Raw genomic sequence first — 48,787 nt, 5'->3', positions numbered from 1 at the left:
TCCGGCGCGGCCGCCGCGCGCGCGCCGGGTGCTGGTGGTGATCGGCAGCGCCAACCCGGCCAGCCGGGCGCAAGGCGAGACCCTGCGGGCCGCTGGCGCGCAGGTGGCGCATCGTGCCGACGAGATCGCCGCGGACACCGGGCTGGTCTGCCTGATGGCGCCCGGCTCGCCCCAGGCCGATCCGGCCGCGGTGCTGGCGGCGCTGGCGCGGCAGGCGACGCTGGCGCTGGCGCGGCACCGCTTCGACGGCCTGATCGCGACCGGCGGCGACACCCTGGCGGCGCTGCTCGACGCGCTGGCCATCGACACATTTACCTTGACCTGCGAACTGGCGCCCGGCTTTCCCGCCGGGACGGCCGCGTGCGCGGGTCGGCAACTGGCGATCGCCATGAAGGCGGGCGGCTTCGGCGGCCCCGAGGCCTTGCGCGACGCCGCCTGGAGACTGCTGTGCCGATGAATCCTTCGCGCGCGGTCGCCGACCTGCCCGCGCCCGCCTTGCCCCTGGCCATCACCCTGGGCGACCCCGCCGGCATCGGGCCGGAGATCGTCGCCAAGACGCTGCTGTTGCCGGGTTACGCCGAGCGCTGCGTGGCGGTGGGCGATCCCGCCGTCATGGCGCGCGCGCTGGCGCCGCTGGGCGCGGCCGAACGGCTGCGGGTGGTGGCCGACGTGGCCGACGCCGAGCTGCGGCCGGACCGCGTCTGCCTGCTGCCGTCGTCCGCGCTGCCGCTGCCGCCGCCGTTCGGCCGGGTCGACGCGGCCTGTGGCCGTGCGGCGTACCAGGCGATCTGCCTGGCCATCGACCTGGCGCGCCAGGGGCGGGTGGCCGGGATGGTCACCGCGCCGATCCACAAGGAAGCGCTGGCCGCGGCCGGCGTGCCGTATCCCGGCCATACCGAGATCCTGGCCGAGCGCGGCGGCGCGCGGCGCGTGGCGATGATGCTGGCCAACGACGCCATCGCCACGGTGCTGGTCACCATTCATTGTTCGCTGCGCCAGGCCATCGAGCGCGCCGACTTCGAGGCGCAGTTGTCGGCGATCCGGCTGGCCCACCAGGGCGGTCGCGCGCGGGGCGCGCCGGCGCCGCGCGTGGCGGTGGCCGGCCTGAATCCGCATGCCGGCGAGGGCGGCCTGTTCGGCGACGAGGAACAGCGCATCATCCGGCCGGCGATCGAGGCCGCGCGCCGCGAGGGCATCGACGCCAGCGGCCCGTGGCCCGGCGACACGGTCTTCATGCAGGCGCGGCAGGGACGCTTCGACGTGGTGGTGGCGCAGTACCACGACCAGGGCCTGATCCCGGTGAAGTACCTGGGCCTGGAGCAGGGCGTGAACATCACCCTGGGGCTGCCGTTCGTGCGCACCAGCCCCGATCACGGCACCGCGTTCGACATCGCCGGGCAGGGCATCGCCGATCCCGCCAGCCTGCGGACCGCCATCGACCACGCCTTCCGGCTCGCCGCCCATGCGGCATCCCTTTGAACCTCCTATCATCCTGGACATCATGCCCGCCGACTTCATCTTCATGCTGACCCGCAACGACCGCACCGTGGCGGACGCCGACGCCCACCTGGACACGGCGCTCGCGTGCGGGGTGCGCCATATCGGTTTCAAGGACATCGGCCAGCCGCCAGCGGTCCTGCGGCGGCTCAACGCCACCATCCGCGCGGCGGGCGCGCGCAGCTACCTGGAAGTGGTGTCGCAGGACCGGGACAGCGAGCTGGCGTCGGTGCGCGCCGCGCGCGAACTGGAGGTCGACTGTCTGCTGGGCGGCACGCACGCGGCCGACGCGCTGCCGCTGCTGGCCGGCTCGCCCATCCGCTACTACCCGTTTCCGGGCCGGGTCCATGGGCATCCCAGCATCCTCGGCGGCACGCGCGAGGAGATCGCGCGCAGCGCCGCGCAACTGGCCGGCCTGCCCGGCGTGCATGGGCTGGACCTGCTGGCCTACCGCGCCGACGTCGATGTGCCGGCGCTGATGGCGCAGGTATGCGCGGCGGGCGCGCCGGTGATCGTGGCCGGCTCGCTCGACACGCCCGAGCGCATCCGGGCGGCGTGCCGCGCCGGGGCGGCGGGGTTCACGGTGGGCACGGCGGCGCTGGATGGCCGCTTTTCCGCCGCGCGCGCCGGACTGGCGGGCCAGTTGGCGGCGATCCAGGCGGCCGCGGCCGGCGCCTGAACCGGGGGCCGATCCGGCGCCTGCGCCCGGACCCGCGTCGCCGCGGGCGTCACGAGGCGCGCTGTTCCAGCAACGGCTGCCCCTGGCGCGGCGCGGGTATCAACGCCGCCGGCGCCGGCGCCGCGGCGCGCTTGGGCAGCACGGTCTGGGCGCCGGCGATGCGGAACACCTCGATGGCGTGGCGCAGTTGCGCGCCGCGGGTGCGCAGGTTGTCCACCGCGCGGCTGGCCTGCTCTACGCGCGCGGCGTTGCTCTGCGCGGCGCTGTCGGTTTCCGAGATGGTGCGGCTGACGTTGTCGATGCCGGTGTGCTGCTCGTTGGACGTGGCGGCGATCTCGTTGACGATCTCGGTCACCTGCCGCACCGACCCGACGATGTCGAGCATGGCCTCGCCGGCGCGCTCGACATGACGCACGCCGTCCTCGACCTTGTGGTTCGACGCCTCGATCAGTTCCTTGATCTCGCGCGCCGCCGTGGCGCTTTTCTGCGCCAGGGCGCGCACTTCGGCGGCCACCACCGCGAAACCCTTGCCGGCCTCGCCGGCGCGGGCCGCTTCCACCGCGGCGTTGAGCGCCAGGATATTGGTCTGGAACGCGATGCCGTCGATGATGCCGACGATCTCGCTGATGCGCGCGGTGCTCTGCACGATGCCCTGCATCGCCCGCACCGCGTCATCGACCACCTGGCCGCCGCGCCGCGCCACGTCCGAGGCCTGGTTGGCCATCTGGTCGGCGCCGTGCGCGTTGGTGGCGGTCTGTTTCACGGTGGAGGCCAGCTGTTCCATGCTGGCCGCGGCTTCCTCCAGCGAGGCCGCCTGGCGCTGCGTGTGGGCCGACAGGTCGGCGTTGCCGTCGGCGATCTCGGCGGCTGATGTCAGCGCGCTCTCGATGCCGTTGTGCACGTCGCGGGTGATGCTGACCAGGCTCTTGCGCATCACTTCCAGCGAGAACTTCAGCGCGCCGATCTCGTCGCGGATGCTGGCCGGCGGCAGGGGCGTGCTGAGGTTGCCGGCGGCGATCTGGCGGGTGAAGTCGGTGGCGGTGACGAGCAGGCCGGTGATCGAGCGGGCAAAGCCCCAGCCCGAGGCGAAGATCAGGATCACGCCCGCGGCCAGCATGGCGGCCGCCAGCGCGATTTCCTCGGTGCTCATGCGGTCGAGCATGCCGTACAGCGCCACGCCGGCCGCGCCCAGGAACAGGCTGGACGCCAGCATGGCCCAGGCCAGCATGCGCGAGCGCACGCCGGTCAGGCGCCACAGTTTCAGGCGCGCCAGCACGCCGCGCAGCCCGGTGGGCTGGACCTGGCCGCGGCTGAGCCTGAAGCCGCGCGCGCGGCCTTCGCGCAGGCGGCGGTAGGCGGCGTCGGCGGCCTCGATCTGGGCGCGGGTCGGCTTGACCCGCACCGAGGCATAACAGACGGTCTCGCCGCGCTCGATGATGGGCGTGACGTTGGCCAGCACCCAATAGTAGCCGCCGTCCTTGCGGCGGTTCTTGACCACGCCGGTCCAGGACTCGCCGCGTTGAATGGTGTGCCACAGGTCCTCGAACGCCTCTTGCGGCATATCGGGGTGGCGCACGATGTTGTGGGCCGCGCCCACCAGTTCCTCGCGGGTGAAGCCGCTGACCTCCACGAACGCCGGGTTGGCGTAGATGATGCGACCGCGGGCGTCGGTGCGGGAGATCAGGTACTGCTCGTCGTGCAGCGTGTATTCCTTGTCGTAGACCGGCTGGTTGTTGCGCATGCGTCTTTCGTCCTGTGATGGGCGGCGGGGGCGTGTTGCTGCCGGATCATCGGGGACGCGCGGTATCGCCGGGTTGATCTACGTCAAAACATTCTGAAACCATACGAAACGTAAACGGCCGCGATCAGGCGCGGCCGTGATGTGATGGACGATTTTGGTCGGCGTTCAGGCCTTGGGCAGGTTGCCGAAGGCCTCCAGCGCGCGCAGCCGGCTTTGCGGCAGGTCGACGATGGGCGCGGGGTAACCGGCCGCCGCCCGTTCCATCGGGCTGGGATCGTGGATGGCGCTGTCGTCCAGATGCGCCAGCTCGGGCAGCCATTCACGCAGGAACACGCCGCGCGGATCGAACTTGCGCGATTGCGACAGCGGATTGAAGACGCGGAAGTAGGGCACCGAGTCGGCGCCGGTGGAGGCGCTCCATTGCCAGCCGCCGTTGTTGGCGGCCAGGTCGCCGTCCACCAGGTGCGCCATGAACCAGGCTTCGCCCAGGCGCCAGTCGATCAGCAGGTTCTTGCTCAGGAACATGGCGGTGACCATGCGCAGCCGGTTGTGCATCCAGCCCAGCGCCAGGAGCTGGCGCATGGCGGCGTCGACGATGGGGATGCCGGTGCGGCCTTCCTGCCAGGCGCGCAGGTCATCAGGCGCATCGCGCCAGGGCACCGCGGCGGTCTCGGGTTTCATCGGCTGGTGCATCGACAGTGCCGGGCAGGCGGCCAGCAGGTGCTGGTAGAACTCGCGCCACAGCAGTTCATTGATCCACGTGGCCGCGCCGGCGTTGCCGCTTTCCAGCTCGCCGTGGTTGGCCGCCTGCGCCGCGCGCAGGGCCTGGCCGGGCGAGAGCACGCCGGCCGCCAGGTAGGGCGACAGGCAACTGGTGGCCGGCAGGCTGGGGAAGTCGCGTTCGTCGCGGTAGGCGTCGATGACCCCGTCGGCAAAGGCGTCGAGCCGGTCGCCGGCCGCGGCCTCGCCGGCCGGCCACAGGGCGCGGATGGCATCGCTGGCGGGCGCGTAGCCGTCGAAGGCGGGCGGCAGCGGATCGGCCTGCCAGGCGGGCGCGGCCTGCGGCTTGGGCGCGGCGATCGCGCGCGGCGGCGCGCTGCGCAGGCGCTCGCGGCAGGCGCGCGCATACGGCGTGTAGACGCGGTAGCAGTCGCCCTTGCCGGTCACCACCGTGCCCGGGCGCAGCAGCGAGGCGCCGTGGTGCAGGGTCCAGTCGATGCCGGCCTCGGCCAGGCGGCAGGCCACCGCATCGTCGCGGCGCCGTTCGTTGACGGCCCATTCAGTGTTGGCGTGGACCGCCGCGATGTCGTGTTTGCGGCAAAAGCGCAGCAGGGCGTCGGGGACCTGCTTCCAGGTTTCGACGGTCAATAGTTTCAGCGGAATGCCGAGCTGGCCCAGGTCGCGCGACAGTGTGTGCAGGTTGCGCAACCAGAAGTCCACCTTGGCGGGCGCATCGCCATGCCGCCGCCATTGTCCGGGCGCGGCGATGAACAGCGCGGTGACGGTGCCGTCCGCGGCCGCGGCCGCCAGGGCGGGGTTGTCGTGCAGGCGCAGGTCGGTGCGCAGCCAGATCAGGGTGTGCATTGGAGTAAATCCGGTGGAATAGCGTGGGACGCGCGGCAAGGCTGGCATTCTAGCGTGCGGCCCCGGGCGCGCGGCCGCGCCGCGCACACCTTGTAAAAACTACGAGTAGATGTGACGGATCGTGGCGCGGCCGGCGGGCCGGCGGGCGGGGCGCGCCACAGCCAAAGCCCCCCTGGCTGGCCGCGCCACGCCGTCAAACCATGAAACACGCTGGCGCTTTCCCTGTATTGACGCGGCCCTCGCCGCCGCCATGTAATTCATTCAACAGATAAAGAAGACGACGATATGGGACACCTGATGGATCTGCGCCCGTCCTTTCTCAAAGGACGCACACCCGCCGCCAAGACGTCGCGCGACGTCCTGCAACAACTGTGGCGCTCGCTCGATCTGCCCGACGAGGCGCTCGAGCATTTGGTGTTGACCGGCGCGGATCCGGTGTTGCCGTCCTCGTTCGCGGTGGGCACCGCGGCCCAGGCCAGCATGGCGGCCGCGGCGCTGGCGGCGGCGGAAATCTGGCACCTGCGCGGCGGCGAACGCCAGCAGGTCGGTGTCGACCTGCGGCACGCCGCGCAGGAATGCCGCAGCCATTTCACCATCAACGGTGTCGCGCCCGATCCGCGCGATCCGATCACCGGCGCCTATCGCTGCGGCGATGGCGGCTGGGTCCGCATCCACGCCAATTTCCCGCACCATCGCGACGGCGCCCTGGCGCTGTTGGGCTGTCCCACCGGGGACGGCGCCACTCGCGAGGCGGTGGAGCAGGCGCTGGGGCGTTGGCGCGCGCTGGATTTCGAACAGGTGGCGGCCGATGCCGGCATGGTGGTGGCCGCCATGCGCAGTTTCGACGAATGGGACCGCCACCCGCAGGGCCAGGCAATCGCGGCGCAGCCGCTGCTGACGATCGAGCGCATCGGCGAGGCCGATCCGCGGCCGCTGCCCAAGTACGGCCACGATGCGCGTCCCCTCAAGGACATCCGTGTGCTCGACCTGACCCGCATCATTGCCGGCCCGGTCTGCGGCCGCGCGCTGGCGGCCTATGGCGCCGACGTGATGCTGGTCAATTCGCCACATCTGCCGAACATCGCCAACCTCATCGACACCAGCCGCGGCAAGCTGTCGGTTCATGCCGACCTGGATACCGCCGACGGCCGCATCGCGCTGGCCAATCTGTTGCGCAGCGCGCATGTGTTCGTGCAGGGCTACCGGCCGGGCGGCATGGCGGCGCTGGGCTTCGGGCCGCAGGACGCGGCCCGGCTGCGGCCCGGCATCGTGTATGTGTCGTTGTCGGCCTACGGCGCCACCGGCCCCTGGGCCAACCGCCGCGGCTTCGATTCGCTGGTGCAGACCGCCGCCGGTTTCAACCATGCCGAAGCGGCCGCCGCCGGGCAGGACGCGCCCAAGCCGTTGCCGATGCAGATCCTGGACCACGCCTCGGGCTACCTGATGGCGTTCGGCGCGCAGGTGGCGCTGGCGCGGCAGGCCACCGAGGGCGGCAGCTGGCACGTGCGCGTATCGCTGGCGCAGACCGCGCATTGGCTGCGCACGCTGGGCCGCGTCGACGGCGGCCTGGCCTGTGCGACGCCGGGCTTCGCGGGGCTGCTGGAAACGGAGCCCTCGGGCTTCGGCGAACTGACGGCGGTGCGCCACGCGGCGCAGTTCTCGCTGACGCCGGCGCGCTGGACGCGGCCGTCGAGCCCGCCGGGCACGCATCCGACGGTGTGGCCGTTCAACTAGCGGATCGCGCCACGTCCTGACGCCAAGGGGGGCTCGTCACGCGGATGGATCCCGACGGCTCAGCGCGCCCGCCGATCAAGCCGCTTTTCCACGTCCGGCCGCCACGGCCTATTTCTGGCTGGCCTTCCAGTCGCGCAGCGCGCGCATGGTGTTGCTGACGTGGGCCTCGGGATTCATGTTGGTGTATTCGTACAGGATCTTGCCATCGGGCGTGATCACGTAGGACACGCGTTGCGCGCGCTCGGGGCGCGCGTCCAGCACCGCGTCGTAGGCCTTCATGATCTTGCCGTCGCCATCGGCGGCCACCGCGAACTTGCTGCGGCATGCACTGACCGAGAATTTGTTCAGGGTGTCGATGTCGTCGGCCGAGACGCCGATGACGGTGGCGCCCAGCGACTTGTATTCGTCGGTGGCCTCGGCGAAATCATGGGCCTCGATGGTGCAGCCCGCCGTGAACGCGGCGGGGTAGAAATACAGGACCACCGGACCCTTCTTGAGCGCCTCGGCCAGCTTGAAGGTGAACACGTTGCCGCCGAGCGAGGCCTGGGCGCTGAAGTCGGGCGCGGGCGCGCCGACGTTGAGGGCGGCCTGGGCGGCGGGGCCGGCCAGCAGGCCGCAGGCGAGGAACAGGGGGGCAAGGCGCTTCATAGGGGTCTCCGCGAATCGGGGGGCCGTGGGCCGCGTGGACATCGACGGGGCCGGGCCTGACCACTGTAGCCGCGTCGTCCGCAGGAATCCAGCCCGGCGGACGACGTGGCCGTGCTCGCGAGGTCAGTCGCGGCCACCCCGTTCATGCGGCGCGCCGCGCTCGCCGCCACCGCCGCGTTGCGGTTCCTGGCCGCCGGATGGCCGCCCGCCGCCGTGCTGCGGATTGCCCTGCGGCCGGGCCTCGGGACGGTTGGCGGGGGCCGCGTGCGACTCACGCGGCGCGCGGGGCGCCAGGTTGTCCGGGGCCGGGCCGGGGCGCGGCCCTTGCTGCGGCCGAGCCTGGGGCTGGGCTTGCGGCGGTCGAGCTTGGGGCTGATTCTGCGGCTGGGCTTGCTGCGGTCGCGATTGCATCTGACTGGGCGGCTGGGCCTGTGGCGGCCTCGATTGCGCTTGACTCGGCGGTTGGGCCTGCGGCGCGTTTTGCGGTTGCCGCGCTTGCGGTTGGCCGGGCGTCTGTGCCTGCGGCGGGCGGGTCTGCTGCCCCGGCGCCTGCGCAGCAGGCGGGCCGCCGGCACCGCCACGATTGAAATCCGCCCGCGGGCCGCCGGGCGTCGCGGCGCCCGGTCCACGGTCCGGGCCATTGCCCGGTCGATTCTGCGCGCCGCTTCCCGGACCGTTTCCTGGGCCATATCCTGGCCCATTTCCAGGCCCATTGCCCTGGCCCGCGCCGGGGCGCGGTCCCGCAGCCGGCCCGCCGCGGCCCGGCGCATGGTCCACGAACGCCTGCGGCGGCCGCCCCTGGTTGTGGTCGAAGAACTGGGCGCGGTTGCCGCCGGCCTCGCGCACGAAGCCGCGTTGCACGTCGGTGGGCGGATGGTGTGGTTCGTTGCGCGCGGCGACCTCGCGCGGGTCGGGCCGGCGCTGGATGCCGGCCGGGCCGCCGTTGTAGCTGATGCGGCGGTTGTCGATATTGTTGTTGACCACTACCGTGTGGTTGTAGACGTTGGTGACGCGGGTGACATTCACGTTGGTCACGGCGCGGTTGTAGAAGAAGCGGTCGTGATCCCAGTAACCGCCGACGTAGCCGATGCCGATGTAGCCGAAGCCATAGTTGATGCCGCCATAGAAGCCGATGTGCGGCCCCCAGTAGCCGGCGTGCCACAGATAGACGCCGTCGACGAAGCCCCAGTAGCCGGGGGTCCACAACGCGCCGGTATAAGGCGCCAGCACCCAGGCGCCCGGGACCCAGAAGAAGCCGTAGCGGTTCAGGCTCCAGTATCCAGGCACCCACATGTAGCCGTCGCCGGGCGCGGGCGGCTGGGTGTAGACGGGCAGGGGCGGCGGCGGTTGCGGGCTGCGGTCGACCGGCGCCAGGTTGGCGTTGGCCGGATCGCCATTGTCATAGGCGGGCGCGGCCGGGGCGGGCGGCGGCGCGTACGTCTGCGCCAGGGCGCTGGCGCAGACCGTCATCAATACAGCGGCGGCCAGGGGGCGCAGGCGGGGAACCGAAGCGAGGGCGTTCATGGCGTTTCCTTTGCGCGGCGGGGGCGCGCGGATCAATAGCCGTGGTAGTAGCCACCGTGATAGTAATAGTGCGGCGCGGGGTAGTAGTAATAAGCGGGCGCCGGCCGGTAATAAGCCGGGCGCGCCGGCACCACCACACAGCCGGTCAGGGCGCTGGCCATCGCCAGCATCAACAGAATCGTCTTCTTCATTTGGGATCTCCTGCCGAGCGCCTGGCGTGCGTCACGCCTTCCTTGGGCTCGTAGGGATTAGGCCATGACCGCGGGGGCGAGTTCTGGGTCTGTAATGGATCCGAAACAGCTTTCAGGTGACGGATGTTTGCGCCGGCGTGACCGTTGATGTCGTTCGTAGCAATTGTTCCGGCGGGCGGCCCAGCGGCCGGCCGTCCATGAAAAAGGCCGCCTCGCGGCGGCCTTGATGGGCGGCGCGAGGCGCCGGGGCGGTCAGTTCCAGCGGCCGCCGTTGCCGGCCAGGCTGAAGCGGCCGGCGCCCATGAAGGCGATGGCCAGGGCCGTGAACAGGAACATGCCTTGCAGTTCCAGCGCCCAGCCGCCGTTGTTGGTCAGGCTGCCGATCTGGCCGGTATGGGCCAGCAGGATCGCGACCACCATGTTGATGGCGATGATCAGGCCGCCCAGGCGGGTGTAGACGCCGATGATCAGCAGCACCGGCGCGATGATTTCGCCGATGTACACGCCATACGCCAGGAAGCCGGGCAGGCCATGCGAGGACAGCATGCCGGCGATGCCGCCGACGCCGCCGCCGGTGATCTTGAACAGGCCATGGAGCAGAATCAGAATGCCGAGGGTCAGGCGCAGGATCAGCTTGCCGGTGTCGTCGGATTTGATCATGGTGGATTTCTCTTTATGGTGGTTAAGGGGGATGCGATGCGCCGGTTTGAGCGCACGCCGAGCCTTTGGTTCCCGCTCCCGCGCCGGCCGGCGCGGGGTGGGCCATTATGACAAATCCGGAATGTGACCAGCAAGCGTCTTGCCGCGCGCCGACGGGCCGACGCTGACGAATGCTTACAGTTCCTCGAGGTAGCGCATGCGGAAGCGCCGGCCCTTGATGTTGCTGTTGGACAGGCGCGAGAAGGCCTGCTTGGCGATCTTGCGGTCCAGCGCCACGTAGGCGTTGAACTCGGTGATGTTGATCTTGCCGACCTGCTCGAAGGCCAGGCCGCCGTCGCCGGTCAGGGCGCCCAGCAGGTCGCCGGGGCGCAGCTTGTCCTTCTTGCCGCCCTGGATGCACAGGGTCACCATGGGCGCGCGCAGCGGCCGGTCGGCCTTGGGGCGCAGCGACTTGATGTCGCCCCAGGTCAGGGGCGCGCCCTGGTATTGCTCGATCAGGTTGGCCCAGCGCATTTCGTCGGGCGAGCACAGGCTCAGGGCCAGGCCTTTCTGGTCGCCGCGGCCGCTGCGGCCGATGCGGTGCACGTGGACCTCGGTGTCCTTGGTGACGTCGACGTTGATGACCGCGCCCAGGTTCTGGATGTCCAGGCCGCGCGCGGCCACGTCGGTCGCCACCAGCACGGCGCAGCTCTGGTTGGCGAACTGGATCAGGATTTCGTCGCGCTCGCGCTGTTCCAGGTCGCCGTTCAGCGCCAGGGCGCTGATGCCTTCGGCCTGCAAGCGTTCGACCAGGTCATGGCTGCGGATCTTGGTGTTGCAGAAGGCCAGCGTCGAGACCGGGCGGAAATGCGCCAGCAGCCTGGCCACCGCGTCCAGGCGCTCGGCCGGGTCGATCTCGTAGAAGATCTGTTCGATGCGGCTGGCGTCATGCTGCGCCTCGACCTTGACCTCGGCCGGGTTGCGCAGGAAGCGCGCGCTCAGCTTGCGGATGTTGTCGGGGTAGGTGGCCGAGAACAGCAGGGTCTGGCGCTTGGCGGGGCAATGCGAGGCGATGGCCACGATATCGTCGTAGAAGCCCATGTCGACCATGCGGTCGGCCTCGTCCAGCACCAGCGTGGTCAGGCCGGACAGGTCCAGGCTGCCGCGTTCCAGGTGGTCCTGGATGCGGCCGGGCGTGCCGACCACGATGTGGGTGCCTCGCGCCAGCGATTCGGCTTGCGGGCGGGCCGCGGCGCCGCCGCACAGCGTCAGGATTTTGACGTTGGCGATCTGGCGCGCCAGCCGGCGCAGTTCCTGCGCCACCTGGTCGGCCAGTTCGCGGGTCGGACAGAGCAGCAGCGCCTGCGGCGTCAGGCGGGTGGGATCGAGCTTTTGCAGCACGCCCAGGCCAAAGGCCGCGGTCTTGCCGCTGCCGGTCTTGGCCTGCGCGATGAGGTCGCGGCCTTCCAGGATCAGCGGCAGGCTTTGCGTCTGGATCGGCGTCATCTGCTCGAACCCCAGGCTTTGCAGATTGTCGAGCAGGGCGGGCAAAAGGGGCAGGGAAGTAAAGGGCGTCTGGGTCACGGCAGGGGCTCTCGCAGGAACTGCGATAAATACGGATTCGGCCGACAGTGTAAGGCCTGCGGGTTCCCCGGGGCGCGCGGACTGGCGCGCGCACCGGCCGCCGGGCGCGCGCCAATTCGGGGGCGCGTGGCGCAATCAGGCCGACGGTTCATAGGTGCCCGCCAGCGCTCGCGCCGCTTCCTGCATGCGCGGCAGCCAGGCGCGCGCGCCGTCGATCGACAGCCGCGCCATCGGCGCGTGCAGCGCCACCGCGGCGATGGCGCGGCGCCCGCGCATGATCGGCACCGCCATGCAGACAATGCCCAGCAGGAATTCCTCGCGGTCGAAGCTGGCGCCTTCCTTGCGGATCGCTTGCAGTTCGCGCTCCAGCGCCGCCGTGTCGCATAGCGTGTTGGGCGTGTAGCGCGGCAGCGGCGCCGCCGCCAGCAGCCGCGCGCGCGCCTCGCGCCGCATGTGCGCCAGGAACAGCTTGCCGCTGGCGCTGCAATGCAGCGGCACGCGCGAGCCGGGCTGCAGGTTGACGCGCAGCGGCCAGGCGGTCTCGACCCGGTCCAGGTAGATGACCTCGTCGCCGTCCAGCATGGTGCAGTTGCAGGTTTCGCCGATCTCGTCGACCAGGCTGTCCAGGATGCGGTGGCGCTCGGCCCGCAGCGGCGAATTGAGCAGGGTGTCGCGCGCCAGCAGCGCCAGGCGCGGGCCGGTGATGTAGCGCTTGCCTGCGGGCTCGCGCAGCAGCATGCCGGCGTCCACCAGCCGCGACAGGATGCGCAGCACCGATGGCTTGGGCAGGCCGGTGGCCTCGGTCAGCGCCGCCAGCGATACCGGCGCCTCGGAACCGGCGACCTGTTCCAGCAGGGTCAGCGCGCGCAGCGCCGCGGAGGATTCGTCTTTCATCTTTCAATATTTGAAGATTTGGCGAAAGGCCGCCAGGTTGGTGCGGATTCTGCAGAAAATGGAACGCCGCAGGGTGGGAAATGCGGGAGTTCTGCTGCAGTATCGGTTCACCCCGGCCATTATGCAATCCAAGCCGCGCCGGTCCGCCAGGAGAGAGACCATGAGCAGCAAACAACACATGACCCCCAGCGAAGCGTTCGTCGAGACGCTGGTGGCGCAGGGCGTCAAGGACGTTTTCGGCATCGTCGGTTCGGCCTTCATGGACGCGCTGGACCTGTTCCCCGCCGCCGGCATCCGCTTCGTGCCAACGGTGCACGAGCAGGGCGCCGCCCACATGGCCGACGGCTATTCGCGCGTCACCGGCCGCCACGGCGTCTGCATCGCGCAGAACGGGCCCGGCATCACCAACTTCGTCACCGGCGTGGCCGCGGCCTACTGGGCCCACAGCCCGGTGGTGGCGATCACGCCCGAGACCGGCACTTCCGGCATGGGCCTGGGCGGCTTCCAGGAAACCGAGCAGCTGCCGATCTTCTCGCGCATCACCAAGTACCAGGCGCACGTCAACCGCCCCGACCGCATGGCCGAATTCACCGCCAAGGCCTTCGACAACGCGCTGGCCGAGCGCGGCCCGACCCAGCTGAACATCCCGCGCGATTATTTCTATGGCGAGATCGACGTGGCCATTCCGGAGCCGCGCCGCATCCGCCGCGGCCCGGGATCCGAAGAAGACCTGGAAGCGGCCGCGCGTCTCCTGGCCAGCGCCAGATTCCCGGTGATCGTCGCCGGCGGCGGCGTGCTGTTCTCGGCCGGCCAGGCCGAATGCGTGGCGCTGGCCGAGCTGCTGGGCGCGCCGGTGGTCACCAGCTACCTGCACAACGACGCCTTCCCGGCCAGCCATCCGCTGTGGTGCGGGCCGCTGGGCTACCAGGGCTCCAAGGCCGGCATGAAGCTGCTGTCGCAGGCCGACGTGGTGCTGGCGCTGGGCACGCGCCTGGGACCCTTCGGCACCTTGCCGCAGCACGGGCTGGACTACTGGCCGCAGAACGCGCGCATCATCCAGGTCGACGCAGACCACCGCATGCTGGGCCTGGTGCGGCCGGTGTCGGTGGGCATCTGCGGCGACGCCAAGCCGGCGGCGGCGGCGCTGGCCGCGAAATTGCGCGATCGCGAGGTCGCCTGCGTGGCCACCAAGGCGGCGCGCGGCGAAGAGATCGCGGCGCAGAAAAGCGCCTGGGAAAAGGAACTGGACGGCTGGTCGCACGAGCGCGACGACTGGAGCCTGGACATCATCGAGCACGGCGGCGGCCGCATGCATCCGCGCCGCATGCTGCGCGAGCTGGAGCGCGCCATGCCCAAGCACGTGATGGTGTCCACCGACATCGGCAACATCTGCTCGGTGTCCAACAGCTACCTGCGCTTCGACGAACCGGATTCGATGCTGGCGGCCATGAGCTTCGGCAACTGCGGCTACGCGCTGCCCGCGCTCATCGGCGCCAAGCTTGGGCGCCCGGACCGGCCGGCGGTGGCCTACGTTGGCGATGGCGCCTGGTGCATGAGCTTCCAGGAGCTGCTGACCTGCGTGCGCGAGCGCATTCCGGTCACGGCGGTGGTGTTCCACAACGGCCAGTGGGGCGCGGAAAAGAAGAACCAGGTGGACTTCTACGGCCGCCGTTTCGTCGGCAGCAACCTGCAGAATCCCAACTTCGCGGAACTGGCGCGGGCCATGGGCGCCGAGGGCATCCGGGTCGAGCATGCCGACCAGGTCGGCGCGGCGCTGCAGGCCGCGTGCAAGGCGCAGTCCGAGGGCAAGACCACCGTGCTGGAAATGATGGTGAGCCAGGAGCTGGGCGATCCGTTCCGCCGCGATGCGCTCAAGCAGCCGCTGCGCCTGCTGGACAAGTACAAGCGCTACGTCAACCAGCCGTTCCAGCCGGGCGAGGTGCCGCTGCCGATCGACCCGGTGCGCGGCTGACGCCATGGCCAGCGACCGCTTGTTCGAGCCGCTGCGGGCCGCGGCGCTGTCGGCCGGGCGGGTGCGCACGGCGGTGGCCTATCCGCTGTGCGCGTCCAGCCTGGGCGCCGCGGTGCAGGCGCGCGAGGCCGGCTACATCGAGCCGCTGCTGGTCGGGCCGGCGGCCCGGCTGGCGGCCTTGATGGCCGAGCTGGGCCTGCGCGCCGGCTCGCTGGAGATCGTCGACACGCCCGATGACGAGGCGCTGGCCGCGCGCGCCGCCGCCGGCCTGGCGCGCGACGGCGCCGTCGGCATGCTAATGAAGGGCAGCCTGCACACCGACCATTTCATGTCGGCGGTGGTGGCGCGCGAATCGGGCCTGCGCACCGGCCGTCGCATCAGCCATGCCTTCGTGATGGCGGCGGCCGCGTATCCCAAGCTGTTCATCCTGACCGACGCCGCCGTCAACATCGCCCCGACCCTGCAGGAGAAGGCCGACATCGCGCAGAACGCCATCGACCTGGCGCGCGCGCTGGGCGTGGCGCGGCCCAAGGTGGCGGTGCTGTGCGCCACCGAATCGGTCAACCCGGCCATGCCCGCGACGCTGGATGCGGCGGCCCTGTCGAAGATGGCCGACCGCCAGCAGATCCGCGGCGGCCAGATCGACGGTCCGCTGGCGTTCGACAACGCCATCTCGCGCCAGGCGGCCGAGCAGAAGGGCATCGTCTCGCCAGTGGCGGGCGACGCGGACATCCTGCTGGTGCCCGACATCGAGGCCGGCAACATGCTCTACAAGGAGCTGACCTGGCTGGCCGGCGCGGCCACCGCCGGGCTGGTGCTGGGCACGCGCGTGCCGGTGCTGCTGACCAGCCGCTCGGATGCGGTACAGGCGCGGGTCGACAGCTGCGCGGTGGCGGCGCTGTATGCGCGGGCCCTGGCGGCCGGCGCGCGTTGAAGCGGGGCGCGCCGGCCTGGCACCATCAAGTCCGGCGGTTTGGTACTAAGCGGGGGCCCCGGGGTTGACTAGGCTAGCGCCATAGCCATCGTGTGAATGGCTCATGCCAACAATGCCAAGGGGTGGATGATGCGCAGCGCGACACGCGGCTTTGCCGCAATACTGACAGCATGGGCAATGGCGGTCGGTGCGCCGGCTGCGCGGGCCGCCGATGCGCCCAAGCCGGGCGGCACGCTGGTGATCGGCTCGACCCAGGTGCCGCGGCACCTGAATGGCGCGGTGCAATCGGGCATTGCCACGGCGCTGCCCAGCGCCCAGCTGTTCGCCAGCCCGCTGCGCTACGACGCCAACTGGAAGCCGCAACCCTACCTGGCGCAGTCGTGGGAACTGGCGCCGGACGCCAAATCGCTGACCCTGCATCTGCGCCACGACGCGCTGTTTCACGACGGCCAGCCGGTCACGTCCGAGGACGTGGCGTTCTCGGTGATGGCGGTCAAGCAGAATCATCCGTTCCAAAGCATGCTGGCGCCCGTCGAACGCGTCGACACGCCCGATCCCTACACCGCCGTGTTGCGCATGAGCAAGCCGCATCCGGCGATCCTGCTGGCGCTGTCGCCGGCGCTGATGCCGGTGCTGCCCAAGCACATCTACGGCGACGGCCAGGACCTGAAGAACCATCCGCGCAATTCCGCCAACGTGGTCGGCTCGGGCCCGTTCACGCTCAAGGACTTCAAGCCGGGCCAGGAGATCGTGCTGGAGCGCTTCGACAAGTTCTTCGAAAAAGGCAAGCCCTACCTGGACCGGGTGGTGGTGAAGATCAATCCCGACGCCACCAACCTGCTGATCGGGCTGGAGCGCGGCGACATCGGCGTGCTGCCGTACATGACCGAGCCGACCATCCTGCGCCGCGCCAAGGACAATCCGCAGATCGTCATGACCGATCGTGGCTACGAGGGCATCGGCGCGCTTGGCTGGCTGGCGTTCAATACCGCGCGCAAGCCGCTGGACGACGTGCGCGTGCGGCAGGCCATCGCCTACGCCACCGACAAGGGGTTCATCACCAAGGCGCTGAACGCCGGCTTCGCCAAGCCGGCGGACGGGCCGATCGTGGCCTCCAGTCCCTACGCGACCCCGGACCTGAAAAAGTATCCGCTGGACCTGAAGAAGGCCGAGCAGTTGCTGGATGAAGCCGGCTTCAAGAAGGACGGCAAGGGCGAGCGCATGGCGCTGACGGTCGACTACATGCCGGGCAGCGACGTGCAGGGCAAGAACGTCGCCGAATACCTGCGCAGCCAGTTGAAGAAGATCGGCATCGCGGTGCAGGTGCGCGCCTCGCCCGACTTCCCGACCTGGGCCAAGCGCATCGCCAGCCATGACTTCGACATGACCACCGACATCGTCTTCAACTGGGGCGATCCGGTGATCGGCGTGCACCGCACCTATCTGTCGAGCAATATCCGCGACATCATCTGGACCAACACGCAGTCCTACAGGAATCCCAAGGTCGACGAACTGCTGGCGCAGGCCGGCACCGAAACCGACGAGGCCCGGCGCCGCGCGCTGTATGCGCAGTTCCAGCAGATCGTGACCGAGGACCTGCCGATCGATTTCCTGACCATCATTCCGTACCACACGCTGTCCTCCAGGAAGGTGCATGGCCTGCCCGATGGCATCTGGGGCCTGCTGTCGCCGCTGGACGACACCTGGCTGCAATAGGAGAGCGGCCATGTTGCGCTATCTCGCGCGTCGCATCGGCTATGCCGTGGTGCTGCTGCTGGCGGTGGTGACGCTGAACTTCCTGTTGATCCACATCTCGCCGGGCGATCCGGTCGAGACCATCGCCGGCTCCATGGGCGGCATCAGCGAGGAACTGCGGGCCCAGCTGCGCACCCAGTACGGGCTGGACCGGCCGTTCCTGGTTCAACTGGGGCTGTATCTGTCGCAGGTGGCGCGCGGCGACCTGGGCTATTCCTACTTCTTCAACCTGCCGGTGGCGCAACTGATCTGGGAGCGGGTGCCGGCCACGCTGCTGCTGGTGCTGACGTCGGTGTCCAGCGCCTTCCTGGCGGGCACCGCGCTGGGGGCGCTGGCGGCGCGCAAGCCCAACGGGCCGCTGTCGCAGGGCATCACGCTGCTGTCGATCGTGGGCTATTCCGCGCCGGTGTTCTGGACCGGCATCATCCTGATCATCCTGTTCGCGTCGCTGCTGCCTTGGTTCCCGGTGTCGGACATGCGCTCGGCGGGCGGGCCCGAGGGCGGCTGGGCCGGCACGCTGGACGTGCTGCACCACCTGGTGCTGCCGGCCTTCACGCTGGCGTTCGTGTACCTGGCGCAGTACAGCCGGCTGGCGCGCGCCAGCGTCATGGACGCGTTGGCGGCCGACTATATCCGCACCGCCCGCGCCAAGGGCCTGCCCGAGCGCACCGTGCTGTACCGGCACGCGCTGCGCAACGGCGTGCTGCCGGTGGTGACCATGCTCGGCCTGCAATTCGGCAACGTGCTGGCCGGCGCCATCCTGGTGGAAACGGTCTTCAACTGGCCGGGGCTGGGCAGGCTGGCGTTCGATTCCGTGCTGCGGCGCGACTATCCGACCCTGCTCGGCATCCTGCTGTTCGCGTCCCTGCTGGTGGTGGTGATGAACCAGCTTACCGACCTGGCCTACCGGCTGATCGATCCCAGGATAAAGACCTCATGAGCCACGTTCCTCCCGCCTTGTCCGGCGCGCCCGCGCCGGCGGCCGCCCGTGCGGCGCGGCCATCGTACGAAGCGCTGCGCGCGTTCGCCCGCAATCCGGGCGCGCTGATCGGCTTGCTGTTGCTGGCCGCCATCCTGGCGGTGGTGCTGATCGGCCCTCTGGTGATGCCGGCCGATCCCTTCGAGATCGCCAGCGCGCCGATGGAGCCGCCCGGCGGCGAGCTGCTGCTGGGCTCGGACTATATGGGCCGGGACGTGCTGACCGGCATCATCCATGGCGGCCGCGCCACCTTGCTGGTCGGCGTGGTGGCGGCGGTGCTGTCGATGGCCATCGGCATCACCGTGGGCGCGCTGGCCGGCTACTACGGCGGCTGGGTCGATGAAACGCTGATGCGCATCACCGAGTTCTTCCAGGTGCTGCCGGCGCTGTTGTTCGCCATGGTGCTGGTGACGCTGTTCTCGCCGTCGCTCGGCACCATCGCCGTGGCCATCGGCGTGGTCAGCTGGACCGCCACCGCGCGCCTGGCGCGCGGGGAATTCCTGAGCCTGAAGCGGCGCGAATACGTGCTGGCCGAAAGAGTGATCGGGTCCAGCAACGCGCGCATCATCTGGCGCGTGATCCTGCCCAACGCGCTGGCGCCGCTGATCGTCTCGGCCACGCTGGCCATCGGCACCGCCATCCTGTTCGAGGCGGGCCTGTCGTTCCTGGGGCTGGGCGATCCCAACGTGATGAGCTGGGGCCTGATGATCGGCAGCAACCGGCCCTACATCCTGACCGCCTGGTGGGCGGTGACGTTGCCGGGCGCGGCCATCTTCCTGACGGTGCTGGCGGTCAGCCTGATCGGCGACGGCCTGAACGATGCCCTCAACCCCAAGCTGGCCAGCAAACGGAGAAGCTGATGAGCGCCTTGCTTGAAGTCCGCGATCTCGGCGTGTCCGCCGCCCACGGCGGCCCGGCGGTGGTGCGCGGCGTGTCCTGCACCGTCAACCGCAACGAAATCCTGTGCGTGGTGGGGGAATCGGGATCGGGCAAGTCGGTCACCGCGCAGGCCATCATGGGGCTGCTGCCGCCGGATCAGTTGCGCGTGACCCAGGGCCGTATCCTGTACGACGGGCGTGACCTGGTGGGCCTGTCGGCGGCCGAATGGCAGGGGCTGCGCGGCCGCAAGTTCGGCATGGTGTTCCAGGAGCCCATGACGGCGCTCAATCCCGTCATGCGCGTGGGCCGGCAGGTGGAGGAGGTGCTGGCCTGGCACACGGACATGGACGCCGACGCGCGCAGGCAGCGGGTGCTGGAGCTGTTCGGCCAGGTGTTGCTGCCCGATCCCCGCGCCATGTACGCGGCCTTTCCGTTCCAGTTGTCCGGCGGCCAGCGCCAGCGCGTGGTGATCGCGATGGCGCTGGCGCTGGAGCCGGACGTGTTGATCGCCGATGAGCCCACCACCGCGCTGGACGTCACCACGCAGGCGCAGATCCTGGCGCTTATCAAGGACATCCAGCGGCGCATGGGGATCGGCGTCATTTTCATTACCCACGATTTTGGCGTGGTGGCCGACATTGCCGACCGCATCGTGGTGATGCGCCACGGGGCGGTGGTGGAGGCGGGCGCGGCCGCCGAGATCCTGAATCGGCCGCAACATCCCTACACCCGTCAATTGATCGCGGCGGTGCCGCACAAGCCCGAGGGCAAGGAGGAGGCCGCCGCCACGCCGCCGCTGATGACGGTGGCCAAGCTGTGCAAGACCTACGTCACCGGCGGCCGCCGGGTCGAGGCGTTGCGGGATATTTCGCTGGAGATCCGCCAGGGCGAGACCCTGGGACTGGTGGGCGAATCGGGCTCGGGCAAGTCCACGCTGGGCAGCGCGCTGATCGGCCTGGTGGCGCCAGACAGCGGCAGTGTGCGCCTGGACGGCCGCGAACTGGTCGGCATGACGCCAAGGGATTTCCGGCCCTACCGGCGTCAGATCCAGATGGTGTTCCAGGACCCTTACGCTTCGCTCAACCCGCGCCAGCGCGTGATCGATTCGGTCGCGCAGGGGCCCATCGGGTTCGGCGAAAGCCGCCAGACCGCGCTGCGCGAGGCGCGCGAACTGCTGGCCCTGGTGGGGCTGGGCGGCGACGCGGGCGAGCGCTATCCGCACCAGTTCTCGGGCGGCCAGCGCCAGCGGGTCGGCATCGCCCGCGCGCTGGCGCTCAAGCCGCGGCTGCTGGTGGCCGACGAGGCGGTCTCGGCGCTGGATGTGTCGATCCAGGCGCAGGTGCTGGATCTGCTCAAGACCATCAGCGGCCAGTTCGATCTGTCGGTGCTGTTCATCACGCATGACCTGCGCGTCGCGGCGCAGATCTGCGACCGCATCGCCGTGATGCGGCACGGGCAACTGGTGGAGCTGGACCGCGCCGCCACGATTTTCTATCACCCGCGACACGAATACACGCGCCGCCTGATCGATTCGGTGCCGGGCAAGGCCTGGAACAAGCCCGACCTTCAGGCGCTGTCGGACATCACGAACAGGAGCAAGCAGCATGCATGACGCCCCGCATCCGGGACCGGCCCAAGCCGCCCGCACCACCATTTTTGCCGCCCGCGCCATCCTGACGATGAACCCGGCCCAGCCGCGCGCCACGCACGTGGCGGTGCGTGATGGCCGCATCCTGGGCGTGGGCAGCCGCGAAGACCTGGCCGGCTGGGGACCGGCCGAGCTGGACGAGCGCTACGCCGACCACGTCCTAATGCCGGGGCTGGTGGAGGGGCACTGCCATCTGCCGGAAGGGGGCATGTGGCAGTTCGCCTACGTCGGCTACTACGACCGCCGTGGGCCCGACGGCCGCGTGTGGCCAGGCCTGAAAAGCTTCGCGGCGGTGGCCGCGCGCCTGCGGGAATTCGCCGCCGGCCTCGCGCCGGAACAGACACTGATCGGCTGGGGCTTCGATCCCATTTTCTTCGGTGGCCAGCGCATGAGCGTGCGCGACCTGGACGCGGTGTCGGCCGAGCGGCCGGTGGTGGTGATGCATGCCAGCATGCATCTCATGAATGTGAACACGCCGATGCTGGCCCGCGCCGGCATCGACCGCGATACGGATATCGAAGGCATCAGCCGCTTCGCCGACGGCCAGCCCAGCGGCGAGCTGTGCGAATTCGCCGCCATGTTCCCGGTGATGCGGCTGATCGGCAATCCGTTCCGCACCGTGGGCCTGTCGGAAAACGGCCTGCGCATGTTCGGCAAGGTGGCGCAGTGGGCCGGCGTCACCACCGCCACGGATCTCGTCAACGAACTGGGCGATGAGGGCCTGGCGACGCTGGCGCGGGTCACGGCCGAGCCCGACTACCCGGTGCGCATCGTGCCGGCGGCGTCGGCGCTGACCTACGCCGGCGACCCGGCCGCCTGCCTGGCGAAGCTGCGCGAGGCGGGCCGGCTCAATCATGGCAAGCTGCGCCTGGGCATGGTCAAGCTGGTGGTGGACGGCTCCATCCAGGGTTTCACCGCCAGGGTGCGCTGGCCGGGCTATTACAACGGCGCGCCCAACGGCATCTGGGTCATCGCGCCGGGCGAGCTGGACGGGCTGGTGCAGGCCTATCACGAGGCCGGCGCGCAGCTGCACATCCACACCAATGGCGACGAGGCCACCGAGCTGGCGATCGACGCCATCGACCGCGCCTTGCGCCGCAGCCCGCGGCGCGATCACCGCCACACGCTGCAGCATTGCCAGATGGCCGATGCCGCCCAGTTCCGCCGCATGGCCAGCCTGGGCATGTGCGTGAACCTGTTCGCCAACCATATCTTCTATTGGGGCGACGCCCACCATGCCCTGACCATGGGGCCGGACCGCGCCAATCGCATGGACGCCTGCGCCTCGGCCGCGCGGGCAGGGGTGCCGTTCGCGATTCATTCGGACGCGCCGATCACGCCGTTGGGGCCGCTGTTCACTGCCTGGTGCGCCGTCAACCGCCAGACCGCCTCGGGGCGGGTACTGGGCGAGTCCGAGCGCATCAGCGTCGAGGCGGCGTTGCATGCCATCACCCTGGGCGCGGCCTACACGCTGCACATGGACCACCTGGTCGGCTCGATCGAGGTCGGCAAGCACGCCGATTTCTGCGTGCTGCGCGACGATCCGCAGGAGGTGCCGCCGCAACGGCTCAAGGACATCGAGGTGCTGGGCACGGTCATCGGCGGCCGGCCGCTGGCGCTCCAGGCAGCCTGACATGGCGCGCATCCCGCTGACGGTGGTGGGCGGTTTCCTGGGCGCCGGCAAGACCACCTTGCTGAACCACGTGCTGGCGGCCGGCCGCCGCCGCGCCGCGGTGCTGGTCAACGATTTCGGGCCGGTGGATATCGACGCCGGCCTGCTGGCGCAGCGCGCGGACAAGGTGATCCGGCTGGCCAATGGCTGCGTCTGCTGCTCGATGGCCGGCGGCCTGGACGACGCGCTGGCGCGGGTGCTGGCATTGGATCCCGCGCCCGAATGGATCGTGATCGAGGCCAGCGGCGTGTCCGACCCCGGGCGCATCGCGCAGGTGGGCCTGTCGGATCCGCTTCTGCAACTGGAGGCGGTGGTGGTGCTGGTGGATGCCAGCGGCATCCGCGACACGCTGGCCGATCCCCTGCTGGCCGATACCGCGCAACGCCAGCTGCGCGCGGCCGACCTGCTGGTGCTGAACAAGACCGACCTGCTGCCGGCGGCCGGCCTGCCGGCGCTGCGCGACTGGCTGCGGCTGCAGTCGGGAGGGGCGCCGATCGTGGCGACGCGGGAGGCGCGGGTGGAACTGGCGATGCTGGCCGGCGGCCTGCCCGAGAGCCATGCCTCCTGCGGCCCACATTGCGGCCACGCGGCGCACGGGCCGGCGGCCGGCTTGCCGATGGCTGCCGCCGGCGCGGCGCGGGCGCCGCGGGGCGACGATCCCCGGCATCCCTTCCAAAGCTGGCTGTGGCCGGCGCCGGCCCTGTTGCACGCCGACCGCCTGGCCGACGCCCTGCGGCAATTGCCGCGCCATTGGTTGCGGGCCAAGGGCTGGGTGCGCACGGAACGCCACGGATGGGTGCTGGTGCAACTGGCCGGGCGGCGGGTGCGTTTCGATACGCGCGCGGCGCGTCCGGCCGAGGTGCGGTCGCCGGGGCTGGTCTTCATCGGCATGCGCGGCCTGACGCGGGGCGAAGAGGTCGCGGCGCGGCTGGCGCCGGCGGCGGCTTGAGTCGCTGCGCCATCGTCCGCGCGGGCGGCCGGCTGGTGCAAGCGATTTGCCGCGTCTGGTTCTAGACCCTGCCCGACCCCCCGCGTACCTTGGGTCCAGAGCCTGGGCGCATGTCGCGTCCGGCGATCGAGGAGGGTAGGCAATGCAAAAGACCGTCACCGTGGACATGCTGGCCGAGTTCGCGGCCGCGTGGAACCGCCACGATATCGACGCCCTGATGTCCTTCATGAGCGAGGACTGCGTCTTCGAAACGGTGGGCGGGCCCGAGCGCTGGGGCGTCCGGCACAGCGGCCGCGAGGCGGTGCGCGCGGCCTTCGCGGCGGCCTGGAAGAACTTTCCCGATGCGCAATGGAACAACGGCCGACACTGGGTGGCGGGCGAGCGCGGCGTGTCGGAAAGCACCTTCACCGGCACGGCCGCGGACGGCTCGCGGGTCGAAGCCGACATGGTCGATGTGTTCACCTTCCAGGACGGCAAGATCCGCGTCAAGAACGCTTTCCGCAAGCAACGCCCGGCGCTGCCGGCCCGCGCCTGAGCCGACGCCGCCACCGGACCCCGCCCCATGGATGCCGCTATGTCCTCCGATCTGCCGAATACCGTCGGTGCCGTCGTCGATCCCGCCGCCGCGGCCGCCAGTCCGGCCGCCAGCGCCTACAACCCGCTCTACGATCCGCTGGTGTCGCCGCCGGGGCGCGGGCAGGAGTACGCGCCGACCTATTGGGTCGGCACGGCCGGACCGCCGCCGGCCGACGACGGCCCGATCCAGGGCGACATCGAGGCGGACGTGGTCATCGTCGGCTCGGGCTTCACCGGCCTGTCGGCGGCGCTGGCGCTGGCGCGCGACTACGGCGTGAGGGCGGTGGTGCTGGAGGCCAACCGCGCCGTGTGGGGCTGCACCAGCCGTAACGGCGGGCAAGGGCAGAACGCCTCGGGGCGGCTGTACCGCTCGCAATGGATCGAACGCTGGGGGCTGGATGTCGCGCGGCGCCTGGATGCCGAGATCCACGAGGGCTTCGATTACTGGAAGAGCCTGGTGGCGCAGATCGATTGCGACGCGCAGCCCGGCGGCCACCTGTACACCGCGCACCGCGAGAAGAAGATGGACTTCCTGCGCAACGAGGCGCGCGTCATGCGCGAGCAGTTCGGCTACGACACGCGCATGCTGACCAAGGCGGAACTGCGCGAGCGCTATGTCGACGACCACGAGGCGGTGGGGGCCTTGCACGAGCCGGACGGCATCGGCGTGCATCCGTTGAAACTGGCCTATGGCTACATGCGCCAGGCCCGCGCGCTGGGCGCGCGCGTCCATCCCGGCAGCCCGGTGTTGGGATGGAGCGAGGAGGGCGGCGGCTACCGGCTGCATACGCCGGGCGGCACGGTGCGCGCCAGGCGGGTGGCCTTCGCCACCGGCGGCTACACGGCGCAAGGGGTGAACGGCCTGCTCGACAACCGCATCATGCCGATCCTGTCCAATTCCATGGTGACCCGGGTGCTGACGCCGGACGAACGCGCCCGCGCCGGCCTCAAGAGCACGGTATTCATCACCGACACGCGCACGCTGCGCTTCTATTACCGGCTGCTGCCGGACGGCCGCATGCAGATCGGCAGCCGCAGCGCCCTGCGCGGCGCCGACGCGCAGCATCCGCGCCATCTGGCGCTGCTGCGCGAAGGGCTGGCGCGCAAGTTCCCGGCGTTGCGCGGCGTCGAGGTGGACTACTCCTGGTGGGGCTGGGTCGACGTCAGCCACGACATGATGCCGCGCATCACGCAGCCGGACCCGGCGCGGCAGGTGTACTACGCCTTCGGCTATGGCGGCAACGGCGTGTCGTTCTCGGCCCATGCCGGCCGCCGTCTGGCGCAGCGCATGATGGGCCAGGACGGCCTGTCGTGGAACCTGCCGATCTATGACTCGCCGCTGCCCGGCCACCTGTTCGCGCCGTTCCGCCGGCTGGGGCAGGCGCTGCTGTATCGCTGGTACTACCTGCGCGACGAAGTGCTGTAGCGGCGAGGGCGTGGCGCGGAATGCGCCCGGACCATCGGCGAAGCGGGGCCGGGCGCGGTGGGCCGCGTTCAGAAAGGGGCGCGCTCAGAACTGATAGCGCACCCCGATCTGGCCGTTGTAGTCGTGCTTGAGCTTGCCGGCGAAACTGCTTTCCACCTGGCTGTAGAGGCGCCAGTTGGCGGACAGCCTGGCGTTCAGCGACAGGTTCACCAGATAGCGGCTGTCGTCCGCCATCGGGTTGCGCAGCACATCGTCCGGACTGCCGTTGTTCACGATGTCGATGCTGCCGCCGCGCCGCAGGTTCTGCAGCCGGAACAATCCGGCGGACACGGCCAGCGCATGCTGCGCATCGGACTGCAGGTTCAGGCCGACGGCCGCGCCGATCTTGGCGTAGACCGGCCGGCTGGCATTGACGCGCACATCGACACTGTCTTTGCCGCCATGCAGGGTGTAGCCGCTGGTGGCGCCCGCGACGACTTCAGCCGATGGCTCGATGAAGGCGCCGCCGTTGAGCAGGTTCAACCGCCATCCCGCCTGCACGCTGGCCAGCAGCGACGTTGACCGCGCGCCCTGCGCGGCAATGTTCAGTTGGCTCGGGAACTGGTAGGTTTGGTTGGTTTTCAGGTACTTGGCGATGACGTCGACGAAGGGGCCGTCTTCGTGGATCAGGGCGTAGTAGAGGCCGATGCCGCCCGTGGTGTGCCGCTCCGACAACGCGCCGTCGCCCTGGCCGGAACCCTGCGTGTAGCTGCCCATGATGCCGTACAGCTGCCTGCCCTGCTTGCGGTCGAGGCCGAATTGCAGCGTAGTGTGCTTCAGGCCGATCTGCTGGTAGTCGGCGCGCCCGTGGCTGGTCTTGATCCAGAGTCCGGCGTCTTCATTGAGCTGGCGCACGTCGCCCAGGCGCTTGTCGAGCTGGTTGGTTTCGAGCACGAAGGAGACGCGCGGCAGGCTGGCCAGCGTGCCGGTGCGCGCGATCTGCCGGCGCACCTCGGTGATCTGCCGGATGGTGCCTTCGTCCGCCGCCACGCCCGCCTGTCCCAGGCGCTTGACGATTTCCTCGCGCGACCCCAGGGCGTCCAGCTCGGACAGCTTCAACGACACGGCCGTGAACAGGGACAGGCCCGGCCTGGTCTGCGCGCCGCCGCCGGCATCCGGGGTGACGACAAGGACGGGATCGTCGGCGGGCGGTGGCGCGGGTTCGGTTGCGGCGGGATTGCCGGGGGCTTCAGGTGAGCCGGAGGAATCGCCCGTTTGCGGCGTGTCGGTGGCGCCGGGGTTGGTGGCGGGGCCGGGATCGCCATCGGGCGCGGGCGCGTCGCCGGGACTGGCGCCGCCGCCCTGCGGCGTCTCGATCTCCGGCGTTTCGGCGGGCTTTTCCACCGGTGGTTCCGCAGGTTTTTCGACTGGCGGGTCAGCAGGCTTTTCGACCGGCGGGTCGGCGGGCTTTTCGACCGGCGTGTCGGCAGGTTTTTCGACCGGCGGTTCAGCAGGTTTTTCGACCGGCGTGTCGGCAGGTTTTTCGACTGGCGGGTCAGCAGGCTTTTCAGCCGGCGTGTCGGCAGGTTTTTCGACCGGCGGTTCCGCAGGCTTTTCGACCGGCGGGTCAGCGGGCCTTTCAACCGCCCTGTACGCCAACTGCCATTTTTTCTCCGTGTCGGTGCTGACGATTTCAAGGTTGGGTACGTAGACGGTCAGGCCCTGCGTGACCGAGCCCGTCTTGAAATAGCTGTCGGACGTGCTCACCGGCGCGGAGGCCAGCAGCAGCCTGCCGCTGGCGTTGTCCGGCACCTCGCCACGAACCAGGAGCGTGAGGTCCAGGCTGTTGTCATCGCCCAGCGCCTCGGTGGCGACGCGGATGCTGTCGCTTGCGCCGTCCTGGGGCCGCGCGGTCAGGGCGAAATGCACGCCGCTGGCGTTCAGGGTGCCGGTTTGCAGGGTGCGCGGCGTCCAGTCGGCCGCCTGGGGCTGGGACAGCTCCACGCGGCCGCCCGTCGGCAAGTGCAGCGCGTCGAACTGGCGATCCTGGCTCAAGCGCCAGGGTGCGTCGTCGCGCATGCTGACGAACCACCATTGCCGCTGGCCGGCGTCATGGCTGACCGCCAGGCCGCCGAGCCACGGGTTGCCGCCCGAAGATGTGTCGGCCGCGCCATCGGTGTAGGCCTGCTCCAGTTGAAACAGGTCAGCCGGCGCGGAGGCCGGGGCGCTCAGCAACAGGTCTTCGCGCGCGACGGGCGCGGCGCTGGCGGGGCGGTCGCCGAATTCGGTGATTCGCAAGCGGTTGCCGCTGCCGCTCAGCCCGGTGGTGATCGTCAGCCGGTCATGATCGCCGCCGTTCGGATCGACCCGCAAGGCAAACGTGCTGTCCGTCGCGGCGACGGTGTCGGCCGTCAGGGTGTAGGCGGGCAGGATTGCCGCCGCCGGCGACAAATTGCCGGGCATGTCGGGGCCGGACTGCGCCCGCGCCATGAATCCATTCCGTGTCTGGGTCATGTCGTCAAAGCTCAACAGCGCCTGGCTCGCCTGGAGTTGTTTGAGCGTGGAATCGCCCGTGACGATCCAGTGGGCCGTTTCCTGGATCCGCATGCTGGCCTGCGCCGCGTTCACGCTTCCCGCGTAGACCGTTTCCGGCGCGTCGGTTGGGGCCGACGCGCCCAGCGTGATGCGGCTGGCGGCCGGGCTGGACAGGTCGCTGAACGAATGGCTGCCCGGCGCCAGGTACAGGGTCGCATTGTCGCCCTGCAATGCGATGGCCTGGGTGAAGTAATGGGCCGGACCCTCGGGCGCGCCGGCCAACGTCAGCGCCGCGCCGTCCGCCAGCGTGACGGCGCCGTCGTCGTACCAGCCGCCCGAGGCCTTGAGATGCGCGCCGCGTTCCAGCGTCAAGGGACTGCCGGCGAACCGGCTGTGACCTGTCAGCGCCGCCTGATCGGAAAGCACGCTGACGGCGCTGTCGCTGGCGTCGATGGCGCCGGCGAACAATTCGCGGATTTCCAGCGTGGAACTGTCCTGCAAGGTGACCTTTCCGTGGTAGCTGCTCTTGTCGGCTTCCGTGGCGGCGATGGAGGTGCCCCGTTCCGGTTCCTGCGCCAATGGGCCGCCGTCGTTCTTGTTGATATACAGCGACGGGCTGCCCAGGATGACCCGCGCGCGGCGCGCATCGATGTCGCCCTGCAGCGTAGCGTTGCGCGCCAGGCGGAAAGTGCTGTCCGTCAGCGCCAGCTTGCCGAGGGTGAAATGGCGCGTTTCCCAATCCGGCTGGTCGAACGATACGGATTGAGTCAGGACCGAGTCATCGCCGAGATCCCGCAGCATCTGGGCGACATCCGGCGTATTGATGGCATGGATGACGGGATGCCCCTGGAAAACCACTTCGCCCTGGCGCGCGCTGACGGCGTTGTCGCCAATGGCAATGTCGCCGTCGGCGATGAAGGCCGTGTTCGCCTGGTTGACGATGTCGACGTCGAGATTGTCTGTCAGGCTTCCCGCGAAAATGAACTCGGTGCGGGTGGGAAAATACTCCCGCTTGCGCGCGTTGGCCAATTCCAGCGCGAGATTCTGGCGTTGTCCAGCGTATTCCCAGTAGTCGTCGCTGGTTTGGGTGTCCGCCGAAGGAACGGTCGCGAAGCTGTTCTGCTTCAAGACGAAATAGTTTACGCCGCGCCTGTACAGGTCGCCGCGTACCCCGGTACCGGGGCGCGACGGCATGATGATGTAGTCGGTGACCGCGGCGGGGCCGACCGGGCTCAGGTTGACCGTCACGCCGGCCTTTCGCGCGGCGCGGTTGGCGATCGTGGCGCCATGGTCCAGGGCGTTGTCGGCGAGCTGATTGAACGTGATGTCGTTGCCGTTGATGTCCAGCACGCCGCCGCGCGCGCCCCACTGGATGCGGTCGGGATTGACCTGCCTGGCGTCGCCCAGCACGACTTCGGCGCGGCCGCTGGCAATGGTGATGCCGGCGAATGCCTGAACCTTGTCGTCAGCGCCTGGCTGTTGCGAGAGGATGACCTTGCCCTCACCCACGCGCAGGCCGCCCGGGTTGACGCCGGTGCCGCCGATGGCCAGGGTGCCGGCGCCGATCTTGTGGAGGTTGTCGCCGGCCACGCCATTGACGTTCCACGCGACCGTGACGTCCTGCTTCACGTCGATGCCCGCGCCCATCCAGGTCTGGTTCGTGTCGGGGGAAACGGTGTAGTCATTGTGGAAAGTCAGTGCGCCGGCGCCCTGGTTGACCGAGTCTTTCAGGCGGATCTGGCCGGCGCCCGCGCCGCTCGCGGTGCGAAAGGCGAGGTTCTTTCCCGCATCCAGGCCAGGGAAGTCGAGCGCGCTGTTGGCCAGCGCAAACGTCGGCGACTTCTTGTAGCCGTGCATGGCGTAGGCGGGGCCGGCTGTCTGTTGCAGGGCGCCCGTGCCCTGCGTACTGTCGAAGGTCCAGGCCAGCGCCCCGTTGCCGGCCGTGTGGATGACGTCCGGGTCGTTGTCCTTCTTGAGAATGCCGTCGATGAAGTCGTCGGGCAGGTGCGACCAATAGACGTAGCTGCCCTGTTCGGACATTTTCAGGTCCGCCGCCGTGCCGGCGACCACCCATTGTGCCTTCGCGGCGTCCCACGCAAACAGGGGGGAGCCGCTATCGCCTTGCTCCACGTATGACGGCAGCAGGCCCTTGTCTCCCTGGGCGATGACGAAAGTCTCGTTCGACCAGGTCGGCGTCACCATGCCGCCCGTCGCCCATCGATAGGCATAGCCGAGATAGTGCTCGCCGTCCTTGAGAGGCATGTCGACAGGGTTGGGATCGACATCGGCCATGTTGACGCCCAGGTCTGGATTCGGGCCGACGAACTGGATACCCATGCCGACGCGGTAGAACAACGGAAACTGCTGGCGCTGCGCCTCTGTCCAGCGATCCCTGTCGTTGCCGTTCAGCGCCGACACCGGCGCCCGCGCCACCACGGACCTGGCGATGGGCGCGACGTCGGTCACCAGTTTGCTCATGCGGGTAAGGTCGAAATCCCATTCCTGGGTGTAATCGCGGATCGCATGATAGTTGGGATGCAGGTCTCTCCTGATCTGCGAGTACACCGTGCCGCCGAAGCGGGCCTCGTCGTGATCGACGTTGTGCGCCACGCCCACGGCGTACTGGGGCGCGATCAGGGTTTCAATGGCGCGGTCGTTGCTGACGCTGGAAAAATCGATGAACGGGATGGCGGCGCTTGTATTGCCGCGCAGCGTGCCATCCTTGTTGAGGATGGGAATGCCCAGGGCGCCGGGCTGGAACGCCCCCTTGTTCTCGGCGAAATCGCGGTAGGTCTGGTAGGGAATGTCGATGCTGACGTAGCTGGCGCAGGCCGCGCCTGGCAAGAGGGCGGCGGCCAGCAGGGGCAGGCAGGCCGCGAGCGCGGCGCGCCGGCCTTGCCCGCGAGCGCGCCGGGTGGCGCCGGGGGGCGAACCCCGCTTGCGCGCGCCGCAGACTTCGGAGACCGGGACCAGCTGGTTTTGATGGTTGTACTTGAGCGAGTAGATCTTGTTCATGGACAAAGGGGCAAACGCCCATGGGAGCGCGGGGGCGGGCATCGGGGGGCGGCATCGCCTCGAAGCTGGCGGCCGGTGTCCGCCGCGCCGCGCATTTCGGGATTTCAGCCCGGCGACGGTGAAGGGATTTCCTGGACGGCGTATTCCCGTCCTCCCTGCTGGGATGGATTGAACTTGAGTTTGGCGAGCCTGGCGTCGCAGTCGTCGATAAATCAGACGGCTTCAATCTCAAGGCGTCGCGTCGGCGGATTCGACCGGATTCCTGGTAATGTTCTGCAACCCTGGAATCTCCCCTTTTGCAGAGATGCGTCGTCCGCCGCTTGCCATGCCGTCGCCCCGCGCCCATCCGCCTAGCCGCGGGCCGCAGGCGGCCGCCGCCCTGTTGGGCGACAGATTGCCCGCGCGGCTGCTTGTGCCTTATCTATTGGCGGCGCTGGCGCTGGCGATTGCCTATGGCGCCAGCTTCCTGCTGGTCGATGCCTTGCGCGCGGCCGGCTTTGACGCGGCCGATGCCGGCAACGTCATCAGCATCGGCACGGTGGCGACGCTGATCGGAGCCGGTGGGGCCGGCAGGCTTGCGCAACGCGCCGGTATCCTGCCCGTGATCGCGGCGGCCGCCGTGGCCATGGCGCTGGCGATGGCCTGCTTTGCCGTGGTTGGCACGGCCGGCATCGGGATGGCGTATGCCGGCGGTGTGCTGCTGGGGCTGGGCTGGGCGCTGTGCTACATGCTGGCGCCGATCCAACTGATCCATTGCCTGAAGCCGGCGGCGCGGCTGGAGGCCCTGACCCTGTTGTCCGGTTCGCAGATGCTGGGTCTGGGGTTGGCCGCGCCGCTCGGCCATTTCCTGGCGGACAGGTTCGGCGGCGCCCCGTTCGCCTTTGCCGTCTATGCGGCGCTCTGCGTCGTGGCGGCCGCGGTGGCGTGGGGACTGCGGCGTCCGCTGGCGCGCCTGCCGCAGCTGCCGCTGGACGCCGTGGCGCTGACACCGCCAGCGATGGCGCGGGTACTGGGATCCCGCGCCGCGCTGCCGGTCCTGATGATGGCCTTGTCCGCCTGTACATTTGCCGGCTTGTCCACATTCCAGAGTCTGTACGCGAGGCCCTTGCAGCTGACGCCGGACACGTTCTTCCTGACCTTCACCCTGACCACGGTGGCGCTGCGCTTTTCGGTGGCCTCGCTCATCGGCAGACTGCCGTTGCGGCCGCTGGCGCTGTGCCTGTTCCTGCTGACCCTGGCGGGCATCGCGCTGCTGGCGCTGAACCCCGGCAGCGTCTGGCTCTATGTCGGCGCCACCGTGCTGTTCGCGACCGGCTATGGCCTGACGTATTCGACCCTGAACGCGATGGTCGTCAACCTGGCCGGCGAGTCGAACCTGTCCATTCCGGTGGCGTCGCAGGTGTTCACCCTGGGCTACTTCGCCGGGGCGTTCGGCTTTCCGTACGTCGCGGGCAGGCTGATCGCCGCCCACGGCATCGGCGTGGCCTTGGTCGTGATGAAGGCGCTGGTCGCGATAAACATCGCCATCATCGGCGCGGTGCTGCTGCGGACCCGTCAAGGCTGACCGTCGCGCCGGGCGGCGTCATCCGGCCGTCTGGCGTGCGGGTTCCATGCCATGCGCGCGCGGCCGCGCGGCGGGCCTGAAAAGGCCGTGGCGCCCGCGTCGGTCGGCGTGAGGCAAGGCGAGGGGGGGCGGGATGGCACGGTGCGCGGCGGCCCCATGCGGCCACCCTATGCGGCCACCCCATGCGGCCACCCTATGCGGCGGCCCGCAGGCGGAAGCGGTGCACCACCTGCGCCAGCTTCTCTATGCCCGGGCCGATATGCTCGGCGCGAATGGAGGTGAAGCCGACCCGCAGGAAGTTGCGCGGCGCGCCGCTGGCGTCCATGAAGAACACCTGGCCCGGTTCCACCACCACGCCTTCGGCCAGCGCGGCCTGCGCCAGCTCCGTGGCATCCAGCCATTGCGGTCCCTTGAGCCAGCACGATGACGAGCCGGTGATGGGCACGGCGGTGAAGTCGGGCAGCCAGCGCGCCAGCGCATCGGCCAGTTCCGCGCCGCGCTTCTGGTACGCCTGCGACTGGCGCCGCAGCAGCGAATGGTGGTGCCCCAGCGATATGAACAGCGAGAACGCGCGCTGAATATAGGCGGACGGGTGGCGCAGCATCAGGCGGCGCAGCGCGCGCAGTTCGGCGGTGAGTTCGCGCGGCGCGACGATGTAGCCGATGCGCAGCCCCGGCGCGAACGACTTGGCCAGGCTGCCGACGTAGATCACGCGGCCGTCGCGGTCCAGGCTCTTGAGCGCCGGGATGGCGCCGTCGCCCCAGCGGCTTTCGCTTTCGAAGTCGTCCTCGATGATGAGGCTGTCGGCCTGGCGCGCCAGCGTCAGCAGTTCCTCGCGCCGCGCCGGCCCCAGGGTCACGGTGGTGGGGCACTGGTGGCCCGGCGTGACGAACACGTAGTCGCAGCCCAGCAGATGGGTGCCGGTGCGCAGGCCCTGGTCGTCCACCGGCAGGGGCAGCAGGTGGCGGGTATGGCTGGCGAAGATGTTGCGCGCGTCGGGGTAGCCGGGGTCCTCCATGCCGACCACGGTGTCCTCGTTGACCAGCAGGTCGGCCAGCAGGTAGAGCGCGTGCTGGGCGCCGACGGTGATGACGATCTCCTCGGCATCGGCCCAGACGCCGCGGCGCGGCAGCACCTGGCTGCGGATCTGTTCGATCAGCGCGGAATCGTCGTGGGTGATGAGGTCGGGCGCCCAGCTGCGGATGTCCAGCACCGACAGGGCCTTGATGCAGCATTCGCGCCATTCGGCGGTGGGGAACAGGTCCTGGTCGAACTGGCCATAGACGAAGGGGTAGGGCTGCTTCTGCCAGTCGCGCGGCTTGACGATGTTGCGCTGGCGGCTGGGACGAAAGCGCAGCCGCTCGTCCCAGCGAACGTGGTCGACCGACGAGGGAGGCTCGCCGTCCATGCTGGGAGGCGCGGCGCGTCCTTCGAGCACGCCGTCGTGGACGAAATGACCGCTGCGTTCGCGCGATTCGAGGTAGCCTTCGCTGACCAGTTGCTGATAGGCGAACACCACGGTGTTGCGGGCAATGCGCAACTGATCGGCCAGGTAGCGGCTGGATGGCACCGGCGCGCCGGGCGGCAGGTGGCCGCTGAGGATCGCCGACACCAGCATCTGCCGCACGCGGCCCTGCAGGCTGAGGTTGGGGGCGCTTTCCCGTTCGAACAGGCGTTCCCACAACACAGGCTTGAGCATCGAGGCCTGGCTGGACATGGCGGCTCCTTGTAGGGGGCGTGTCTGGCCCGGTCGGCACGCTGGAGCGGCCGACACCGGGGACGCGCTCCCAGGATAGAGTAGCCGTGCGAAAAAAGGAATGCGGGATTGCCCTGTCAATGGGTATGGCGTTGGCGTATCGGCGCAAAAATGGAACGGTGAGCGTCCTAGACCCGTCCCTTCCAAGGAATTGCGAACCTCTCCAGATACCGCACCAGCAGATCGAACGCGAAGGCGAACACGCCGATCACGATGATGCCCATGATGACCGTGTCGCTGGCCAGGAACTGCGCGGCGTTCAGCACCATGAAGCCCAGCCCGCGATCCGCCGCCACCATCTCGGCGGCCACCAGCGTGGTCCAGCCGACGCCGATGCCGATGCGCATGCCGGTGAAGATCTCGGGCATGGCGGCCTTCAGGATCACGTGCCAGACGATCTGCATGCGGCTGCCGCCCATGGCGTAGGCGGCGTGGATCTGCTCGATCGACACCGAGCGCACGCCGGCGCGCGCGGCGATCGCCATGGGCGCGAAGATGGCCAGGTAAATCAGCAGGATCTTGGGGAATTCGCCGATGCCGAACCAGATGATGATGAGGGGCAGGTAGGCCAGCGGCGGCAGCGGACGGTAGAACTCGATCGGCGGGTCGAAGATGCCCCGGGCGTAGCGGTTCACGCCCATCAGGATGCCGACCGGAATGGCGGTGGCGCAGGCCAGGAAGAAGGCCGAGAACACCCGCGTCAGGCTGGCCAGGGCATGCTCGGCCAGGGTCGAGTTGGCCACGCCGTCGGTCATGGCGGAGATGAACTTGCCGTATACCGCCTGCGGCGACGGCAGGAACAGCGGCTTGACCCAGCCGGCGTTGGTGGCCAGGAACCACAGCGCCAGCAGCGCGATGCTGGTCAGCAGGCTGATGTGGCCGCTGTAGCCGGCCCCGGGCGCGCCGTACACCTTGCCGGGCGCGGCGGGCCGGCGGCCGCCCAGCCCGCTAGGCATGGACGGCCTGCGCGTCGGCGGCGGCAAGTTCGTCGCCGTAGATGATGCCGAGGACTTGTTCGCGCATGGCGATGAAGTCGGGACTTGATTTGATGCCGCGGCCATCGCGCGTCTCCAGGTAGCGCCGGTTGAAGTCCGGCTGGAAGGTGTGGGTGATGCGTCCCGGGCGCGGCGACATGACGATCAGCCGCGAACCCAGGAACAGCGCCTCTTCCACGCTATGGGTGATGAAGAAGAACATCTTTCCGGTCTGGCGCCAGATATCCAGCAGCAGCTCCTGGATGGTCTCGCGCGTCAGCGCGTCCAGCGCCGCCATCGGCTCGTCCATCAGCAGCATGGCCGGGTCGCAGGTCAGGGCGCGGGCGATGCCGACGCGCTGCTGCATGCCGCCCGACAACTGGTAGATCATGTGACGGTGGAAGTCCTTCAGGCCCACCAGCTCCAGGTTGCGGCGCGCGCGGGCGCGGCGCGTCTCCTTGTCCACGCCTTGCAGCTTGAGGCCGAATTCGGTGTTTTCCAGCACGTTCAGCCAGGGCAGCAATGCGTGCTTCTGGAACACCACGCCGCGGTCGGCGCCGGGGCCGGTAATGGGGCGTCCGCCCAGCGTGATCTCGCCGTCGGTGGGCGACAGGAAACCGGCCAGGAGGCTCAGCAGGGTGGTCTTGCCGCAGCCGGAGGCGCCCAGCGCGACGACGAATTCGCCGGGTTCGATGGTCAGGTTGACGTCCTGCAATGCGATCACCGGTCCGCTGTCGTGCAGGCCGGGGTAGGTGACGCTGACGTGGTCCGCGCGCAGGGCCTGCGCGGCGGGCGTGGCGGGTGGAGTCATGCGGGGTCCCCTTGCATGGTGCGACGCCCGCGGCCAGGCGGGCGCCGGGACCGGACGCGGCTTGCGGCGCGCCCGGCGTCTCGCCGCGGCTATTTGGCGGCCGCTTTGGCGTACTGGTCGGTGACGTGGGCGCTGTAGTCGTCCAGCGACTTGTCGATCTGCTTCTGGTCCTTGAGGAATTTGGCGCTGGCGGCGAAGGCGCGCGCGGCGCCCGATTCCTTGCCGCCGCCCAGCCATTCGGGCGAGGCCTGTTCCTGGGCGGTGGGGAAGGTCAGCAGCGTGAGCGCGGTGGCGACGTCGTCAGGCTTGCCGCCGATCAGCTTGACGATGCTCTTGACCTGCGCCGAATCGGGGGTCCAGGCGGCCGGGTTGGCGCGATAGGCGGCGTACGACTTAGCCAGCACGGTGCTGAAAGCCGCCATGAACTTGGGGTTCTTGGCGGCCCAGGCGCGATCGACCACCAGGCCGTCGAAGGTCGGCACGCTGGCGCGGCCGATGGCTTCGGAGTCGGCGATGACCTTGCCCGTCTTTTCGATCTCGGTCAGGGCGGGCGGCCAGACGTAGGCGGCGTCGATGTCGCCGCGCTGCCAGGCGGCCACGATCTGCGGCGGCTGCATGTTCAGGATGCGCACGTCGCGCGGGTTGATTTTCCAGACCTGTTCCAGCCCCACCAGCAGGTGAAAGTGCGAGGTCGATACGAACGGCGTGGCGACGCGCTTGCCCTTCAGGTCGGCGGTGCCGTTGATGCCCGAGCCGTTGCGCGCCACCAGCGCTTCCGACTTGCCGATGTTGTCCAGGATCCAGAACAGTTGCAGGTCGACGCCGCGGGTGGCGGCCGAGGTGATGCCGGTGGAGCCGAGCACGCCGACCGGCACGTTGCCCGAGGCCAGGGCGGTGGAAATGTCGCCGCCCGAGGTGAACTGGCGCCAGTCGACCTGGTAGCCGGCGTCTTTCAGGGCGGCATCGAAGCTGCCGTCGGCGATGGCGGTGAGGAAGGGGCCGACGATGAGCTGATAGCCCACGGTCAGGCGGGTCTGGGCATGGGCGGGCGCGGCCAGCAGGGTGGCGGCCAGGCCGGCCAGGATGCCGCGGCGGATGAGGCGGTACAACGCGTTCATGGTGATCTCCCGTAGAGAATGGGCCGCGCCCCGACGCGACCGGCTTGTGCCGGTGCGGCCTGTGGTGCCAGTTTGCCCGGATGGGGCCGCAGCGCTAGGGCCAGATGCCGTATTCGATAGGAGCCAAGCAGGCCCCATCCTGGGGCGCTAAGGCGGTGGGAAACCCCCACGCCGCGCGCGCTGCGCTGGCTGCCCCCCAAGGGGGCCGTCCCACCTCGGGGCGGCCCGGAGGAAGAAGCCCCCACGCCGCGCGCGCTGCGCTAGCTGCCCCCCAAGGGGGCTGTCCCACCTCGGGGCGGCCCGGTGGAGGAAGCCCCCACGCCGCGCGCGCTGCGCTAGCTGCCCCCCAAGGGGGTTGTCCCACCTTGGGGCGGCCCGGCGGTGGGACGACGGCATTCCCCGGCAGGCAGGCGTGTCCTGACCCATTTGGGGGAGGGCGAGGACCGGGAGGCCCTTGCGGGCGGGTTGCGCCGTCATTGGCAATCCGGCGCGCTGCGCTAGAGCCTGAAATGACGCCGGAGCGTTTGCGCCAGCAGGTCAGTGGCCGGGTCGGTCTGCGCCGAGGTGGCACGCAGCAGGACGATCTCGTGCGCGGCGATGGCGGGCAGCCCGTCCAGCACCCGCATTGCGTTCGTCACCCGCGAGCGATCGATCAGGCTCACCGCCAGGCCGGACTCGACGCAGGCCTCCACCGCCTGGCTCGACGGACTGCTCAAGACCACCCGCCAGGCCAGGCCCGCGCGGTCCAACGCGTACGTCATCGCCTCCCGGTAGGGACAATGCGCGGCGTGCAGCGCCAGCGGCACCGGATCGGGCAAGGGCGACGGCAGCCTGACGCCACCCACCCATACCGGCGTGGTCAGCGCCAGCGAGTCTGTGTCCGGCCGCCTGGCCATCGCCTGCGCCGCCAGCGCCAGATGCAAGCGGCCGCGCCCGACCTGGTCGCGCAATGCCAGGCTGGGAGCCGTCGTCACTTCCAGCGCCACGCCCGGCCAGTCCGCGGCGAACAGCGGCAGGATGTCGCGGATGACGTGGGCCGCGTACTCGTCGGGCAGGCCCAGCTTGATACGGCCGGCGAGCGCCGTTCCCTGGATGCCGCCCAGCACCCGGTCGTGCACGCGCAGCAGCTCGGCCGTGCCGCCCAGCACGCGCTGGCCCAGGGGCGTCAAGGTCACCGACTGGTTGTCGCGCTCCAGCAGCCGGCCGCCCACCACGGCCTCCAGCCGCTGGATGTGGACACTGACCGCCGCCGGGCTGCGGTGGACATGTTCGGCGGCGGCGCGGAACTGCCCCAGCCGGGCCACGGCATGGAATGTGCGCAACAGGTCGATATCCAGGGAGGCGCTCATGGTTTTGATTTCATGAATCAGATGGCAAATATATTTTGATTTATTTGATTATGGCCTGGCTTTAAGGTCAAGGGCATGAGGACGCCCACCACGATCAAGCCAGCCATGCCCCGCCGGGACACCCGTAACGCCATATTCGCGCCGGGAACGGCGCCGCCCGCCGCCCGGGCGGCCGTGCCCCTGCTGGTCCTGGAGGCCGCCTTGATCGTGACGTGGAGTTCGGGGTTTGTCGGCATGCGCTTTTCGATCGATCACGCCTCGGCGTTCCTGGTGGTGTTCTGGCGCTGCGTGGTGGTGGCGCTCGCGCTGCTGCCCTGGGTGGCGGGCGAGCTGCGACGCACGCCGCCGGCGCTGCTGCTGCGCCACGCCGGTATCGGCCTGCTGGCGATGGCGGGCTATCTGGCGGGCGTTGCCAAGGGCATCGAGTACGGGGTGCCCGCGGGATTGGCCGCACTGATCGCCGACCTTTTGCCGATCGGCACGGCGCTGCTGGGCGCCGGGCTGCCTGGCCAGGGCCTGCGCCGGCAAGCCTGGCTGGGGTTGCTGTTGGGATTGCTGGGCGTGATCCTGGTCACGCGCGATGCGCTGGCCTGGGGCGGGACGCCGCCATGGGCCTACGGCCTGCCGCTGCTGGGCATGCTGTCGCTGGCGCTGGCGACGCTGTGGCAGAAGCAGGCCGATTCCCCGGCGTCGATGGGGGTGCTGTCCAATCTGTGGGTGCAATGCGCGATATCGGCGGTGGCCTTCGCCGCGCTGGCAGGCAGGGAATGCAGCCTGCTGCCGGTTCCCAGCGCCGGGTTCGCGTTCAGCGTGCTGTGGACCGCGGCGCTGTCGACGCTGGGCGGCTATGGCCTGTACTGGATCTGTCTGCGGCGCGCGTCTCCCACCCGGGTCGCCAGCGTGCTGTACCTGAGTCCGGCGGTTACGCTGGTGTGGGCCTGGGCCATGTTCGACGAGCCGCTGTCCTGGCTGATGCTGGTGGGCACGGCCGTGTCGGCGTGCGGCATCTGGATGGTCGTGCGGAACGAACCGCGCTAGCGCTTGCTTCGTGCGCCGACAAAAAAGCCGGTCCCGAGGGGGCCGGCCATTCCCGGGCGACGCCAGGCGCGCTTCAGCGGATCAGGCTGAGGAACTCGGCGCGGGTCGACGGGTTGTCGTGGAATTCGCCCAGCATCACCGAGGTGACCATCGACGAGTTCTGTTTTTCGACGCCGCGCATCATCATGCACATGTGCTGGGCCTCGATGACCACCGCCACGCCGGCGGCGCCGGTGACGGACTGCACCGCCTCGGCCACCTGGCGGCTGAGGTTTTCCTGGATCTGCAGGCGGCGGGCGTACATCTCGACGATGCGCGCCACCTTCGACAGGCCCAGCACCTTGCCGTTGGGCAGATAGGCCACATGCGCCTTGCCGATGAAGGGCAGCATGTGGTGCTCACAGAGCGAATACAGCTCGATGTTCTTGACCAGCACGATCTCGCGCGTGTCGGAGGTGAACAGGGCGCCGTTGACGATTTCTTCCAGATTCTGGTTATAGCCCCGGCACAGGTGGCGCATGGCCTTGGCCGCGCGCGCCGGCGTGTCGACCAGGCCTTCGCGGGACGGAACTTCCCCCAGGGCTTCGAGAATGGCGGTGTAGTGATTTTCCAATGACATGGGAACTCCTGGGGGCTGCGCGCCGGCGATGGCGATGAACACGCAAGTCTACTCCAGCGCGGGCCCGCTTCGCAGCCGGAAACCTGACGGATGGAGGGGTTATACGCCGCGGTTTTCCACCGCGTATTTGATCAGTTCGGCCTGGCCGTCGATGCCCAGCTTGCGCTTGATGTTCAGGCGGTGGGTTTCGACGGTGCGCACCGACAGGCCCAGCGCCTGGGCGATCTGCTTGTTGGCGTGGCCGCTGGCGATGTGGCGCAGCACGTCGCGCTCGCGCTGGGTCAGCAGGGTGGCGGGGGCGCTGGCTTGCGACAGGCGCAGCGACACGGCGGCGCTGAAGTAGTTGCGGCCGGTCATGACGCTATCGATGGCCGCCAGGATCTCCTGGGCCGGCTCGTCCTTGAGCAGGTAGCCGCGGGCGCCGGCGCGCACCGCCTGCAGCATGTATTCAGGGTTGTCGTGCATCGACAGCACCAGCACGGCGATCTGCGGATAGCGTTCATGCAGCTGCGCGGTCAGTTCCAGGCCGCCCACGCCCGGCATGTTCAGGTCCATCAGCACCAGTTGCGGCAGGGTGCCGCCCTGGGGGTCTTCGGCCAGGCAGGCCTGCAGGAAGGCCAGGGCGGCGGCGGCGTTGCCGGCTTCGCCCACCACCTGCAGGTGGGGCACGGTCTCAAGGCGCAGGCGCAGGCCGTCGCGCACCAGCGGGTGGTCGTCGATCAGCAGCAGTCGGATGGGGGAGCCAGGGTCGGTCATGCGGGTCGGGAAGCGTCGGAGGCGTCGGAGAAGGGCGGCGGCAAGGGCAGCCAGGCCTGCAGGGTGGTGCCCTGGTCGGTGGTATGGAAACTGAGGCTGCCGGACAGCGCGGTCATGCGTTCGCGCATGTTGCGCAGGCCGATGCCGCGGCGCGGATCCTGCTGCACCTCGGCGTAGTCGAAGCCGCGGCCGTCGTCATGGATGGTCAGGCGCAGGTCGCGTTCGGTGTAGGCCAGCGTCAGGTCGGCGCGGCGGGCGCCGGCATGGCGCACCACGTTGGTCAGGGCCTCCTGGGTGACGCGGAACAGGGCGGTGGCGTAGGCATCGGGCAGCTTCACCGGCCGGCCCTGGGTCGACAGGCGCACGGTCAGCGGCGCGGCGCCGTGCTGGCTGGCGCCGGCGAATTCGCGGCCCAGGTGTTCCAGCGCCGCCGGCAGGCCCAGGTCGTCCAGCAGGGTCGGGCGCAGGTTGTGCGAGATGCGGCGCACCTCGCCCACGGCGGTATTGAGGCGGTCGAGCGCGCCGCCCAGTGGCGTGTCGATGTGCGCCAGCGCGCGCGGCTCGGCGCCGAGGGCCTGGCGCAATCGTTCGCGCGCGGCCTCCAGCGCCAGCTTGATCGACACCAGCACCTGGCTGATGCCGTCGTGCAGCTCGCGCGACAGGCGGGCGCGTTCGTCTTCCTGCGAGCGCACCAACTGCTGCGCCATCAGCCGCAGCTTGGCGTCGGACTGGCGATGGTCGCTGATATTGAGCGCCAGGCCGCAGGCGGCCACGCCCAGGATCGAGACCGCGGCGATGCCGGCGACCCAGGCGAACATGTCGCGGATGTTGGACTGGGCGGCGGCGTCGATGTGCGCCAGGGTCTGCTCGACGTCGTCCAGGTAGATGCCGGTGCCCAGCATCCAGCCCCAGCGTTCCAGCACCACCACGTAGCCGAGCTTTTCCACCATCTGGTGGGTAGAGGGCTTTTCCCACTGGTAGTGCACCGCTTCGCCCTGGCTGCCGCCGCGGCGGGCCGCCGTCAGCAGGTTCTGGATCACTGGCTGGCCGCGGGTGTCGCGCAGGTTCCAGAGATCCTGGCCGACCAGTTCGGGCTGGCGCGGATGCATCAGGTTCCGCCCTTGCAGGTCGTAGACGAAGAAATAGCCGTCGTGGCCGAATTCCATCTGCGCCAGCAGCGCCAGCGCGCGCTCGCGGGCGGCGTCGCCGTCGCTGGCGTCCTGCAGCGGGGCAATCGCGCTGTAGGCCAGGCTGACGTAATGGCGCAGCTCGCTTTCCTTGCTGCCGAGCCAGGCGCTTTCCACCACTTCCTTTTCGCGCTGGGCCAGTTGCAGGCCCTGCACGTAGACGGCCACGGCGATGGCCGCCAGCGCCACCAGCAGGGGGACGGCGGCCAACAGCAGGATTTTCAGGCGCAGCTTCATCAGGGGATTTGTATCAGCGCCGAATGCGCGTGTTGCGGTGCATCAAGGGAAAAGGCCCACGCCGGACAGGAGTCCGCGCCGCCGATTTTACGATCCCGGCGGCGAATATGCTGCGGCGCATTCCGTAGTAACACGTAGGGAGCTTGCGTAGTTCCGCGCTTGTTGCGCCCCGGGCAAACCGAAATACTAACGCCCGCGTCGACCGGACGCCGTGCGGACGTTCGCGCCCGCCACCCTACAACAATGAGTCTGCCTACCCGCGGGACGAAAAAAGCGTTTCACGCCAAAAGCATGGCGGGAGGCAAGAGGAGCACTTATGCAAACCAGCAGTAAGGGACTGGGTCAGCACCTGGTCTGGCTTGCGGTTGCGGTCCTGGGCGCGTTCGCGCTGGGCACCGTGGCGCTGGCCAGAGGGGAGACCATCAACGCGCTATGGGTGGTGATTGCCGCCGTCTGCGTGTACTTGATCGCATACCGCTATTACAGCCGCTTCATCGCCAACAAGGTGTTCCGCCTTGATCCGACGCGCATGACGCCGGCCTGGAAGTACAACGACGGCCTGGACTACGTCCCGACCAACAAGCATGTGCTGTTCGGCCACCACTTCGCCGCCATCGCCGGCGCCGGCCCGCTGGTCGGTCCCGTGCTGGCCGCGCAGATGGGCTACCTGCCCGGCATGCTGTGGATCCTGGCCGGCGTGGTGTTCGCCGGCGCCGTGCAGGACTTCACCATCCTGTTCATCTCGACCCGCCGCGACGGCCGCTCGCTGGGCGACCTGGTCAAGTCCGAGCTGGGCAAGATCCCGGGCGTGATCGCGCTGTTCGGCGCCTTCATGATCATGGTCATCATCCTGGCGGTGCTGGCGCTGATCGTGGTCAAGGCCCTGACGCACTCGCCGTGGGGCACCTTCACGGTGGCCGCCACCATTCCCATCGCGCTGTTCATGGGTGTATACCTGCGCTACATCCGGCCGGGCAAGATCGGCGAAGTGTCCATCATCGGCTTCGTCGGCCTGATGGCCGCCATCACCTTCGGCCAGGACGTGGCCGCGCATCCGGTCATCGGCCCGATGTTCGACTTCGACGGCAAGGGCCTGACCTGGATCCTGATCGTCTACGGCTTCATCGCCTCGGTGCTGCCCGTGTGGCTGCTGCTGGCCCCGCGCGACTACCTGTCGACCTTCCTGAAGATCGGCACCATCGTCGGCCTGGCCATCGGCATCGTGGTGGTCGCGCCCGAGCTGAAAATGCCGGCGCTGACGCAGTTCGTGGACGGCTCCGGCCCGGTGTGGTCGGGCAACCTGTTCCCGTTCCTGTTCATCACCATCGCCTGCGGCGCGGTGTCGGGCTTCCACGCCCTGATCTCGTCGGGCACCACGCCCAAGCTGATCGAGAACGAAACCCAGGCCCGCTACATCGGTTACGGCGGCATGCTGATGGAATCGTTCGTCGCCATCATGGCGCTGGTGGCCGCTTGCGTCATCGAGCCGGGCATCTACTACGCCATGAACAGCCCGGCCGCCGTCATCGGCACCACGCCCGACCAGGTCGCCCAGGTGGTGTCCAGCTGGGGCTTCGTGATCACTCCGGCCGACCTGGTGCAGACCGCCAAGGACGTCGGCGAAAGCACCATCATCTCGCGCGCCGGCGGCGCGCCGACGCTGGCCGTGGGCATGGCGCACATCCTGCACCAGGCCATCGGCGGCCCCAGCATGATGGCCTTCTGGTACCACTTCGCCATCCTGTTCGAGGCGCTGTTCATCCTGACGGCCGTGGACGCCGGCACCCGCGCGGGCCGCTTCATGCTGCAGGACCTGCTGGGCACCTTCGCGCCGTCGCTCAAGCGCACGGAATCGCTGCCGGCCAACCTGATCGCCACCGGCCTGTGCGTGGCGGCGTGGGGCTACTTCCTGTACCAGGGCGTGGTCGATCCGCTGGGCGGCATCAACACGCTGTGGCCGCTGTTCGGCATCGCCAACCAGATGCTGGCCGCGATCGCGCTGACGCTGGGCACCGTGGTGCTGTTCAAGATGAAGCGCGACCGCTACGCCTGGGTCACCGTGCTGCCCACGCTGTGGCTGCTGGCATGCACGCTGACCGCCGGCTGGCAGAAGCTGTTCCATGCCGACCCGAAGGTCAGCTTCCTGTCGCACGCGGCCAAGTACAACGCCGCCATCGCCGAAGGCAAGGTGCTGGCCCCGGCCAAGTCGCTGGCGGAAATGTCGCGCGTGGTGCTGAACGACTACATCAACGCCGGCCTGTGCGCGATCTTCATGTTCGTGGTGGTCAGCATCGTGGTGTTCGGCATTCGTTCGGTGATGCGCGCCCGCGCCGAGAACCAGCCGACCGCGCGCGAGACGCCTTACGAAACCCTGCCGGCCGCTGCCGCCGCCGGCGCGGACTGACGCAAGGAGGCGCCGCCATGCTGTTTTCCAACATGACTTCGGCGGCCGGCGCCGCCGGCCGCTACCTCGGGCAGACCCTGCGGTTGATGGTCGGCGTGCCCGACTACGAGAACTACGTCGAGCACATGCGGCGCACCCATCCCGACCAGGAGCCCATGAGCTACGAGGACTTCTTCCGCGAGCGGCAGGACGCCCGCTACGGCGGCAAGAAACGCATCGGCTGCTGCTGACGGGCCACGGCTCGTCGATCGCGATGGCAAAAGGCGCCGGCTTTGTCCGGCGCCAATGGCGTTCAACGGGCGTGCTTGCGGGCCCCGGCCACGCAGATGACGGCGGCCAGCGTCACCAGCAGCATGGTCCAGTTGACCTGCTCATGCAGCAGCAGCGCCGCCAGGCCCAGGCCCATGAAGGGCTGGAACAACTGCAACTGGCCTACCCCGGCGATGCCGCCCAGGGCCAGGCCGCGATACCAGAACACGAAGCCGATCAGCATGCTGAACAGCGACACGTAGGCCAGGCCGATCCAGCCGGCCGCGGTGACCTGCGCGAACGACGAAGGCAGGGTCAGCAGCGCAAGCGGCAGCATTGCCGGCAAGGACAGCACCAGCGCCCAACTGATGACCTGCCAGCCGCCCAGCGTGCGCGACAGCCTGGCGCCCTCGGCGTAGCCCATGCCGCAGACCACGATGGCGGCCAGCATCAGCAGGTCGCCCTTGAGCGACACGTCCAATCCGCCCGTCAGCGCGTACCCCACCACGAAGGCCGAGCCCGCCACCGAGAACAGCCAGAATGCCGGCCGCGGCCGTTCGCCGCCGCGCAGCACCGCGAACACGGCGGTGGACAGCGGCAGCAGGCCGACGAACACGATCGAATGCGCCGAGGTGACGTGCTGCAGCGCCAGCGCCGTCAGCAGCGGAAAGCCCAGCACCACGCCGATTGCCGTCAGCATCAGGGCGGGCAGGTCGGCGCGCCGCGGTCGCGGCTGGCGCAGCAGCCACAGCAGGGCCCAGCCCAGCGCGGCGGCGATGGTGGCGCGGGCGCAGGTGAGGAAGATGGGGTCCAGCTCCGCCACCGCCACCCGCGTCGCGGGCAGCGATCCGGCGAAGATCGCCACGCCGATGAAACCGTTGATCCAACCGCTTGTTGCCTTGTCCATGCACCGCTCCGATGAAAACGCCAGTGGAGCATTTCCGGTGCGCCTGCCCCAGAGACAGTCCAGTACAATTAAAAATAACTGTTATGCAATACAGTCCAGTACGGCCAGGGAGGCAACGGTGAAGCAGGGCGGCACGCGAATCGATGCGGTGATGGCGCAGGTGCGGTCGCGCATCGCTTCGCGCGCCTATTCGCCGGGCACCAGGCTGCCTTCGGTGCGGGCGCAGGCGGCCGCCATGGGGGTGTCGGTGTCGACCGTGGTCGAGGCCTATGAACGCCTGGCCGCGGAAGGCAGCATCACGTCGCGGCCGGGGTCTGGCTTCTACGTCGCCGGCCCGGTGGCGCCGCTGGCGCTGACCGAGATCGGCCCCAGGCTGGACCGCGAGATCGATCCGCTGTGGGTCTCGCGTCAGTCGCTGGAGGCCGCGTCCGATGCGCTGCGGCCCGGTTGCGGCTGGCTGCCGGCCGACTGGATGTACGAAGCCGGCATCCGCCGCGCCTTGCGCGCGCTGGCCAAGGCCGCTTCGCTGGAATTGACCGAATACGCCACGCCGCTCGGCCATCCCGGGCTGCGCCAGGTGCTGTCGCGGCGGCTGGCCGCCGCCGGCATCGACACCGCGCCCGAGCAGCTCATGCTGACCGAGTCCGGCACCCAGGCGATCGACCTGATCTGCCGGTTCCTGCTGGAGCCGGGCGATACCGTGCTGGTGGACGATCCCTGCTATTTCAATTTCCATGCCTTGCTCAAGGCGCACCGCGCCCGCGTGGTCAGCGTGCCGTACACGCCACACGGGCCCGACGTGGCGCGTTTCGAGGCGGCGCTGCGCGAGCACGCGCCGCGCCTGTACATCACCAATTCGGGCATCCACAACCCAACCGGCGCGACGCTGTCGCCCCTGGTGGCGCACCGGCTGCTCAAGGCCGCCGACGGCGCGGGGCTGGTGATCGTGGAAGACGACATCTTTGCCGACTTCGAGCACACGCCGGCGCCGCGGCTGGCCGCGTTCGATGGCCTTTCGCGCGTGATCCAGATCGGCAGCTTTTCCAAGACCATCTCGGCCTCGCTGCGCTGCGGCTACATCGCGGCGCGGGCCGACTGGATCGACAGCCTGGCCGACCTGAAGATCGCCACCACGTTCGGCGGCGGGCGGCTGGCGGCCGACGTGGTGTTCCGGACGCTGACCGACAGCGGCTACCGCAAGCACATGGATTGGGTGCGGCAGCGGCTGGGCGAGGAGCGCGACCGCGCCAGCGCGCGGCTGCGGGCGCTCGGCATCGTGCCGTGGCTGCAGCCGAAGGCGGGCATGTTCCTGTGGTGCCGCCTGCCGGCGGGCATTGACGCGGCAACCGTGGCGCGCGCCTGCCTGCGCGACGGCGTGGTGCTGGCGCCAGGCAACGCCTTCAGCGTGTCGTTGAGCGCGGGCGACTGCCTGCGCTTCAACGTCGCCCAGTCCACCGATGCGCGCGTTTTCGACACCCTGGCGCGGGCGTTGGCCGCGGCGCGCAAGGCGTGAGCCGTCCCGAGGATGCGTCCGCGCGCTAGGGGCTGTTGGCTGGCGCGTCGTGGCGGGCCCGCTTCTCGGCGGCCAGCACCAGCGGAATGGCGCAGGCCGCGCACAGCGCCATCACCAGGAAGCCGCCCGGCGCGTAACCGCGATACAGCGCGCCGCCCAGCTGGATGCTGCCGAACATGAACACCCCGCCCGACAGCAGCGCATACAGCGCGATGGCCGACGTCTTGCACGCCGCCGGCACGCGGCGCGCGATGTACCACATGATGGCGGCATTGTTGCCGGCCAGCGTGAAGCATTGCAGCACCTGCAGCGCCGCGATCCAGCCCGGATCGGCGGTGGCCGACAGGCCGGCCCAGCGCAGCGCCGTCATGGCGGCCGAAACCAGGATCAGCCATTGGGCGCCGAGCCGCGCCAGCACCTTGGGCGCCAGGAAGAAGAACAGCACCTCGCTGGCCACGCCCACCGCCCACAGCGTCGAGATCAGCGCCGTCGACAGGCCGCGGTCGGTCCAGTAGAGCGTGGAATACGAATACAGGAAACCGTTGCTGGCCTGCACCAGCGAAGCGGCGGCGATGCACAGCAGCAGCGGCCGGTCGCGCAGGATCTCGCGCATCGGCAGCCGCGCGCGCGCGGCCGGCGCCTCGTCGGCGCTCGGGCGCGCGGCCCGCGGCAACAGGCGCACGCAGGCCAGGCAGGCGAGGATCAGCAGGATCGACAGCCACATTACCCAATCGGCGTCGAAGGTCTTGATGAGGTAGCCGCCGGCCACCGTGACCACGGCGAAGCCGAGCGAGCCGCAGGCGCGGATGATGGTGTAGGAATTGCCCTGCCCACGGCCGCTGGCGATGGCCATGCGGTCCAGCAGCGGCAGCACCGCCGGGAACACCGCGTTCAGCAGCAGGGTGACGGCGAACAGCCAGGCCGGCGCCGCGCTGAACGGGTAGCAGATGAACAGCAGCAGCGAAGCGGCCAGCGCGGCGAAGATCAGCCCATGCGCGCCGCCGCGCTGGTCGGCCACGTGCGCCACCACCGGCGTCGACAGGATCTTGGGCAGGAACGAGGTCGCCACGATCAGGCCGATCAGCGTCGGGTCGAGGCCGCGGCTGCCGAACCAGAGGGGAAGAAACGGGATGCTGACGCCCTGCAAGCCGTAGTACAGGAAGTAGAACCCATGCAGGGCGATAGCGCCTTGCCGGGCGTCGGGGTTGCCGCGCATAGCGATGTGACGGGAGTGTGGCCGGTGTGAAGCGCCGTAGCATACTCCTTCCGCC

General features: G+C 69.5%; 38 protein-coding genes. 19 read left to right on the top strand and 19 right to left on the bottom strand.

Features of this window, described 5'->3' with window-relative positions; all coding sequences use genetic code 11:
* From AruCF_RS29540 to AruCF_RS15650, 3 genes are all read left to right on the top strand, one after another.
* Nucleotides 1–457: nucleotide-binding domain containing protein (locus tag AruCF_RS29540; RefSeq protein WP_302476727.1), on the top strand; the 457-nt coding region annotated here is incomplete at its 5' end.
* A gap of 23 nt (nt 458–480) precedes the next feature.
* Nucleotides 481–1,479 carry a 4-hydroxythreonine-4-phosphate dehydrogenase PdxA gene (pdxA, locus tag AruCF_RS15655; protein ID WP_049077883.1) on the top strand — a complete coding sequence of 333 codons (999 nt, stop codon included), beginning with the start codon at nt 481–483 and terminating at the stop codon, nt 1,477–1,479.
* Nucleotides 1,463–2,176, top strand: a complete 714-nt coding sequence (locus AruCF_RS15650; RefSeq protein WP_100508905.1) for a 4-hydroxythreonine-4-phosphate dehydrogenase — start codon at nt 1,463–1,465, stop codon at nt 2,174–2,176. Before pdxA ends, AruCF_RS15650 begins: the two co-directional genes overlap by 17 nt.
* A 49-nt stretch (nt 2,177–2,225) precedes the next feature.
* On the opposite strand, the gene AruCF_RS15645 is transcribed toward AruCF_RS15650, so the two are convergent.
* Nucleotides 2,226–3,917: a methyl-accepting chemotaxis protein gene (locus AruCF_RS15645; protein WP_049074153.1), complete on the bottom strand. Its 1,692-nt coding sequence runs from the start codon at nt 3,915–3,917 to the stop codon at nt 2,226–2,228.
* Between the two features lie 165 nt (nt 3,918–4,082).
* The gene (gene phrB, locus AruCF_RS15640; RefSeq protein WP_049074152.1) at nt 4,083–5,501 is read right to left on the bottom strand and encodes a deoxyribodipyrimidine photo-lyase; all 1,419 of its coding nucleotides are present in this window, start codon (nt 5,499–5,501) and stop codon (nt 4,083–4,085) included.
* 285 nt (nt 5,502–5,786) lie between these two features.
* Here phrB and AruCF_RS15635 point away from each other — a divergent pair, with 285 nt between their 5' ends.
* Nucleotides 5,787–7,235 carry a CoA transferase gene (locus tag AruCF_RS15635; RefSeq protein WP_049074151.1) on the top strand — a complete coding sequence of 483 codons (1,449 nt, stop codon included), beginning with the start codon at nt 5,787–5,789 and terminating at the stop codon, nt 7,233–7,235.
* Between the two features lie 108 nt (nt 7,236–7,343).
* Here AruCF_RS15635 and AruCF_RS15630 read toward each other — a convergent pair whose 3' ends face one another.
* The 6 genes from AruCF_RS15630 to AruCF_RS15610 all read right to left on the bottom strand — a co-directional run bounded on the left by AruCF_RS15630 (nt 7,344) and on the right by AruCF_RS15610 (nt 12,715).
* The gene (locus AruCF_RS15630; RefSeq protein ID WP_049074150.1) at nt 7,344–7,883 is read right to left on the bottom strand and encodes a peroxiredoxin; all 540 of its coding nucleotides are present in this window, start codon (nt 7,881–7,883) and stop codon (nt 7,344–7,346) included.
* A gap of 123 nt (nt 7,884–8,006) precedes the next feature.
* Nucleotides 8,007–9,407: a YXWGXW repeat-containing protein gene (locus AruCF_RS15625; RefSeq protein ID WP_049074148.1), complete on the bottom strand. Its 1,401-nt coding sequence runs from the start codon at nt 9,405–9,407 to the stop codon at nt 8,007–8,009.
* Nucleotides 9,408–9,439: 32 nt separating this feature from the next.
* A complete protein-coding gene (locus tag AruCF_RS29535; RefSeq protein WP_006385045.1) occupies nt 9,440–9,598 on the bottom strand; it encodes a hypothetical protein in 159 nt (52 codons plus the stop codon).
* Between the two features lie 252 nt (nt 9,599–9,850).
* Complete coding sequence (locus AruCF_RS15620; protein WP_049074147.1) at nt 9,851–10,258, bottom strand: DoxX family protein; 408 nt, start codon at nt 10,256–10,258, stop codon at nt 9,851–9,853.
* A gap of 174 nt (nt 10,259–10,432) precedes the next feature.
* Nucleotides 10,433–11,821 carry an ATP-dependent RNA helicase DbpA gene (gene dbpA, locus AruCF_RS15615; RefSeq protein WP_049074146.1) on the bottom strand — a complete coding sequence of 463 codons (1,389 nt, stop codon included), beginning with the start codon at nt 11,819–11,821 and terminating at the stop codon, nt 10,433–10,435.
* Nucleotides 11,822–11,956: 135 nt separating this feature from the next.
* Nucleotides 11,957–12,715: an IclR family transcriptional regulator gene (locus AruCF_RS15610; protein ID WP_049074145.1), complete on the bottom strand. Its 759-nt coding sequence runs from the start codon at nt 12,713–12,715 to the stop codon at nt 11,957–11,959.
* Between the two features lie 160 nt (nt 12,716–12,875).
* Here AruCF_RS15610 and xsc point away from each other — a divergent pair, with 160 nt between their 5' ends.
* The 10 genes from xsc (at nt 12,876) to AruCF_RS15560 (ending at nt 25,505) form a co-directional block, all read left to right on the top strand.
* Nucleotides 12,876–14,687, top strand: coding sequence for a sulfoacetaldehyde acetyltransferase (gene xsc, locus AruCF_RS15605; protein WP_080977440.1), 1,812 nt, complete (start codon nt 12,876–12,878; stop codon nt 14,685–14,687).
* A 4-nt stretch (nt 14,688–14,691) separates the two neighbouring features.
* Nucleotides 14,692–15,621: a bifunctional enoyl-CoA hydratase/phosphate acetyltransferase gene (locus AruCF_RS15600; RefSeq protein WP_049074143.1), complete on the top strand. Its 930-nt coding sequence runs from the start codon at nt 14,692–14,694 to the stop codon at nt 15,619–15,621.
* 129 nt (nt 15,622–15,750) lie between these two features.
* Nucleotides 15,751–17,337, top strand: a complete 1,587-nt coding sequence (locus AruCF_RS15595; RefSeq protein ID WP_049077874.1) for an ABC transporter substrate-binding protein — start codon at nt 15,751–15,753, stop codon at nt 17,335–17,337.
* Between the two features lie 10 nt (nt 17,338–17,347).
* Nucleotides 17,348–18,316, top strand: a complete 969-nt coding sequence (locus tag AruCF_RS15590) for an ABC transporter permease (RefSeq protein ID WP_049074141.1) — start codon at nt 17,348–17,350, stop codon at nt 18,314–18,316.
* Complete coding sequence (locus tag AruCF_RS15585) at nt 18,313–19,215, top strand: ABC transporter permease (RefSeq protein ID WP_049074140.1); 903 nt, start codon at nt 18,313–18,315, stop codon at nt 19,213–19,215. Before AruCF_RS15590 ends, AruCF_RS15585 begins: the two co-directional genes overlap by 4 nt.
* Complete coding sequence (locus AruCF_RS15580) at nt 19,215–20,846, top strand: dipeptide ABC transporter ATP-binding protein (protein ID WP_049074139.1); 1,632 nt, start codon at nt 19,215–19,217, stop codon at nt 20,844–20,846. Before AruCF_RS15585 ends, AruCF_RS15580 begins: the two co-directional genes overlap by 1 nt.
* Entirely contained in the window at nt 20,839–22,515 is a 1,677-nt protein-coding gene (locus AruCF_RS15575) for an amidohydrolase (protein ID WP_049074137.1), read from the top strand. The genes AruCF_RS15580 and AruCF_RS15575 overlap by 8 nt, the downstream gene beginning before the upstream one ends.
* Nucleotide 22,516: 1 nt before the next feature.
* Complete coding sequence (locus AruCF_RS15570) at nt 22,517–23,503, top strand: CobW family GTP-binding protein (protein WP_049074135.1); 987 nt, start codon at nt 22,517–22,519, stop codon at nt 23,501–23,503.
* A 142-nt stretch (nt 23,504–23,645) separates the two neighbouring features.
* Nucleotides 23,646–24,038, top strand: a complete 393-nt coding sequence (locus AruCF_RS15565) for a nuclear transport factor 2 family protein (RefSeq protein WP_049074133.1) — start codon at nt 23,646–23,648, stop codon at nt 24,036–24,038.
* 39 nt (nt 24,039–24,077) lie between these two features.
* Nucleotides 24,078–25,505, top strand: a complete 1,428-nt coding sequence (locus AruCF_RS15560; RefSeq protein ID WP_049074132.1) for an NAD(P)/FAD-dependent oxidoreductase — start codon at nt 24,078–24,080, stop codon at nt 25,503–25,505.
* Nucleotides 25,506–25,589: 84 nt separating this feature from the next.
* Here the strand turns inward: AruCF_RS15560 and AruCF_RS15555 are convergent, their stop codons facing one another.
* Entirely contained in the window at nt 25,590–31,034 is a 5,445-nt protein-coding gene (locus AruCF_RS15555) for a S6 family peptidase (RefSeq protein ID WP_049074131.1), read from the bottom strand.
* Nucleotides 31,035–31,446: 412 nt separating this feature from the next.
* Here AruCF_RS15555 and AruCF_RS15550 point away from each other — a divergent pair, with 412 nt between their 5' ends.
* A complete protein-coding gene (locus tag AruCF_RS15550) occupies nt 31,447–32,598 on the top strand; it encodes an MFS transporter (RefSeq protein ID WP_235432663.1) in 1,152 nt (383 codons plus the stop codon).
* A 193-nt stretch (nt 32,599–32,791) separates the two neighbouring features.
* Here AruCF_RS15550 and pdxR read toward each other — a convergent pair whose 3' ends face one another.
* The 5 genes from pdxR to AruCF_RS15525 all read right to left on the bottom strand — a co-directional run bounded on the left by pdxR (nt 32,792) and on the right by AruCF_RS15525 (nt 38,606).
* Entirely contained in the window at nt 32,792–34,315 is a 1,524-nt protein-coding gene (pdxR, locus tag AruCF_RS15545; RefSeq protein WP_049074128.1) for a MocR-like pyridoxine biosynthesis transcription factor PdxR, read from the bottom strand.
* A gap of 167 nt (nt 34,316–34,482) precedes the next feature.
* The gene (locus AruCF_RS15540) at nt 34,483–35,310 is read right to left on the bottom strand and encodes an ABC transporter permease subunit (RefSeq protein ID WP_049074127.1); all 828 of its coding nucleotides are present in this window, start codon (nt 35,308–35,310) and stop codon (nt 34,483–34,485) included.
* Nucleotides 35,303–36,139: a taurine ABC transporter ATP-binding protein gene (locus tag AruCF_RS15535; protein WP_049074125.1), complete on the bottom strand. Its 837-nt coding sequence runs from the start codon at nt 36,137–36,139 to the stop codon at nt 35,303–35,305. The genes AruCF_RS15540 and AruCF_RS15535 overlap by 8 nt, the downstream gene beginning before the upstream one ends.
* 89 nt (nt 36,140–36,228) lie before the next feature.
* Nucleotides 36,229–37,257 (bottom strand): taurine ABC transporter substrate-binding protein, encoded by a 1,029-nt coding sequence (gene tauA / locus AruCF_RS15530; RefSeq protein ID WP_049074123.1) that lies wholly within the window; start codon nt 37,255–37,257, stop codon nt 36,229–36,231.
* A 497-nt stretch (nt 37,258–37,754) separates the two neighbouring features.
* Nucleotides 37,755–38,606, bottom strand: a complete 852-nt coding sequence (locus AruCF_RS15525) for a LysR family transcriptional regulator (protein WP_049074118.1) — start codon at nt 38,604–38,606, stop codon at nt 37,755–37,757.
* A gap of 174 nt (nt 38,607–38,780) precedes the next feature.
* Here AruCF_RS15525 and AruCF_RS15520 point away from each other — a divergent pair, with 174 nt between their 5' ends.
* On the top strand, nt 38,781–39,644 hold the full coding sequence (locus AruCF_RS15520; protein WP_144419139.1) for a DMT family transporter: 864 nt from the start codon (nt 38,781–38,783) through the stop codon (nt 39,642–39,644).
* A 73-nt stretch (nt 39,645–39,717) separates the two neighbouring features.
* On the opposite strand, the gene folE is transcribed toward AruCF_RS15520, so the two are convergent.
* From folE to AruCF_RS15505, 3 genes are all read right to left on the bottom strand, one after another.
* A complete protein-coding gene (gene folE, locus AruCF_RS15515; protein ID WP_083036801.1) occupies nt 39,718–40,263 on the bottom strand; it encodes a GTP cyclohydrolase I FolE in 546 nt (181 codons plus the stop codon).
* Between the two features lie 99 nt (nt 40,264–40,362).
* Entirely contained in the window at nt 40,363–41,019 is a 657-nt protein-coding gene (locus AruCF_RS15510; RefSeq protein WP_049074112.1) for a response regulator, read from the bottom strand.
* On the bottom strand, nt 41,016–42,443 hold the full coding sequence (locus AruCF_RS15505; RefSeq protein ID WP_049074110.1) for a cache domain-containing protein: 1,428 nt from the start codon (nt 42,441–42,443) through the stop codon (nt 41,016–41,018). Before AruCF_RS15505 ends, AruCF_RS15510 begins: the two co-directional genes overlap by 4 nt.
* 316 nt (nt 42,444–42,759) lie before the next feature.
* Between AruCF_RS15505 and AruCF_RS15500 the strand changes: the two genes are divergently transcribed.
* Together AruCF_RS15500 and AruCF_RS15495 are read left to right on the top strand one after the other, a co-directional pair.
* Nucleotides 42,760–44,847 (top strand): carbon starvation CstA family protein, encoded by a 2,088-nt coding sequence (locus AruCF_RS15500; protein WP_049074108.1) that lies wholly within the window; start codon nt 42,760–42,762, stop codon nt 44,845–44,847.
* Between the two features lie 17 nt (nt 44,848–44,864).
* On the top strand, nt 44,865–45,077 hold the full coding sequence (locus tag AruCF_RS15495) for a YbdD/YjiX family protein (RefSeq protein WP_100504858.1): 213 nt from the start codon (nt 44,865–44,867) through the stop codon (nt 45,075–45,077).
* 62 nt (nt 45,078–45,139) lie between these two features.
* On the opposite strand, the gene AruCF_RS15490 is transcribed toward AruCF_RS15495, so the two are convergent.
* The gene (locus tag AruCF_RS15490) at nt 45,140–46,003 is read right to left on the bottom strand and encodes a DMT family transporter (RefSeq protein WP_049074106.1); all 864 of its coding nucleotides are present in this window, start codon (nt 46,001–46,003) and stop codon (nt 45,140–45,142) included.
* A 151-nt stretch (nt 46,004–46,154) separates the two neighbouring features.
* Here AruCF_RS15490 and AruCF_RS15485 point away from each other — a divergent pair, with 151 nt between their 5' ends.
* Nucleotides 46,155–47,516 carry an aminotransferase-like domain-containing protein gene (locus tag AruCF_RS15485; RefSeq protein ID WP_200904306.1) on the top strand — a complete coding sequence of 454 codons (1,362 nt, stop codon included), beginning with the start codon at nt 46,155–46,157 and terminating at the stop codon, nt 47,514–47,516.
* Nucleotides 47,517–47,541: 25 nt separating this feature from the next.
* Here the strand turns inward: AruCF_RS15485 and AruCF_RS15480 are convergent, their stop codons facing one another.
* Nucleotides 47,542–48,732, bottom strand: a complete 1,191-nt coding sequence (locus AruCF_RS15480; protein ID WP_049074103.1) for an MFS transporter — start codon at nt 48,730–48,732, stop codon at nt 47,542–47,544.
* Nucleotides 48,733–48,787: the final 55 nt, after the last annotated feature.

It is taken from the genome of Achromobacter ruhlandii (genome assembly GCF_002082135.1).
In the GTDB taxonomy this organism is placed as follows: Bacteria; Pseudomonadota; Gammaproteobacteria; order Burkholderiales; family Burkholderiaceae_B; genus Achromobacter; species Achromobacter ruhlandii.
Note: the sequence above shows the minus strand (reverse complement) of the source record. Positions and strands in the feature narration are given on the sequence as shown.

Bases quoted from the DNA above. Each gene is read 5' to 3' on its own strand.
- AruCF_RS15595 (WP_049077874.1), top strand. From the start codon at position 15,751: ATGCGCAGCGCGACACGCGGCTTTGCCGCAATACTGACAGCATGGGCA.
- phrB (WP_049074152.1), bottom strand. From the start codon at position 5,501: ATGCACACCCTGATCTGGCTGCGCACCGACCTGCGCCTGCACGACAAC.
- AruCF_RS15645 (WP_049074153.1), bottom strand. From the start codon at position 3,917: ATGCGCAACAACCAGCCGGTCTACGACAAGGAATACACGCTGCACGAC.
- AruCF_RS15650 (WP_100508905.1), top strand. From the start codon at position 1,463: ATGCGGCATCCCTTTGAACCTCCTATCATCCTGGACATCATGCCCGCC.
- AruCF_RS15575 (WP_049074137.1), top strand. From the start codon at position 20,839: ATGCATGACGCCCCGCATCCGGGACCGGCCCAAGCCGCCCGCACCACC.
- xsc (WP_080977440.1), top strand. From the start codon at position 12,876: ATGAGCAGCAAACAACACATGACCCCCAGCGAAGCGTTCGTCGAGACG.
- AruCF_RS15500 (WP_049074108.1), top strand. From the start codon at position 42,760: ATGCAAACCAGCAGTAAGGGACTGGGTCAGCACCTGGTCTGGCTTGCG.
- AruCF_RS15480 (WP_049074103.1), bottom strand. From the start codon at position 48,732: ATGCGCGGCAACCCCGACGCCCGGCAAGGCGCTATCGCCCTGCATGGG.
- AruCF_RS15485 (WP_200904306.1), top strand. From the start codon at position 46,155: ATGGCGCAGGTGCGGTCGCGCATCGCTTCGCGCGCCTATTCGCCGGGC.
- AruCF_RS15625 (WP_049074148.1), bottom strand. From the start codon at position 9,407: ATGAACGCCCTCGCTTCGGTTCCCCGCCTGCGCCCCCTGGCCGCCGCT.
- AruCF_RS29535 (WP_006385045.1), bottom strand. From the start codon at position 9,598: ATGAAGAAGACGATTCTGTTGATGCTGGCGATGGCCAGCGCCCTGACC.
- AruCF_RS15635 (WP_049074151.1), top strand. From the start codon at position 5,787: ATGGGACACCTGATGGATCTGCGCCCGTCCTTTCTCAAAGGACGCACA.
- AruCF_RS15490 (WP_049074106.1), bottom strand. From the start codon at position 46,003: ATGGACAAGGCAACAAGCGGTTGGATCAACGGTTTCATCGGCGTGGCG.
- AruCF_RS15600 (WP_049074143.1), top strand. From the start codon at position 14,692: ATGGCCAGCGACCGCTTGTTCGAGCCGCTGCGGGCCGCGGCGCTGTCG.
- AruCF_RS15620 (WP_049074147.1), bottom strand. From the start codon at position 10,258: ATGATCAAATCCGACGACACCGGCAAGCTGATCCTGCGCCTGACCCTC.
- pdxR (WP_049074128.1), bottom strand. From the start codon at position 34,315: ATGTCCAGCCAGGCCTCGATGCTCAAGCCTGTGTTGTGGGAACGCCTG.
- folE (WP_083036801.1), bottom strand. From the start codon at position 40,263: ATGTCATTGGAAAATCACTACACCGCCATTCTCGAAGCCCTGGGGGAA.
- AruCF_RS15495 (WP_100504858.1), top strand. From the start codon at position 44,865: ATGCTGTTTTCCAACATGACTTCGGCGGCCGGCGCCGCCGGCCGCTAC.
- AruCF_RS15630 (WP_049074150.1), bottom strand. From the start codon at position 7,883: ATGAAGCGCCTTGCCCCCCTGTTCCTCGCCTGCGGCCTGCTGGCCGGC.
- AruCF_RS15585 (WP_049074140.1), top strand. From the start codon at position 18,313: ATGAGCCACGTTCCTCCCGCCTTGTCCGGCGCGCCCGCGCCGGCGGCC.
- AruCF_RS15540 (WP_049074127.1), bottom strand. From the start codon at position 35,310: ATGCCTAGCGGGCTGGGCGGCCGCCGGCCCGCCGCGCCCGGCAAGGTG.
- AruCF_RS15560 (WP_049074132.1), top strand. From the start codon at position 24,078: ATGTCCTCCGATCTGCCGAATACCGTCGGTGCCGTCGTCGATCCCGCC.
- AruCF_RS15580 (WP_049074139.1), top strand. From the start codon at position 19,215: ATGAGCGCCTTGCTTGAAGTCCGCGATCTCGGCGTGTCCGCCGCCCAC.
- AruCF_RS15610 (WP_049074145.1), bottom strand. From the start codon at position 12,715: ATGAAAGACGAATCCTCCGCGGCGCTGCGCGCGCTGACCCTGCTGGAA.
- AruCF_RS15535 (WP_049074125.1), bottom strand. From the start codon at position 36,139: ATGACTCCACCCGCCACGCCCGCCGCGCAGGCCCTGCGCGCGGACCAC.
- AruCF_RS15510 (WP_049074112.1), bottom strand. From the start codon at position 41,019: ATGACCGACCCTGGCTCCCCCATCCGACTGCTGCTGATCGACGACCAC.
- AruCF_RS15505 (WP_049074110.1), bottom strand. From the start codon at position 42,443: ATGAAGCTGCGCCTGAAAATCCTGCTGTTGGCCGCCGTCCCCCTGCTG.
- AruCF_RS15565 (WP_049074133.1), top strand. From the start codon at position 23,646: ATGCAAAAGACCGTCACCGTGGACATGCTGGCCGAGTTCGCGGCCGCG.
- AruCF_RS15590 (WP_049074141.1), top strand. From the start codon at position 17,348: ATGTTGCGCTATCTCGCGCGTCGCATCGGCTATGCCGTGGTGCTGCTG.
- AruCF_RS15555 (WP_049074131.1), bottom strand. From the start codon at position 31,034: ATGAACAAGATCTACTCGCTCAAGTACAACCATCAAAACCAGCTGGTC.
- AruCF_RS15570 (WP_049074135.1), top strand. From the start codon at position 22,517: ATGGCGCGCATCCCGCTGACGGTGGTGGGCGGTTTCCTGGGCGCCGGC.
- AruCF_RS15525 (WP_049074118.1), bottom strand. From the start codon at position 38,606: ATGAGCGCCTCCCTGGATATCGACCTGTTGCGCACATTCCATGCCGTG.
- tauA (WP_049074123.1), bottom strand. From the start codon at position 37,257: ATGAACGCGTTGTACCGCCTCATCCGCCGCGGCATCCTGGCCGGCCTG.